At 73.2% G+C, this 57671-nt stretch carries 49 protein-coding genes and 2 pseudogenes (1 of these 51 running past the window's edge); 25 read left to right on the top strand and 26 right to left on the bottom strand.

Annotation, left to right across the window (positions count from 1 at the left end):
* The 8 genes from ACZ4W9_RS21770 to ACZ4W9_RS21735 form a co-directional block, all read right to left on the bottom strand.
* Positions 1-226 carry the start of an ABC transporter substrate-binding protein gene (locus ACZ4W9_RS21770; RefSeq protein ID WP_467938218.1) on the bottom strand. 728 nt of this gene lie to the left of the window's left edge, so only the first 226 of its 954 coding nucleotides appear in the window; its start codon is at positions 224-226; its stop codon lies beyond the left edge, outside the window.
* A 154-nt stretch (positions 227-380) separates the two neighbouring features.
* On the bottom strand, positions 381-1055 hold the full coding sequence (locus ACZ4W9_RS21765; protein WP_467938213.1) for an ABC transporter permease: 675 nt from the start codon (positions 1053-1055) through the stop codon (positions 381-383).
* Positions 1052-1705 carry an ABC transporter permease gene (locus tag ACZ4W9_RS21760; protein WP_467938208.1) on the bottom strand — a complete coding sequence of 218 codons (654 nt, stop codon included), beginning with the start codon at positions 1703-1705 and terminating at the stop codon, positions 1052-1054. Before ACZ4W9_RS21760 ends, ACZ4W9_RS21765 begins: the two co-directional genes overlap by 4 nt.
* On the bottom strand, positions 1702-2835 hold the full coding sequence (locus ACZ4W9_RS21755; protein WP_467938205.1) for an ABC transporter ATP-binding protein: 1134 nt from the start codon (positions 2833-2835) through the stop codon (positions 1702-1704). The genes ACZ4W9_RS21760 and ACZ4W9_RS21755 overlap by 4 nt, the downstream gene beginning before the upstream one ends.
* A 206-nt stretch (positions 2836-3041) precedes the next feature.
* Positions 3042-3449 carry a peptide-methionine (R)-S-oxide reductase MsrB gene (gene msrB / locus ACZ4W9_RS21750; protein ID WP_467938202.1) on the bottom strand — a complete coding sequence of 136 codons (408 nt, stop codon included), beginning with the start codon at positions 3447-3449 and terminating at the stop codon, positions 3042-3044.
* A 19-nt stretch (positions 3450-3468) separates the two neighbouring features.
* Entirely contained in the window at positions 3469-4860 is a 1392-nt protein-coding gene (murC, locus tag ACZ4W9_RS21745; protein ID WP_467938199.1) for a UDP-N-acetylmuramate--L-alanine ligase, read from the bottom strand.
* Between the two features lie 146 nt (positions 4861-5006).
* A complete protein-coding gene (locus ACZ4W9_RS21740; protein ID WP_467938197.1) occupies positions 5007-5480 on the bottom strand; it encodes an indole-3-glycerol phosphate synthase in 474 nt (157 codons plus the stop codon).
* A 129-nt stretch (positions 5481-5609) separates the two neighbouring features.
* The gene (locus ACZ4W9_RS21735; RefSeq protein ID WP_467938194.1) at positions 5610-6449 is read right to left on the bottom strand and encodes a pyrimidine reductase family protein; all 840 of its coding nucleotides are present in this window, start codon (positions 6447-6449) and stop codon (positions 5610-5612) included.
* 36 nt (positions 6450-6485) lie between these two features.
* On the opposite strand from ACZ4W9_RS21735, the gene zapE reads away from it, so the two are divergent.
* From zapE to ACZ4W9_RS21695, 8 genes are all read left to right on the top strand, one after another.
* Positions 6486-7589, top strand: coding sequence for a cell division protein ZapE (gene zapE / locus ACZ4W9_RS21730; protein WP_467938192.1), 1104 nt, complete (start codon positions 6486-6488; stop codon positions 7587-7589).
* Positions 7590-7789: 200 nt separating this feature from the next.
* Positions 7790-8185, top strand: a complete 396-nt coding sequence (locus tag ACZ4W9_RS21725) for a hypothetical protein (RefSeq protein WP_467938190.1) — start codon at positions 7790-7792, stop codon at positions 8183-8185.
* A gap of 84 nt (positions 8186-8269) precedes the next feature.
* Entirely contained in the window at positions 8270-8848 is a 579-nt protein-coding gene (locus ACZ4W9_RS21720) for a carbonic anhydrase (RefSeq protein ID WP_467938187.1), read from the top strand.
* A gap of 8 nt (positions 8849-8856) precedes the next feature.
* Positions 8857-10335, top strand: coding sequence for a SulP family inorganic anion transporter (locus tag ACZ4W9_RS21715; RefSeq protein WP_467938185.1), 1479 nt, complete (start codon positions 8857-8859; stop codon positions 10333-10335).
* Between the two features lie 105 nt (positions 10336-10440).
* Positions 10441-11466 carry a slipin family protein gene (locus ACZ4W9_RS21710; RefSeq protein ID WP_467938183.1) on the top strand — a complete coding sequence of 342 codons (1026 nt, stop codon included), beginning with the start codon at positions 10441-10443 and terminating at the stop codon, positions 11464-11466.
* Positions 11467-11572: 106 nt separating this feature from the next.
* Positions 11573-13096 carry an FAD-dependent oxidoreductase gene (locus ACZ4W9_RS21705; protein WP_467938181.1) on the top strand — a complete coding sequence of 508 codons (1524 nt, stop codon included), beginning with the start codon at positions 11573-11575 and terminating at the stop codon, positions 13094-13096.
* 93 nt (positions 13097-13189) lie between these two features.
* Positions 13190-14035, top strand: coding sequence for a polysaccharide deacetylase family protein (locus ACZ4W9_RS21700; RefSeq protein ID WP_467938179.1), 846 nt, complete (start codon positions 13190-13192; stop codon positions 14033-14035).
* Between the two features lie 18 nt (positions 14036-14053).
* The gene (locus tag ACZ4W9_RS21695; protein WP_467938177.1) at positions 14054-14236 is read left to right on the top strand and encodes a hypothetical protein; all 183 of its coding nucleotides are present in this window, start codon (positions 14054-14056) and stop codon (positions 14234-14236) included.
* Here ACZ4W9_RS21695 and ACZ4W9_RS21690 read toward each other — a convergent pair.
* Positions 14228-14899: an ABC transporter gene (locus tag ACZ4W9_RS21690; RefSeq protein ID WP_467938175.1), complete on the bottom strand. Its 672-nt coding sequence runs from the start codon at positions 14897-14899 to the stop codon at positions 14228-14230. The two genes, ACZ4W9_RS21695 and ACZ4W9_RS21690, sit on opposite strands and share 9 nt — an antisense overlap.
* Entirely contained in the window at positions 14896-15780 is an 885-nt protein-coding gene (locus ACZ4W9_RS21685; protein WP_467938173.1) for an ABC transporter ATP-binding protein, read from the bottom strand. The genes ACZ4W9_RS21690 and ACZ4W9_RS21685 overlap by 4 nt, the downstream gene beginning before the upstream one ends.
* A 117-nt stretch (positions 15781-15897) precedes the next feature.
* Between ACZ4W9_RS21685 and ACZ4W9_RS21680 the strand changes: the two genes are divergently transcribed.
* From ACZ4W9_RS21680 to ACZ4W9_RS21665, 4 genes are all read left to right on the top strand, one after another.
* On the top strand, positions 15898-16623 hold the full coding sequence (locus ACZ4W9_RS21680) for an aminoacyl-tRNA hydrolase (RefSeq protein WP_467938171.1): 726 nt from the start codon (positions 15898-15900) through the stop codon (positions 16621-16623).
* A gap of 142 nt (positions 16624-16765) precedes the next feature.
* A complete protein-coding gene (locus tag ACZ4W9_RS21675) occupies positions 16766-18178 on the top strand; it encodes an MbnB/TglH/ChrH family RiPP precursor modification enzyme (protein ID WP_467938169.1) in 1413 nt (470 codons plus the stop codon).
* 177 nt (positions 18179-18355) lie between these two features.
* On the top strand, positions 18356-19144 hold the full coding sequence (locus tag ACZ4W9_RS21670; protein ID WP_467938167.1) for a TIGR04222 domain-containing membrane protein: 789 nt from the start codon (positions 18356-18358) through the stop codon (positions 19142-19144).
* 177 nt (positions 19145-19321) lie between these two features.
* A complete protein-coding gene (locus tag ACZ4W9_RS21665; protein WP_467938165.1) occupies positions 19322-20935 on the top strand; it encodes an alpha/beta hydrolase in 1614 nt (537 codons plus the stop codon).
* Positions 20936-20944: 9 nt separating this feature from the next.
* On the opposite strand, the gene hemQ is transcribed toward ACZ4W9_RS21665, so the two are convergent.
* Both hemQ and hemG read right to left on the bottom strand, forming a co-directional pair.
* The gene (gene hemQ, locus ACZ4W9_RS21660; RefSeq protein ID WP_467938163.1) at positions 20945-21676 is read right to left on the bottom strand and encodes a hydrogen peroxide-dependent heme synthase; all 732 of its coding nucleotides are present in this window, start codon (positions 21674-21676) and stop codon (positions 20945-20947) included.
* 5 nt (positions 21677-21681) lie between these two features.
* A complete protein-coding gene (gene hemG / locus ACZ4W9_RS21655; RefSeq protein ID WP_467938161.1) occupies positions 21682-23133 on the bottom strand; it encodes a protoporphyrinogen oxidase in 1452 nt (483 codons plus the stop codon).
* A 156-nt stretch (positions 23134-23289) separates the two neighbouring features.
* Here hemG and ACZ4W9_RS21650 point away from each other — a divergent pair, with 156 nt between their 5' ends.
* From ACZ4W9_RS21650 to ACZ4W9_RS21640, 3 genes are read left to right on the top strand one after another with little or no spacing between them, the layout of a single operon-like run.
* Positions 23290-24270, top strand: coding sequence for a DUF4349 domain-containing protein (locus ACZ4W9_RS21650; RefSeq protein WP_467938159.1), 981 nt, complete (start codon positions 23290-23292; stop codon positions 24268-24270).
* A gap of 27 nt (positions 24271-24297) precedes the next feature.
* Complete coding sequence (locus tag ACZ4W9_RS21645; protein ID WP_467938157.1) at positions 24298-25680, top strand: FAD-dependent oxidoreductase; 1383 nt, start codon at positions 24298-24300, stop codon at positions 25678-25680.
* Between the two features lie 51 nt (positions 25681-25731).
* Positions 25732-26556 (top strand): rhomboid family intramembrane serine protease, encoded by an 825-nt coding sequence (locus ACZ4W9_RS21640; protein ID WP_467938155.1) that lies wholly within the window; start codon positions 25732-25734, stop codon positions 26554-26556.
* Position 26557: 1 nt separating this feature from the next.
* Here the strand turns inward: ACZ4W9_RS21640 and hemE are convergent, their stop codons facing one another.
* On the bottom strand, positions 26558-27625 hold the full coding sequence (gene hemE / locus ACZ4W9_RS21635; protein ID WP_467938153.1) for a uroporphyrinogen decarboxylase: 1068 nt from the start codon (positions 27623-27625) through the stop codon (positions 26558-26560).
* Between the two features lie 86 nt (positions 27626-27711).
* Between hemE and ACZ4W9_RS21630 the strand changes: the two genes are divergently transcribed.
* The 6 genes from ACZ4W9_RS21630 (at position 27712) to ACZ4W9_RS21605 (ending at position 35585) form a co-directional block, all read left to right on the top strand.
* On the top strand, positions 27712-28383 hold the full coding sequence (locus ACZ4W9_RS21630; protein ID WP_467938151.1) for a DUF3000 domain-containing protein: 672 nt from the start codon (positions 27712-27714) through the stop codon (positions 28381-28383).
* A gap of 326 nt (positions 28384-28709) precedes the next feature.
* Entirely contained in the window at positions 28710-29366 is a 657-nt protein-coding gene (locus ACZ4W9_RS21625) for a LuxR C-terminal-related transcriptional regulator (protein WP_467938149.1), read from the top strand.
* 147 nt (positions 29367-29513) lie between these two features.
* A complete protein-coding gene (locus tag ACZ4W9_RS21620; protein ID WP_467938147.1) occupies positions 29514-30803 on the top strand; it encodes a ribonuclease D in 1290 nt (429 codons plus the stop codon).
* A 284-nt stretch (positions 30804-31087) separates the two neighbouring features.
* On the top strand, positions 31088-32125 hold the full coding sequence (locus tag ACZ4W9_RS21615) for a LacI family DNA-binding transcriptional regulator (protein ID WP_467938145.1): 1038 nt from the start codon (positions 31088-31090) through the stop codon (positions 32123-32125).
* A 116-nt stretch (positions 32126-32241) separates the two neighbouring features.
* Positions 32242-33459 (top strand): thiolase family protein, encoded by a 1218-nt coding sequence (locus ACZ4W9_RS21610; RefSeq protein ID WP_467938143.1) that lies wholly within the window; start codon positions 32242-32244, stop codon positions 33457-33459.
* On the top strand, positions 33456-35585 hold the full coding sequence (locus ACZ4W9_RS21605; RefSeq protein ID WP_467938141.1) for a 3-hydroxyacyl-CoA dehydrogenase NAD-binding domain-containing protein: 2130 nt from the start codon (positions 33456-33458) through the stop codon (positions 35583-35585). Before ACZ4W9_RS21610 ends, ACZ4W9_RS21605 begins: the two co-directional genes overlap by 4 nt.
* Positions 35586-35644: 59 nt before the next feature.
* Here ACZ4W9_RS21605 and ACZ4W9_RS21600 read toward each other — a convergent pair whose 3' ends face one another.
* Complete coding sequence (locus ACZ4W9_RS21600; RefSeq protein ID WP_467938139.1) at positions 35645-36661, bottom strand: hypothetical protein; 1017 nt, start codon at positions 36659-36661, stop codon at positions 35645-35647.
* 73 nt (positions 36662-36734) lie between these two features.
* On the opposite strand from ACZ4W9_RS21600, the gene ACZ4W9_RS21595 reads away from it, so the two are divergent.
* A complete protein-coding gene (locus ACZ4W9_RS21595; RefSeq protein WP_467938137.1) occupies positions 36735-37127 on the top strand; it encodes a PIN domain-containing protein in 393 nt (130 codons plus the stop codon).
* A gap of 85 nt (positions 37128-37212) precedes the next feature.
* On the opposite strand, the gene ACZ4W9_RS21590 is transcribed toward ACZ4W9_RS21595, so the two are convergent.
* From ACZ4W9_RS21590 to ngcE, 10 genes are all read right to left on the bottom strand, one after another.
* The gene (locus ACZ4W9_RS21590) at positions 37213-38688 is read right to left on the bottom strand and encodes an ArnT family glycosyltransferase (protein ID WP_467938135.1); all 1476 of its coding nucleotides are present in this window, start codon (positions 38686-38688) and stop codon (positions 37213-37215) included.
* A 64-nt stretch (positions 38689-38752) separates the two neighbouring features.
* Positions 38753-40276 carry an amino acid permease gene (locus ACZ4W9_RS21585; protein ID WP_467938133.1) on the bottom strand — a complete coding sequence of 508 codons (1524 nt, stop codon included), beginning with the start codon at positions 40274-40276 and terminating at the stop codon, positions 38753-38755.
* 148 nt (positions 40277-40424) lie between these two features.
* Positions 40425-42356, bottom strand: coding sequence for a 1-deoxy-D-xylulose-5-phosphate synthase (gene dxs / locus ACZ4W9_RS21580; RefSeq protein ID WP_467938131.1), 1932 nt, complete (start codon positions 42354-42356; stop codon positions 40425-40427).
* A 156-nt stretch (positions 42357-42512) separates the two neighbouring features.
* Complete coding sequence (locus ACZ4W9_RS21575; protein WP_467938129.1) at positions 42513-43829, bottom strand: sugar ABC transporter permease; 1317 nt, start codon at positions 43827-43829, stop codon at positions 42513-42515.
* Positions 43826-44626: an ATP-binding cassette domain-containing protein gene (locus ACZ4W9_RS21570; RefSeq protein WP_467938127.1), complete on the bottom strand. Its 801-nt coding sequence runs from the start codon at positions 44624-44626 to the stop codon at positions 43826-43828. The genes ACZ4W9_RS21575 and ACZ4W9_RS21570 overlap by 4 nt, the downstream gene beginning before the upstream one ends.
* Before the next feature lie 195 nt (positions 44627-44821).
* Positions 44822-45931 (bottom strand): substrate-binding domain-containing protein, encoded by a 1110-nt coding sequence (locus tag ACZ4W9_RS21565; protein ID WP_467938377.1) that lies wholly within the window; start codon positions 45929-45931, stop codon positions 44822-44824.
* A 133-nt stretch (positions 45932-46064) separates the two neighbouring features.
* Positions 46065-47264, bottom strand: a complete 1200-nt coding sequence (locus ACZ4W9_RS21560) for an ROK family transcriptional regulator (RefSeq protein WP_467938125.1) — start codon at positions 47262-47264, stop codon at positions 46065-46067.
* 205 nt (positions 47265-47469) lie between these two features.
* Positions 47470-48399, bottom strand: coding sequence for a carbohydrate ABC transporter permease (locus ACZ4W9_RS21555; RefSeq protein ID WP_467938123.1), 930 nt, complete (start codon positions 48397-48399; stop codon positions 47470-47472).
* 4 nt (positions 48400-48403) lie between these two features.
* Positions 48404-49330 (bottom strand): carbohydrate ABC transporter permease, encoded by a 927-nt coding sequence (locus ACZ4W9_RS21550; protein ID WP_467938121.1) that lies wholly within the window; start codon positions 49328-49330, stop codon positions 48404-48406.
* A gap of 29 nt (positions 49331-49359) precedes the next feature.
* The gene (gene ngcE, locus ACZ4W9_RS21545; RefSeq protein ID WP_467938119.1) at positions 49360-50805 is read right to left on the bottom strand and encodes an N-acetylglucosamine/diacetylchitobiose ABC transporter substrate-binding protein; all 1446 of its coding nucleotides are present in this window, start codon (positions 50803-50805) and stop codon (positions 49360-49362) included.
* Between the two features lie 341 nt (positions 50806-51146).
* Here ngcE and ACZ4W9_RS21540 point away from each other — a divergent pair, with 341 nt between their 5' ends.
* On the top strand, positions 51147-54950 hold the full coding sequence (locus ACZ4W9_RS21540; protein WP_467938117.1) for a GH92 family glycosyl hydrolase: 3804 nt from the start codon (positions 51147-51149) through the stop codon (positions 54948-54950).
* A gap of 46 nt (positions 54951-54996) precedes the next feature.
* Positions 54997-55326: pseudogene (locus tag ACZ4W9_RS21535) on the top strand (GDP-mannose 4,6-dehydratase); the annotation flags it as partial.
* On the opposite strand, the pseudogene ACZ4W9_RS21530 reads toward ACZ4W9_RS21535, so the two are convergent.
* Positions 55304-55507 (bottom strand): annotated as a pseudogene (locus ACZ4W9_RS21530) (dTDP-glucose 4,6-dehydratase); the annotation flags it as partial. The pseudogenes ACZ4W9_RS21535 and ACZ4W9_RS21530 sit on opposite strands and share 23 nt — an antisense overlap.
* Positions 55508-55747: 240 nt before the next feature.
* Here ACZ4W9_RS21530 and ACZ4W9_RS21525 point away from each other — a divergent pair.
* Positions 55748-56698 carry an alpha/beta hydrolase gene (locus ACZ4W9_RS21525; protein WP_467938115.1) on the top strand — a complete coding sequence of 317 codons (951 nt, stop codon included), beginning with the start codon at positions 55748-55750 and terminating at the stop codon, positions 56696-56698.
* Between the two features lie 15 nt (positions 56699-56713).
* Here the strand turns inward: ACZ4W9_RS21525 and ACZ4W9_RS21520 are convergent, their stop codons facing one another.
* Entirely contained in the window at positions 56714-57301 is a 588-nt protein-coding gene (locus ACZ4W9_RS21520; protein WP_467938113.1) for an NADPH-dependent FMN reductase, read from the bottom strand.
* Positions 57302-57671: the final 370 nt, after the last annotated feature.

Here is a 57671-nt window from a genome sequence, read left to right as displayed (position 1 = left end):
CCTTGGCCTTGAGGGCCTCGCCGTAGATGTCGGCGAGCAGGGTGGACTCGGGGAAGTTGTTGGAACCGACGACCACGCTGTCGCCGTCCGCCTTGCCGCCGGTGAGGGGGTTGTCGGCCTTGTCGTCGCCGGAGGAACAGCCCGCCAGCAGAGCCGCCGCCAGGGCGACCACCGCCGCGCCTCTGCTCCCCCGGATGGTCCTGCCGATGTGGGTCGTTGAAGTCACCCGTCGATCCAAGCCAGCCGCTCGTCGGTCAGTCAAGTGCCGCCGGCCGGCAATCCGCGCCGATCCGCCTCCGGTCGTGCGCACCTGGTGCCCTCCTTGCGGCGGTTTCCCGGTGCACGCGCCCCGGCCTCCGCGCGTCGTCACGCGGCGGCCGTCAACCGCGCCCGCCCCGGCGCACTCCCGGTGACACCGCGAGCCGGGACACCGCCCAGAACACGGCCAGGGTCACCAGGGCCAGACCGGCGACCAGGGTGGCGCCCCCGACGACCTTCTCGTAGTCCTTCTGGTAGAGGCCGTCGATGATGTACCGGCCGAGGCCGCCCAGGCTGACGTAGGCGGCGATGGTGGCGGTGGAGACGATCTGGACGGCCGCCGTGCGCAGCCCGCTCAGGATCAGCGGGAGCGCGACCGGCACCTCCACCTGGAACAGCACCCGCGTCTCGGGCATGCCCATGCCCCGGGCGGCGTCCACCGGCGAGGGGTCGACGGAGCGGATCGCCTCGTAGGTGGTGACCAGGATCGGCGGGACGGCGAGCACGACCAGCGGGATCATCGCCGGCAGCAGCCCGATCCCGATCCAGATGACCATCAGCACCAGCAGGCCGAAGCTGGGCAGCGCCCGGCCGGCGGTGGCGAGGAGCGCGAGGACGTTGCCGCCCCGGCCGGTGTGGCCGGTGAGCAGGCCGATCGGCAGACCGATCCCGGCGGCGATCGCCAGCGCCTCCAGGCAGTACCCGACGTGCTCGGCGAACCGGGTGGGGATGCCGTCGTAACCGTGCCAGTGGGCACCGTCGCCGAAGAAGGCGCGTGCGAAGTCGAGGACGTTCACCGGCCGGCCCCCTTCCGCGGCATCCAGGGCGTGAGCAGGAAGCGGAGCAGGACCAGCGCGGCGTCGGCGAGCACGCCCAGCACTCCGATGGTCAGCACCGCGTTCACGGCCAGGGCGGGGCGGCCGTAGGTCTGGGCGGCGTAGAGCATGTTGCCGAGGGCGCCCTGGTTGCCGATGAGCATGCCGACGCTGACCAGGGAGATGCTGGACACGGTCGCCACCCGCAGCCCGGCGATGAGGGCGGGCACGGCGAGGGGCAGCTGGATCTGGAAGTACCGGCGCACGGCGCCGAAGCCCATGGCCTGGGCGGCGGCCAGGGTCTCCGGCGGCACCGAGCGGACGCCGTCCACGATCGCCGGGACGAGCACCACCAGGCTGTAGAGCGCGAGCGGGATCATCACCGTGGTCTCGCTCTGCCCGAAGTAGTCGATGAGGACGACGAAGAAGGCGAGCGACGGGACGGCGTAGAGGATCGTGGCGACGCCGAGGACCGGCGGGTAGATCCAGCGGAAGCGCACGCACAGCTGGGCGACGGGCAGCGAGACGAGCAGCCCGGCCAGCACCGGCAGCAGGGCCTCGCGCAGATGCAGCCCGACGAGGCCGAGCCAGCCCTGCCCGAGGTCGCTCGGGAGGTCGAAGAAGCCGTTCATCGCCCGGCCGTCCCCTCGGCCCGCTCGGCCACCCGGCTGTGCGCGGCCCGGATCGCCTCGGCGATGACCTGCTGGGACACGACGCCGACGGCGCGCCCGTCGCCGTCGACCGCGACCGCCCATCCGGTCGGCGACAGCACGGCACCGTCGAGCGCGGCCCGCAGCGAGTCGGTGCCGGGCACGAACGGCCGCCCGTGGTCGAGGAGTCGGTCCCGGTCGACGGCGCCGGCGGTGAGCCGGCCGGGCTCGCTCCAGCCGAGCGGCCTGCCGTCGGGGTCGGTGACGAGGAGGTAGGGGGCGGCCGTGGCCCGGGAGGCGAGCGTGCCGGCGTCGGCGTCGGCCGGCACGAGGGGCCCGGTCTGCAGCTCCAGCCCGGCGGACGGGAAGAAGGAGAGCCGGCGGATGCCCCGGTCGGCGCCGAGGAAGTCCTCCACGAAGGAGTCGGCGGGCGCGCTGAGCAGTTCGGCGGGCGGGGCGTACTGGGCGAGCCGGCCGCCGGTGCGCAGTACGGCGACCTTGGTGCCGAGCTTGATCGCCTCGTCGATGTCGTGGGTGACGAAGACGATGGTCTTGCCCAGTTCCTCCTGGATGCGCAGCAGTTCGTCCTGGAGTCCCTTGCGGACGACGGGGTCGACGGCGGAGAACGGCTCGTCCATCAGCAGCACCGGCGGGTCGGCGGCGAGCGCGCGGGCCACGCCGACGCGCTGCTGCTGGCCGCCGGAGAGCTGGTACGGGTACCGCTTGGCGAGGGCCGCGTCGAGTCCGACCCGCTCCATCAGCTCCGCGGCCCGGGCCCGGGCCTCGCGCCTGCTCCGGCCGAGCAGGCGCGGAACGGTGGCGATGTTGTCGAGGATGGTGCGGTGCGGGAAGAGGCCCGCGTTCTGGATGACGTAACCCATCGAACGGCGCAGGGTGTTGACGGGCTGTTGCCGGATGTCCCGGCCGTCGAGGAGGATGCTGCCCTCGGAGGGCTCCACCATCCGGTTGATCATCCGCAGGGTCGTCGTCTTGCCGCAGCCGGAGGGTCCCACCAGCACGGTGATCGCGCGATCGGGTATCTCCAGCGACAGCCGGTCGACCGCGACCGTGCCGTCCGGGTACCGCTTGGTGACTGCATCTATCCGTATCAAAACGCCGCGTACCCTTCGGTCCGACCGCTCGGGGCTGATGCCGGGAGAGTCTAGACCGCACGCGTCGCGAGCCTCGGGAGGAACACCGACCGGTACGACGGCCCCGGCGTCCTCGGCGTGCCGGGCGCGGGGCCCACGCACGGGCGTGCCGCGGCGGATGCGGGGCGGCACGCCCGGCGGGTGGTCCGGCCTCGGCGGCGGTGGTCTCAGCCCTCCGCGGGGCGCAGCCGCAGGGAGATCGAGTTGATGCAGTACCGCTGGTCGGTGGGGGTCGGGTAGCCCTCCCCCGCGAAGACGTGCCCGAGGTGGGAGCCGCAGCGGGCGCAGCGGACCTCGGTGCGGACCATGCCGTGGGAGCGGTCCTCGATCAGCTCGACGGCGTCGGAGTCCTTCGGGTCGTAGAAGGACGGCCAGCCGCAGTGCGACTCGAACTTGGTGTCGGAGGTGAACAGTTCCGCGCCGCAGGCCCGGCAGGAGTACACGCCCTGGGTCTTGGTGTCCGTGTACTCACCCGTGAAGGCCGGTTCGGTGCCGGACCGGCGCAGCACGGCGTACTCGGCCGGGGTCAGCTCCGCACGCCACTGCTCGTCCGGCTTCTCGACGTCGTACGCCATCAGCTCTCAGCTCCTTCGCCTACCGCGCGAGACGGTCCAGGATCAGCGGGCCCAGGTCCGTCACGTCGCCCGCGCCCATGGTGAGAACGAGATCACCGGGCTTCGCCATTCCCGCGATCACCACCGGGATCTCCGTCTTGTCGTGGACGGCGGTCACATCGGCTCCGGCCGCGTGCGCCGCCTCGATGATCAGCTCGCTGGTCACGCCCGGGACCGGGTCCTCGCGGGCCGGGTAGATGTCGAGCACCACCGAGGCGTCGGCGAGGGCCAGTGCCTGCCCCATCTCCTTGCCCAGCTCCTGGGTGCGGGAGAACAGGTGGGGCTGGAAGACGACGAGGATGCGGGCGTCCCCGGCGGCGCCGCGCATGGCCTCCAGGTCGGCGGTCATCTCGGTCGGGTGGTGGGCGTAGGAGTCGATCACCTGGACGCCGGCCGCCTCGCCCTTGAGCTGGAGGCGCCGCTTGACGCCGGTGTAGGCGGCGAGGGCGGGCGCCAGCTCGGCGGCCGGGATGCCGAGGGCGGCGCCGGCGGTGAGTGCGGCGACCGCGTTGAGCGCGTAGTGCCGGCCGGGCACGGACACGGCGAAGGTCAGCTCCTGTCCGTCCAGCACCACCGTGACCCGGCTCCTCAGTCCCTGCGGGACGATGGACAGCACCCGCACGTCGGCGTCCTCGGCCTCGCCGTAGGTCACCACCCGCACCGCGCGGTCGCGCACCCGCCGGGTCAGCTCCCGGGCGCCCTCCTGGTCGGCGGAGACGACCAGGGTGCCGCCCTCGGTGATCCGGTCCACGAAGGTCTCGAAGGACTCGTGGATCTCGTCCATGGAGGCGTAGTTGGCGTGGTGGTCCAGCTCGACGTTGAGGATGATGGCGACCTCGGGCGCGTACTTGTGGAAGCTGCGGTCCGATTCGTCCGCCTCGGCGACGAAGATGTCGCCCTCGCCGTGCAGCGCGTTGGAGCCGGGCGCGTCCAGGTCGCCGCCGATGGCGTACGACGGCTTCAGGCCCAGCTCGGTCAGGCAGACCGCCAGCATGGAGGTGGTGGTGGTCTTGCCGTGGGTGCCGGCCACGGCGATCGGCCGCAGCCCCGTCATGAGCGCGGCCAGCGCGTCGGAGCGGTGCACCACCGGGATCCCCAGCTCGGCGGCGCGGACCAGTTCCGGGTTGTCCTCGCGGATCGCCGACGAGACCACGACACAGCTCGCGTCGTCGGCGAGGTGCCCGGCCGCGTGCCCGATGTGCACGGTGGCACCGAGCGCCCGCAGCGCCCCGGCGGTCGCCGACTCCCTGGCGTCGCTGCCGGCCACCGCGGCCCCGCGCTGGGCGAGGATCTTGGCGATACCCGACATCCCGGCGCCGCCGATGCCGATGAAGTGCGGTCGGTCCATGGCGGTAGGAAGGCCGGGTGCCATGCGTTTCTCCCCAGAGACGGTACGAGCTGGAAGCACGCCTAGCCTATGCGCTGAAGCACCGCCGCCCCCGCAAGGGGCGCGGGGCGGCCCGCCCGGGGGCGCGCCGGCACGCCGGCCGGCGCCCGGCCGCCGTCCCGGCAAAGCGCCTACGCCTTGCTGTGCGAGAACAGCTTCAGCACCGGCACCCCCACCTTGTGCCGCGCCCGCGAGGCCCAGTCCCGGTGGAAGAACTCCTCCACGTAGTGCGGATCGGTCAGGACGATCACCTCGTCGGCGCCCGCCTCGGCCACCAGTGCCTTCAGCGCGTCCAGCGGGTGGTCCTCCACCAGCCGCCCCTGCGCCGCGCTCCCCGCGGAGCGCAGCGCCTGGAGCGACACGTCGAGGGCCTGCTGCCCCACGCCGCGCGCCTCGTGCCCCTCGGGGGTCTCCCCTTCCCGCACCGCCTCGTCGAGTTCGCCGAGCGCGATGTCGTCGATGGCCCGCAGCAACCGGTCCGCCTGCTCGCCGCGCGGCTGGAGCAGGACGTGGAAGGAGACGGGCTCGTCTCCGTGCAAGGTGGTGACGAACTCCACGTCGGCGGACGTCAGGGCCTTCTCGATCATCAGAACGCTTGTGAACACCAGGCGCCTCTTCTCCTTAGAGGGCCCGGCAGGGCCCCTGCGGAAACCATCCTTCCCCGTGATCGCACGGGTACTGCCGGATTAAGTCTGCCCTCCGGAAGCGAACCGGAACGGCTGATTCCGCTGATTTCAAGGCCGACGGTAGCGCGTGAAGAGGAAACCGTCCTCCTCCAGCAGGGAGGCGAGTGCGAACCGGTGCGGAACGGCGACCGACGGTCCTCCGGCGATGCGCTGCGCACCCCCCGCCGTCAGCGTCGGCGAGACGGTCAGGCACAGCTCGTCCAGCACCTGCGCGGCGATCAGCTGCCCGAGCAGCCGGGGGCCGCCCTCGGTGAGCAGCCGGGTGTGCCCGAGGCCGGCCAGGGCCTCGACGGCGCGGGCGGGATCCACGCCCGCGCCCTCGCCGGCGACCAGCACCCGGGCCCCGGCCTTCTCGGCGGCGGCGACCCGGCCGGGGGCGGCGGCCGCCCCGGTGAGGATCAGCGTCGGGACGAGGGGCGAGGTGAACAGGGGCAGGGTGAGGTCCAGGTCCAGGCTCGCGGTGACGATCGCGATCGCCGGAACCGGCCCCTGTCCGGCGGCCGCGCGGGCCCCGGCGAACTCGGCGCGCACCCTGGCGGGGCGGTACCCCTCCTGCCGGACCGTTTCCGCACCGACCAGCACGACGTCCGCGAGCGCCCGCAGCGTGCCGAAGATCCGCATGTCGGCGGCGCTGGAGAGGGGCTCGGAGTGGCCGTCGTGCTGGGCGGCGCCGTCGAGGGAGGAGACCATGTTGGCCCGCAGCCACGGCCGCGGGGCGCCCGGCGCCGGGTCCGGGTAGGCGTAGGCGGCGGCCAGTTCGGCGAGGCTCCACTCCCGGTCCGCGGCGGGGCCGGCCGCCCCCCCGACGGCGGCGCGGGCCGCGGCGTCCGGCGCTCCTGTGGGGTCCTGGGCTGCTGTTTCTTCGGTCACAGGGAAGAGGCGTCGCATCCGTGCAGTGTGACACGGCGCTTAGCATGGATAACCGTGTCCTCCTCCAGCACCACCCCCGGTTCCGGCCCCCTGACCGACGCGGGCCCCCTGTCCCTGTGCGCCCGCGAGCCGCACGTGCCCGCGGACCGGCTGGTGGCCGAGATGGTGCCGCCGCCGCGCTTCGACTCGGTCCGCTTCGCCACGTACATCCCGGACCCGAACCAGCCCAGCCAGACGGAGGCCGTCAAGGCCCTGGAGGGCTTCGCCGCCTCCCTGGGCGAGCCGCGGGCGTCCGGCGGCGGCCTGCGCGGCTTCTTCGGCTTCGGCCGGGCGAAGGCCCCCAAGGCGCCGGCCGGTCCGCGGGGGGTGTACCTGGACGGCGGTTACGGCGTCGGCAAGACCCATCTGCTGGCCTCGCTGTGGCACGCCGCCCCGGCCGACCCGTCCCGCAAGGCGTTCGGCACCTTCGTGGAGCTGACCAACCTGGTCGGCGCGCTCGGCTTCCAGCAGACGGTGCGCACGCTGTCCGGGCACAGCCTGCTGTGCATCGACGAGTTCGAGCTGGACGACCCCGGTGACACGGTGCTGGTGTCGACGCTGCTCGGCAAGCTGGTCGAGGCGGGCGTGGCGCTCGCCGCCACCTCCAACACGCTGCCCGGCAAGCTGGGCGAGGGTCGCTTCGCCGCCGCCGACTTCCTGCGCGAGATCCAGGGCCTGTCGGCCCACTTCCGCGCGCTGCGCATCGACGGCGAGGATTACCGCCACCGCGGCCTGCCCGAGGCCCCGGCCCCCTTCTCCGACGAGGAGGTCATGAAGACGGCCTTCGCGACCGAGGGTGCCTCGCTGGACGACTTCCCGCGCCTGCTGGAGCACCTGGCCAAGGTGCACCCGAGCCGGTACGGCGCGTTGACCGACGGAGTGCGGGCGGTGTGCCTGACCGGTGTGCGGCCCGTGCCGGACCAGTCGACGGCGCTGCGGCTGGTGGTCCTCGCCGACCGGCTCTACGACCGCGAGGTCCCGGTGCTGGCCTCGGGGCTGCCGTTCGACCGGCTGTTCGGCGAGGAGATGCTGAACGGCGGCTACCGCAAGAAGTACTTCCGCGCGATATCCCGGCTCACCGCGCTGGCCCGGGACGCGAAGGGACTGATCGGCGCCTAGCCGACGCCCTCCAATAACGGATCAACTACTGCGGGTCAAGGGCCACTTCAGGCCATGTGACCCGCAGTTTTTACGCTCTCTGAGCCCGTTAACGTCCAGTTAACCCAGCAAAGGACTTTGCGAGGCTAAGGTGTTTCTTGACCATCCATTGACCAACACTTGGTCTGGACTAGAAACATGAACACGGGGGGAGGGGGCTCATGTTCCGCGTCACAACCGTGCGGAGCCTGCTCACCGTCCTCGGCGTGGTGCTGCTCGCACTCCAGCTCCGCACCGGCACAGGAGTCTTCGCACCCGCGCACACGATCGGTAAGGCGCTGACCGAGGCGCAGACCGGAATCACCTCCTCCATGCAGCCGGCGCGCGCCGGGGCGGACACGATCCGCGCCCCCGGCTCCCCGGAACTGCCCGTGGGCATCCCGCACGCCCGTGACCGGCACCGCGGTCCGGCGGCCGGATGCCCCGGCGAGAGCGCCCCCGTATCCGGCCGGGCGGCCGTCCCGGGCCCGCCCGAACCCTCCGGCGGGCCGCACCACCCCGTCCCCGGAGCCCTCAGAGCCCACACCCCGGCGGCGCTCCAGGTCTTCCGCTGCTGAGGTCCGGGCCGCTCTCCCCCGCCCCCCACAACCGTCGTTCAAGTCCGACGCGCCGGACAGGCGCGCCAGGAGGAACCCACACACATGCAGCCCCTCATCGACAACGCCCGCACCTTCGGACAGCGCCCTGAGGAGTTCGCCAAACTCGCCGAAGGCCAGTCCCCGCAGGTGCTGTTCATCACCTGCTCCGACTCCCGGGTCGTCCCGGCCCTGATCACGGGCGCCCGCCCCGGCGAGCTGTTCGAACTGCGCACCGCCGGCAACATCGTCCCGCCCTACGCCTCCGAGCACCCGACCAGCGAGGCGGCCACCATCGAGTACGCCGTGGAAGTGCTCGGCGTCCGCGACATCGTCGTCTGCGGCCACTCGCACTGCGGTGCCGTCGGCGCCCTGGTGCGCGGCGACGACCTCACCTCCGTACCGGCCGTGCGCGACTGGCTGGCCTCCGCCACCCCGCGCCCGTCCGGCAAGGCCGAGGACCCGGAGGTCGCCGAGGGCGTGCAGAGCCACGCCCTGACCCAGTTGCTGCGGCTGCGCTCGTACCCCTGCATAGAGCGGCGGCTGGCCGAGGGCGAACTGACCCTGCACGCCTGGTACTACGAGGTGCACACCGGCGCCGTACGGACGCACCGCCGGCAGACCGACAGCTTCGAGGCCCTGTGAGTCCGCCGATGACCGACAACCGCACCCTCATTTCCCGTTTCCCCCACCTGAAGGAGGACTTCGCCGCCTCGCTCGTCGTCTTCCTGGTCGCCGTTCCGCTGTGCGTGGGGGTGTCCGTCGCCTCCGGGGCACCGGCCGAACTCGGCCTGGTGACCGGCATCGTGGGCGGCCTCGTCACCGGATTCATGCGCGGCAGCAGCCTTCAGGTGTCGGGCCCGGCGGCCGGCATGACCGTGCTCGTCTACGAGGCGGTCAAGGAGTTCGGTCTGCCGGTGCTCGGCGTGATCGTGCTCGCCTCCGGCGTCCTCCAGGTCGCCATGGGGCTGCTGCGGCTGGGCCGCTACTTCCGCGCCATCTCCGTCTCCGTCGTCGAGGGCATGCTGGCCGGCATCGGCCTGGTGATCATCGCCGGGCAGCTGTACCCGGCGATGGCCACGAAGGCCCCCGACTCCGGTCTGGACAAGATCGGCGAACTGCCCGGCACGCTCGTGGACGCCTTCGGCGACACCGGCGCCCTGTCCTCGCTGGCGGTGGCCGCGGGCACCATCGCGGTGCTGCTGCTGTGGAAGCACGCCCCGGAGAAGGCGCGCACGGTGCCCGGCCCGCTCGCCGCGGTGGGGCTCGCCACCCTGGCCGTGTTCGCGCTGGACCTGCCCGTGGCCACGGTCGAGGTGCAGGGCCTGCTCGGCTCCGTCCAGCCACCGCCGCTGAGCGCCTTCGGCGAACTGGCCGGCGTCGGACTGCTCGGCACGGTCGTCGCGTTCACCCTGATCGCGTCCGCCGAATCCCTGTTCAGCGCGGCGGCCGTGGACCGGCTGCACTCCGGGCCGCGCACCGAGTACAACAAGGAACTCATCGCCCAGGGCACCGGCAACGTGGTGTGCGGGGCACTCGGCGCGCTGCCGATGACCGCGGTGATCGTGCGCAGCGCGGCCAACGTCCAGGCGGGCGCCCGCACGAAGGCCTCCCGGGTGCTGCACGGCGTGTGGCTGCTGCTGTTCGCGGCGCTGCTGCCCGGTGTGCTCGGCTACATCCCGATCCCGGCCCTCGCGGGCATCCTGATCCACGCGGGCGCCAAGCTGATCCCGGTCCGCTCGCTGGGCACGCTGTGGCGCGAGCACCGGGGCGAGGCGGTGGTCCTCGCCGCCACCGCCGTCTCCATCGTCGCGGTCAGCATGTTCGAGGGCGTGCTCATCGGTCTGGCGCTGGCGGTGGTGAAGACCGCCTGGGAGGCCTCGCACGTCAGGCTGGAGGTCGCGGACGAGGGCGCGGACGTCGTCGAGGCCCGTCTGACGGGCAACGCGACCTTCCTGAAGCTGCCGAAGATCCTCGACAGCCTGGAGTCGCTGCCCCAGGACCGTCCGGTCCGGCTCGACCTGTCCGGGCTGCACCACCTGGACCACGCCTGCCGCATGGCGCTGGACAACTGGGCGGCGCGGCACAGCACGGCCGGGACCGATCCGGTGAAGCTGGTCACGGCGGCGTGAGAGCGGGCCCGTAGGGCCGGGACGCCGGAACCTCTCGGCATCCGGGCCCTACGGGCCTATCGTGGCAACAACAGACAAAACCGACCTCTGGGCGAGGAGGTCACCATGGTCGAGGACCTTCTGGTGGCCGTTGTGGCGGCGGGCTCCGCCGGTGTCGTCTACCTGGCGTCGGCGGCCCGGGTGGTCAAGCAGTACGAACGCGGGGTGCTGTTCCGGCTCGGCCGGGTCACCGGGGACGTACGCCCGCCGGGCCTGAACCTGATCATTCCCTTCGTCGACCGGCTGCAGAAGGTCAACATGCAGATCGTGACGCTGCCGGTCCCGGCGCAGGAGGGCATCACCCGCGACAACGTCACCGTCCGGGTGGACGCGGTGGTCTACTTCCGGGTGGTCGACGCGGCGAGCGCCCTGGTGAAGGTCGAGGACTACAAGTTCGCGGTGTCGCAGATGGCGCAGACCTCCCTGCGGTCGATCATCGGCAAGAGCGACCTGGACGATCTGCTGTCCAACCGCGAGAAGCTCAACCAGGGGCTGGAGCTGATGATCGACAGCCCGGCGGTGGGCTGGGGCATCCAGGTCGACCGGGTGGAGATCAAGGACGTGTCCCTGCCGGACACGATGAAGCGGTCGATGGCCCGCCAGGCCGAGGCGGACCGGGAACGCCGGGCCCGGATCATCAACGCCGACGCCGAACTCCAGGCGTCCAGGAAGCTCGCCGAGGCCGCCCAGCAGATGTCCGACACGCCGACCGCGCTCCAGCTTCGGCTGCTGCAGACGGTGATGGCGGTGGCGGCCGAGAAGAACTCCACGCTGGTGCTGCCGATCCCGGTGGAGCTGCTGCACTTCCTGGAGCGCGGCAACCGGCCGGACCCGCCGGACCAGGACCGGGCCCCCGCCCCCGCCCCCGCGGCGGGACACACCGACGGCGGCCCCCGGCGGCGGACCGGCGACGGACCACCGGACGCCGACGACGGCACGCGCGCCGACGAGAGCGGCCCGCGGCCCACCGGGGGCGGAAGGCAGCCCGCCGGCAGCGGCTCGCGGTCCCCCGGCGACGAACCCCACCGCGCGGTCGGCGCACCGCCCCGGCTCCCCGTGACCGGCGCCGCCGGCGGCCCGCAGCCCCGGTGAGGGTCCCGGCGGGAGCCGGACGTCCGCGTGTCCGGGAGAGGACGGTGGCGCCGGGAGCGGCCGGCGCGGCAGACGTGAGCCGGGCCGTCCGGGGTACCCGGCGGGCATGCACGAGCAGCGAAGGCTCACCGATTCGTACTGGCTGCGCACCGCTCCGGGGCCGGACCACCCCGCCCTGGACGCGGATGCCGAGGTGGACGTGGCCGTGGTCGGCGCGGGCATCGCCGGGCTGAGCACCGCCCACGCGCTGGCCCGGGCCGGGCGGCGGGTGGCGGTGCTGGAGGCCGGCCGGGCGGCGGCCGGGGTCACCGGCTACACCACCGCCAAGCTGACCGCGCAGCACACCCTGGTCTACGACCGGCTGCGGCGCACCCGGGGCCCGGACGGAGCCCGGCTGTACGCCCGTTCGCAGTCGGAGGCGATCGAGCACGCGGCGGAGCTGGTGGCGGAGCTGGACATCGACTGCGAGTGGGAGACCCGGGACGCCTACACCTATGTCCGGGACGGATCGCGGGTGGCCGAGGTGCGGGCGGAGGCGGACGCCGCCCGGGAGGCGGGGCTGCCCGCCTCGTTCACCACGGAGACCGGGCTGCCGTTCCCAGTGGCGGGCGCGGTCCGGGTGACGGGGCAGGCGCAGTTCCATCCGGTCAAGTACCTGCGGGCGCTCACCGCCGACCTGCTGCGGCTCGGCGGCCGGGTGTACGAGCACACGCGGGTGACCGGGCTGACGGAGGGCGAGCCGTGCCGGCTGACGACCGCGGCGGGTCCCGTGGTGACCGCCCGGGACGTGGTGATCGCCACCCACTACCCGCTGTTCGACCGGGCCCTACTGTTCACCCGGCTGTCCCCGCGCCGGGAGCTGGTCGTGGCCGGCCCGCTGGGCGACGGCCCGGATCCGGACGGCATGTACATCACCCCGGACGAGAACACCCGCTCGGTGCGCACCGCCCCCTACGGCCCGGACGGGCGGCGGCTGCTCGTGGTCACCGGGGAGCACTTCACCCCCGGCACCGGCGACCCGCAGGCCGGGTTCGACCGGCTCGCCGCCTGGGCGCGGACACACTTCCCCGGGGTGACCCTGGAGCACGCCTGGGCCACCCAGGACAACGAGTCCACCGACACCGTCCCGCTGGTCGGCCCGTTCCACCCGGCGGCCCGGCACACCTATGTCGCCACCGGCTTCGGCGGCTGGGGCCTGAGCAACGGGATCATGGCCGGGCTGCTGCTGAAGGCGCTGATCACCGGCCGGGACTGCGTCTGGCGGGAGCTGTACGACCCGCGCCGGCTGAAGTCGGTGGTCCGTGAGGCGCCGTCGCTGCTGAAGACGCAGGCGGAGGTGGCCCGGCACTTCGTCGGCGACCGGCTGAAACCGCCGGGCTCGGTGGCGGACCTGGCACCGGGCGACGGCGCGCTGGTCCGCCACGACGGCGAGCGGCTCGCCGTGCACCGCGACGAGGAGGGCGCCCTGCACGCGGTGTCCGCCCGCTGCACCCATCTCGGCTGCCTGGTCTCCTTCAACCGGGCCGAGCGCGCCTGGGAGTGCCCGTGCCACGGCTCGCGGTTCGCGGTGGACGGCTCGGTGCTCCAGGGACCGGCGGTCAAGCCGCTGGAGCGACGCGAACTGGACTGACCGGCGCGGAGCGGCCCGCCGGACGGGTGAGGGCACCACTCTCCCGGACGCCAATCAAGCATATAAACCGATATTCAGACTTAAATATGTGCGGTGACCCCACTCGTACGTCGTCTCGCCGCCCTCTGTCTCCTGGGCGCCGCGCTCACCGCCTGTGGCACCGCCGGCGGGGGGCGCCCCGCCTCCTCCGTCTCCCCCGCCCCCGGCTCCCCCTCGCCCGCCGGTCCCCCGGCCCTCGCGCCGGGCCCCGGCGGGCTGACCCCGGTCTTCGAGCACGGCCCGCGCACCCGGGGCCGGACGGTCGCGCTCACCTTCGACGCCGACATGACCGCCGACCAGGGGCCCCGTGCGGCCTCCGGCGAGCACTTCGACAACCCGGGCCTGATCCGCGCGCTGCGCGAACTGAAGGTGCCGGCCACGGTGTTCATGACCGGCCGCTGGGCCGAGCAGTACCCGGCCGAGGCCCGCGACCTGGGCCGCGACCCGCGGTTCGAGGTGGCCAACCACTCCTGGAGCCACTACGCCTTCACCGCCGACTGCTACGGCCTGCCCACGGTCGACGCCGGCCGGATGCGGGAGGACGTCGAGCAGGCGTACACCTCCCTGCGCGCGGCCGGCGTATCCCACCCGATGCCGTACTTCCGCTTCCCCGGCGGCTGCTACGACCAGCGGGCGCTGCGTGCGCTCAGCGGGCTCGGGGTGACCGCGGTGCAGTGGGACGTGATCAGCGGCGACGCGTTCGCCACGGACGCCGACGCGGTGACCCGGCAGGTGCTCGACGGCGTGCGGCCGGGCTCGGTGGTCGTCCTGCACTGCACCCGCAGCGCCGCCCCGACCACCGAACGGGTCGTGCGCGCGGTCGTACCGGAGCTGCGCGAGCGCGGCTACCGGTTCGTGAAGGTCTCCGAGCTGATCGCCGAGGCGGGCCCCGGCCGCTGACCGTCCTACGCTGAAGGCATGGACGACGAGGACTACTGCACGATCGCGGACGCGGCCCGGCCCCCGAAGGCCGACGGCCCGCCGTACGCGGACTGTGTGCTGTGCCGGGAGCCGACCGAGTACCCGGAGTCGTACAAGGGCATCACGCTGTGCCCGGTGTGCGAGTGGCAGGAGGCCCAGCGCACCGCCTGCTCAGGGTGACCGGCGGCCGGCGAGCCAGGCCGCGGCGGCACAGGCGGCGGCCGCGAGCAGGGCCGCACCCGCCAGCGGCAGCAGCGGTACCGGCGCCCGGCCGGTCCCCGAGCCGGTGACCAGGCCACTGACGGCGGCCCGCGCCGGGGAGCCGGACGCCACCGCCGCGAGCAGCGTGCCGAGCAGCAGGGCGGGCACCGCGCGCCCGGTGGAGCGCAGCACCGGCGGACCGGTGAGCGCGCCGACGGCCGTGCCGAGCAGGGCGCAGGCGAGCGCGGCCGGCAGCCCGGCGGCCAGCGCCCGCGTCGCCGGGACGCGCACCCGGTGACCGGTGCTCGCGGGATCGCTGATCAGGGTCACCACCACGGTGGCGGCCACGCCCAGCAGTACGGCCGCGAGCAGCGCGGTCAGCAGACAGGCGAGGTGCGCCCGGGCGGGGCCGCGCGCGGCGGCGGCGCAGGCGCGGGCCGCGGGCGGCTCGCCGGTGACGCAGATCCGTGCCAGCCAGGCGGCCACCGGCAGCAGGAAGGCGGCGCTGTACCCGAGCGAGTCGAGGACCGGCTGGCCGCCGCGCACCCCGACGGCCAGGAAGGCGGCGTAGAGGATCACCGGGGGCAGCCAGCGCCGGGAGCGCAGCAGCAGGTCGGCCTGGTAGCGCAGGAGGGCGGTCATGGGCGGCTTCCGGGGTCGGGCGGCGGGGCGCCGGCGGGGCCGACGCGCACCACGTGCCAGGGCGGGCGGGCCGTGAGCAGGGCGCGCAGCACGACGTCGGAGTGGGAGGCGGGGACGGTCAGGCGGTGGCTGCCGCGGGCCCGCTCCTCGACGGCGACGGCGGCCCGTAGCGCCTCCGGGGGCAGCCGCCCGCCGGGCGGCCCCTGGACGACGAGGGCGGTGACCGGCCCGTCGGCCACCGGACCACCGCTTTCGGCACGGCCGCGCAGGGCGCCGCCGGACACGGTGTACGTCGCGTCGGGCGCCCCGGCGAGCCGGCTGGGGTCGTGGTCCACGAACACCACCGCTCCCCCGGCGGCCGTCCGTTCGGCCACCGCCCGGTCCAGCTCGGCCCGGGCCGCCGCGTCCAGCCCGGTCCACGCCTCGTCCAGCACCAGCAGCTCCGGATCGCCGAGCAGGGCCTGGGCGACGGCCACCTTCTGGCTGCCGCCCTTGGACAGCCGCGCCATCGGGGTACCGGCGTACGGGCCCGCGCCGAACCGCTCCAGCCAGGAGCGCGCGGCGCGGGCGGCGGCCTTGCGGCCGAGGCCGTGGAGGGCGCCGAGGTGGGTCAGGTAGCCGGCGGCCGTGAAGGGCAGCGCGGACGGGAACCGCTCGGGCACGTACGCCGTGCGCGGCCGGCCGGTGACGCGGCCCTCGGAGGGCGCGTCGAGCCGGGCGAGCAGCCGCAGCAGGGTGGACTTCCCACCGCCGTTGGCCCCCTCGATCCGGACGAGGGTGCCGGGGGCGACGGCGAGGTCGACCCCGCGCAGCACCCAGGGCCCGCGCACGCCGTAGCGACGGCCCACGGCGGTCAGGCACAGCTCACGGTCACGGTGCATGGAGGCCATTCTGACGCGGCGGCCCGGGCCGCGGTCCCGCTTCTTGGGCCCGGGTGCCGGGCCGTCACGGGACCGCGCCTCGAGGGGCGCGCCGGCGGGTTCGTAGGCTGGGCTCCCGTGAGCCACGATTCCGCCCCCTCCGCCCGTCCGTTCCGCGCCGAGCCCGGCCCCCGTGACGAGGCACCGCAGTACGTGCTGCCCCTCGTCGTACGCATCGAGCGAAGCGCCCCGCCCGCCCGGACCGACGCGTTGGAGACGGCCGCGCGGGCCGTGCTCGTCCTGCTCGCCGACGAGCGTGCGCACGGCGACGGGGAGTGGGCCGAGGCGGTGCGGAACTGGGAGGACGCGCGCATCCGGAAGGTCGTCCGGCGGGCCCGGGGCGCCGAGTGGCGGCGCGCCGAGGCACTCCCCGGGATCACGCTGACCGGCAAGTCGGCGCAGGTGCGGGTGTTCCCGCCCGTCCCGCTGGACGGCTGGCCCAGGGATCTGGCGAAGCTCCAGGTGTCGGGCACCGAGCTGGACGACCCCGAGCCGCCCGTCGCCGCCGGTCCGGCGCAGCCGGTGCTCTGGCTCAACCCGGACCTGGAGATGTCGGCCGGCAAGGCGATGGCGCAGGCCGGGCACGGCGCCCAGCTGGCCTGGTGGGCGCTGTCCGGCGCGGAGCGCGCCGCGTGGCGGGACGCGGGCTTCCCGCTGGCCGTCCGCACGGCCGGCCCCGCCGACTGGGCCCGGCTGACCGCCGCCGGACTGCCCCTGGTCCGCGACGCCGGCTTCACGGAGATCGCCCCCGGCAGCTGCACGGTGGTGGCCGGCCACCCGGCACTGCGCCGCCCCGGCGTCTGACCACCGGCCGGGCCCCGCCCGGGCCGGTGCGCCGGAACCTCAAATGTTGCTCTGAACGCGTCAGGAGCGGGGTTCGCCGCCGCGCGGCGGGGCCATATCCCCCTCGCCCGGCGCACGGGCGCGGGCCGGGAGGGGGAGCACCATGCGGCTGGGGACCGGGATCGGATGGCGGCCGGAGATCGCGGACGCCGTGGAGGCGATGGCGGGCATCGACTGGGTGGAGGTCGTGGCGGAGAACGTCTGCCCCGGCCACCTCCCGCACTCGCTGCTGCGGCTTCGTGAGCGCGGTGTGACGGTGGTGCCGCACGGTGTCTCCCTCGGCCTCGGCGGCGCGGACCGCCCCGACGCGGGCCGGCTGACGGCGCTCGCCGAGCGGGCGCAGGCCCTCGGTTCCCCGCTGGTCACCGAGCACATCGCCTTCGTCCGGGCGGGCGGCCCGCTCACCGCGTCGCCCCGGCTGGAGGCCGGTCATCTGCTGCCGGTCCCGCGCACCCGGGACGCGCTGGACGTGCTGTGCGAGAACGTCCGTATCGCGCAGGAGGCGCTGCCGGTGCCGCTGGCCCTGGAGAACATCGCCGCGCTGTTCTCCTGGCCGGGCGAGGAGCTGACGGAGGGGCAGTTCCTGTCCGAGCTGGTCGAGCGGACCGGGGTGCGGCTGCTGATCGACGTGGCCAACCTGCACACCAATCACGTCAACCGGGGCGAGGACCCGGCCGAGGCGCTGGCCGCGCTGCCGGTGGAGGCGATCGCCTACGTCCATGTCGCGGGCGGTTTCGAGCGCGACGGCGTCTGGCACGACAGCCACGCGCATCCCGTGCCCCGCCCGGTGCTCGGCATCCTGACCGGCCTCGCCGCCCGGGTCGCACCGCCGGGAGTGCTGCTGGAGCGGGACGAGAACTTCCCCGAACCGGCCGAGCTGGAGCGGGAGCTGGCCTCGATCCGGGAGGCGGTGGCGGCCGGACGCGCCCGGGAGCGTGCGGCGGGGACCGCGGCGGTGCGGGGCGCCGTCGGCGGCGGAGCCGGGGGCGGCGGGACCGGGGACGTCGAGGCCGGGGGCGCCGGTCCGGAAGGCGGCGGGACGGCGGGCGGCGGGACCGGGGGCGTCGGGACCGGGGGCGGCGGGACCGGGGGCGTCGGTGTCCTGGCGCGGTCGGCGGCCGGTGTGCGCGAGCGGCTCGGGGTGGCACAGACCGCCGTGCTGTCGTCCCTGGTGGCGGGGACGCCGGTGCCGGAGGGGTTCGACCGGGTGCGGATGGGGGTGCAGGCGCGGGCGCTCGCGGCCAAGCGGGCGGGCGTGGTGGCGAAGGTGGCGCCCGAACTCCCGGTGATCCTCGGGGCGGACTACCGGGAGGCGTTCCTGGAGTACGCCCGCCGCCGTCCGATGCGGGACGGCTACCGCCAGGACGCGCTGGACTTCGCCGGCCACCTGCTGAAACTGGGGCGCCCGGGGGACGCGTGGAGCCGCCGCGCCCTGCGGGAGTGGTGGCTGGACCGCGCGGGCCCGGCCCCCAGGAGGCGGGGGTTCCTGGCACGGGCACTGCGGCGACGGGTCTGAGCCGAGCGCGGCGAGCACCCGGACGGGCGCGTGGCCATGCCCGCTCCGCCGCGACTCGCCGCGCTCGGCTTCGCCGCACCGGCCAGGAAGAAACGGAACGTCACATACCGGCAACAGTGCGTCCGCATAGTGAACAGAGCATGGTGTTCACCAGGACCCCTGGCATACAAACGGCTCATGTTCTGGGTCCTCCTCCTCTTCCTGGCCTGGGCTTTCGCCGGTACGGCCTGCGCCCGCCTCTGCCTGGCGGCCGTACGCGCGGACGTACCGGACACGACGGACGTACCCGCCGCGCCGACGGCCGGCGAGCGCGATCTGACGCTGTACGAGGCCGCGTTCCTCTCCGGCGGCCCCGCCCGGGTCGCCGATGTGACCCTCGTCTCCCTGGCCCGCCAGCGCCGGCTGCTGCTCGCGCACACCGGCTGGGCCACGGTCGTGGACCCGCGGGGCCGCGACGAGATCGAACGGTCCGTCATAGGCGCCATAGGCCCCGAGGGCCAGTCGCGGATCGCGGCGGCGCGGGCGCGGGCCGCCGGCGCGGAGGCCGTGCACCGCCTGGCCGACGGCCTGGTGCGCGCGGGACTCGCGGTGCCCGAGGGCGCGGGGACGACGGTGGGCTCCGCCGTCCGCCGGGTGCGGGCCGCCGCGCTCGCCGTGACCGCGCTCGGCACGACGGCCCTGCTGCTGCCCGGCGACACCGGGACGCCGCGCCCGCTGGTGGGCGCCTGGTTCGCGCTGCCCCTCGTGCTGACCCTGAGCTGCCTGGCCATCGCCCGCTTCGAGGCGCACCCCTACTCGCCCTGGGCCTCCCCGGCCGGACAGCGGCTGCTGCGCCCGCTGGCCGGGAAGCCGGCCGGGGACGAGCGGTCGTTCCTCACCTCCGTCGCCGTCCGGGGCATCCGCGCGATCGGCGAACCGGAGCTGCGCGCGGCCTTCACCCACCGCGACCAGCCCTGGCGCGAGTGACCGGCGCGCACCGGGACGCCGGGAGCGAGAAGGGCTCCGGGGGCGCACAGGGAGCATTGGCGCCGACACCGCCCGGGCGGTGCTTGCGCCGCGCCCGTGGCCGTACCAAATATCCCTTGTGTGCGCGCCGGGCCGTGGCAGCCTGCCACCGCCGCCGCGCACCGGAGGGATACCACGATGAGAGCTGCCGCCCTGTACTCGGCCGCCGGGTCCTTGCTCCTGACCACCCTGGCCGCGGCCCCGGCGGGCGGCACGCCCGGCACCCCGCACGCCCCGGCCGCCCCCGGCGCCGCCGAACTGCGCGGCACCGCGGTGGCCGCGGCCCGCGCCCGGGACGCCGGCATCGACTTCGGTCCGTGCCCCGCGGCCGAGGTGCCGGGGACCCCGGCCGGGGTGCGGTGCGGCACGGTGAGCGTCCCGCTGGACTACGCCCACCCGGACGGCAAACAGATCAGGCTGACCGTCAGCCGGGCCCGGGCCACCCAGAAGGACCCGCGCAACAGCAAGCGGCGGATCCCCCGGCAGGGCGCCCTGGTCTTCAATCCGGGCGGCCCCGGCGCCTCCGGCATGTACTTCCCGCTGGTCGGCACGGTGCCGCGATGGCAGCGGATCGCCGCCGCCTACGACCTGGTCGGCTACGCCCCGCGCGGGGTGGGCCGGTCGGCGCCGCTGTCCTGCGAGGACCCGGGGCACTTCTTCAAGGCGCCCAGCGCGGCGCCGACGCACCCGTCGGAGGCGTACAAGCGGGAGCGCGTCGCACGGGCGAAGGCGTACGCGCGCGGCTGCGCCCGGCGGTCCGGGAGCCGGCTCGGGTTCTCCACCTCGCTGAACAACGCCCGGGACCTGGACGTGCTGCGGGCCGCGCTGGGCGAGGACCGGCTGACCTTCCTGGGCGCCTCGTACGGCACCTACTTCGGCGCGCTGTACGCGGCGATGTTCCCCGCGCACGTGCGGCGCATGGTGCTGGACGCGGCGGTGGACCCGGACCCGCGGAAGATCTGGTACCGCAGCAACCTGGAGCAGTCGGCGGCGTTCGAGGACCGCTGGGCGGACTTCCGCCGGTGGATCGCCCGGCACGACGACGTGTACCGGCTCGGCACCACCCCCGCGCGGGTGCAGCGCGGCTACGACATCGCGCGCGAGCGGCTGGCCGCGAAGGCGGCGGGCGGCAAGGTGGGCCCCGGCCAGCTGCAGAACGCGTTCCTGACCGCCGGGTACTACGAGGAGTACTGGCCGAGCCGGGCCGCCGCCCTCTCGGCGTATCTGCGCGGCGACGCCAGGCCGCTGATCCGGCTGGCCGTGCCGGACCCGAAGACGGCCGCCGAGGCGGAGAACTCCTCGGCGGTGTACACGGCCGTCGAGTGCAACGACGCCCCCTGGCCGACGGACTGGAAGGTGTGGGACCGCGACAACACCCGGCTGGCCCGGGTCGCGCCCTTCGAGACCTGGGACAACGCCTTTCTGAACCTGCCGTGCGCCTACTGGCCGGCGCCCCGGCAGCGGCCGCTGGACGTGCGGACCGGGCCGGGCGAGCTGCCGCCGGTGCTGATCCTCGCGGCCGAGCGGGACGCCGCGGCGCCGTACCAGGGGGCGCTGGAGATGAACCGGCGGCTGGCCGGGTCGGCGCTGGTGACGGAGCGGGGCGCGGGGACGCACGGGATCGCGGGCGGGCCGAACGCGTGCGTCAACGGGTACCTGGACGCGTATCTGCTTCAGGGCCGCATCCCGGCGCGGCACGCGTCGTGCGCGCCGCGCCGGCCTCCGGCGGCCGGGCCCGCCGAAGGCGCGTGACGGGGCGCGCTACGCCAGGCCGGCCACCAGTTCCCCGATGTCCTTGCGGCGGCCCGTGAAGAACGGGACTTCCTCGCGGACGTGCATGCGGGCCTCGGAGGCGCGCAGGTGGCGCATGAGGTCGACGATGCGGTACAGCTCGTCGGCCTCGAAGGCGAGGATCCACTCGTAGTCGCCCAGGGAGAACGAGGCGACCGTGTTGGCGCGCACGTCCGGGTAGCCGCGGGCCATCTTGCCATGGTCGGCGAGCATGCGGCGGCGGTCCTCGTCGGGCAGCAGGTACCAGTCGTAGGAGCGCACGAACGGGTAGACGCTCACGTAGTCGCGGGGCGTCTCGTCGGCGAGGAACGCCGGGATGTGCGAGCGGTTGAACTCGGCCGGGCGGTGCAGCGCCATGTTCGACCAGACCGGCTCCAGCGCGCGGCCCAGCTTCGTGCGGCGGAAGAGGTTGTACGCCTCCTGGAGCTGGTCGCTGGTCTCGGCGTGCCACCAGATCATGAGGTCGGCGTCGGCGCGCAGGCCCGAGACGTCGTAGGTGCCGCGGACCGTGACGTCCTTGGCGGCGAGCTGGTCGAACAGCTCCTGGACCTCGTCGGCGTAACCGGCGCGGTCCTCCGGCAGGACGTCCTTCAGCCTGAAGACCGACCAGAGGGTGTAGCGGATGACCTCGTTGAGGTCCTTGGCCAGCTTGCCCTTGTTCGGGATCCTGCCGGGCTCGGTGATGGGGGCGTCGTCACTCATGGTCCCTATTCTCCCGCTCCGCCGTGCAGGCTCTGCACCGGGTTGGCCGTCAGTTCCCGCACACCGTCGCGGTCGCCGCCCAGCTCGTCCACCGCGGCGTACGCGCTCGCGATGCACGCCGGGATGCCGACGCCGTCGTACGGGGCGCCGCACACCGCGAGCCCCGGGAGCTTCGCGACGTGCTCGCGGACGCGGGCCACGCGCGCGTGGTGCCCGACGGGGTACTGGGGCAGGCCGTCGGTCCAGCGGGTGACCCTGGTCGCGACCGGTGCGGCGGCCAGGCCGACGGCCTCCCGCAGGTCGTGCCGGGAGACGTCCACCAGACCGGCGTCGTCCCGGCCGAGGATCTCCGTCTCGCCGTGGCGGCCCACGGAGGTGCGCAGCACCACCAGGTCCGGGTCCTCCTCGGCGATCCAGCCCCACTTGTGGGAGGCGAAGGTGGACGCCTTGATGGTGCGGCCGTCGACGGGCGGCACGAGGAAGCCGCTGCCCTCGGGCAGGCGCGCGTCGGCGCGCCGGTAGGCGAGGGTGACCAGGGCCATGGAGGCGTACTCGACGGCGGCCAGCTCGGCGGCGGCGCCCGGGGACTCGGCGCGCAGCAGCCGGGCGGCGGCCGGGGCGGGTACGGCGACGACGACCGCGTCGGCGCGCAGGACGCGCTCGCCGGCGGTGATCCGCCAGCCGTCCGGCTCCCGGCGCAGTGCGCGGGCGGGGGTGCCGGTGAGGATCTCGCCGCCGCGGGCGCGCACCGACTCGGCGACCGCGAGCGGCAGCCGCCCGATGCCGCCGGCGATGCCCATGAAGACGGGTCCGGTCCGCTGTTGCGCGGCGGCCTGCGCCTGGAGCTCGCGGACGCCCTCGGTGAGGGAGGCGTGGGCGCGGGCGGCCTGGAAGAGCTGCGGGACGGCCGAGCGCATCGAGATGCGGTAGGCGTCGCCCGCGTACACCCCGCCGAGCAGGGGTTCCACGAGCCGGTCGACGACCTCGCGGCCGAGCCGGGCCGCCACGTACTCGCCCACGGCCACGTCGTCGCCGGTCTCGGTGCGGGGCAGGTCGGCGTCGCGTTCGATGCGGGCCAGGCCCTCGTCGGAGAGGACGCCGGAGAGGGCGGCGGCGGTGCCGGGCACGCCCATCACGTGGCCCTTGGGCATGGGCCGCAGGGCGCCCCGGGTCCAGAGCGCGGCGGTCGCGGTGGCCGGCGGCTGGAGCGCCTCGCCGAGGCCCGCCTCGCGCGCGAGGGCCACCGCCTCGGGGCGGCGGGCCAGCATGGACTCGGCGCCGAGGTCGACCCGGACGCCGGCGATCTCGCCGGGCAGCAGCTTGCCGCCGACCCGGTCGCCGGCCTCCAGCACGGTCACGCGCGCGCCGCGCCCCAGCAGGCGGTGCGCGGCGGCCAGCCCGGCGATGCCGGCCCCGATGACGACGACGTGCCCCAGGCCCCTACCCGTTGTGCTCATGTCCCCACTCTCTCAGACCCCGCCGGCACCGACGCCGGGGCCCGGTGTCCGGCCCGCGTCCGGGCCGTGACCGCATCGCGACCGCCGCCGGCGAACGTTCCCGCGGCTCTCGCCGTCGTAGGACCGTCACAGTCCACGGCATCGAGGGGTACCGCCATGCGCACTCCACGCACCGCACGTCGTCTCCGGGCCCTGGCCGGGATCCTGCTGGCCGCCTCGCTCGCGCTCGCCGGGTGCGGCGGCGGGGACGACGCCGGCGGCGGCACCGCCAAGGCCGCCTCCGACAGCGGGGCCGAGCGGGCGGGCGCCCCCGGCGGCGCGGCGGTCCCGGCCCGGGGCAAGGGCGGGGCCGGGAGCGGGACGCCCCGGCTCGCCCCCGACGCGGTCGTCCGCACGGCGTCCCTGACCGTCGAGGTCGAGGACGTGCCCAGGGCCCTGGCGGCGGCCCGGTCGGCCGCCGAGGACGCGGGCGGTTACGTCGGCGCCGAGACGACGCGCCGGGACGCGGACGGCCACGAGCGCACCAGGGTGGTGCTGCGGGTGCCCGTCGAGCGCTACGACGAGGTTCTCACCGGTCTGGAGGGCGCGGGCCGGCTGGTGGACCGCACGGCCAAGGCGGTGGACGTCACCGACCAGGTCGTGGACGTGGACAGCCGGATCCGGTCGCAGCGGGCCAGCGTCGACCGGATCCGCGCGCTGATGGAGAAGGCGGGCAGGCTGAGCGACGTCGTGGCGCTGGAGGGCGAGCTGAGCAGCCGGCAGGCCGACCTGGAGGCGCTGCTGGCCCGGCAGGCGTCGCTGAAGGACCGCACCGGCCTGGCCACCCTCACCCTGTCGCTGACCAGGGCCCCGGCGCGGGAGGCGTCCGGTAGCGGCGCGCCGGGCTTCGCGGACGCGCTCGCGGGCGGCTGGCGGGTGTGCGTCACCGTGCTGCGCTGGACCGCCCTCGCGCTCGGTGCCGCCCTGCCGTGCGCGGCCCTCGTCGCGCTGCTCGCGCTGCTGTGGCTGCGCGTCGTACGGCCCCGGCTGCCGCGCCGCGCGGAGCGGGTGCCCGTGACGACCGCGCTCGGCCCGCTGCCGTCGGCCCGTCCGGCGCCGGAGCCCGGCGAGCGGCCCGCGGGGGGCGGGCGGGACTGAACGGGGCGCGGCCCGTAGCGTGTTCCCATGAGCATCGGCGGCAGGGAACGGCTGGTCGTGATCGGGGGCGACGCCGCGGGCATGTCGGCGGCGTCGCAGGCGCGGCGGCTGCGGGGGCCCGGGGAGCTGGAGATCGTGGCGTTCGAGCGCGGTCACTTCACCTCCTTCTCGGCGTGCGGCATCCCGTACTGGGTGGGCGGCCGGGTTCCGGAGCGGGACCGGCTGATCGCGCGGACGGCGAAGGAGCACCGCGCGCGGGACATCGATCTGCGGATGCGCACGGAGGTCACGGAGATCGACGTGGCCGGGCAGCGGGTGCGCGCGCGGGACGTCGATTCCGGCGCCGAGTCCTGGACCCCGTACGACAAGCTGGTCGTCGCCACCGGCGCGCGGCCGGTCCGCCCGGACCTGCCCGGTGCGGACGCCCCCGGGGTGCACGGGGTGCAGACGCTCGACGACGGCCAGGCCCTGCTGGACACCCTGGAGCGCACGCGTGGCCGCCGGGCCGTGGTCGTGGGCGCCGGCTACATCGGTGTCGAGATGGCCGAGGCGCTGATCAACCGGGGCTTCGAGGTGACGGTCGTCAACCGGGGCCGGGAGCCGATGTCGACGCTGGACCCGGACATGGGGCGGCTCGTGCACCGGGCCATGGAGGGCCTCGGCATCACCATGGTCAACGACGCCGAGGTGACCGGGGTGCTCACCGGCGAGGGGGGCCGGGTGCGGGCGGTGGCCACACGGGACGCCGAGTTCCCGGCGGACGTGGTCGTCCTGGGCATCGGCGTCCGCCCGGAGACGTCCCTCGCCCGGGCGGCCGGGCTGCCGCTGGGCACCCACGGCGGGCTGCTCACCGATCTGGCGATGCGGGTGCGCGGGCGGGAGGACGTCTGGGCGGGCGGCGACTGCGTGGAGGTGCTGAACCTGGTCTCCGGGCAGGAGCAGTACGTGCCGCTCGGCACCCACGCCAACAAGCACGGCCAGGTCATCGGCACCAACGCGGGCGGCGGCTACGCCACCTTCCCGGGTGTCGTCGGCACGGCGGTGAGCAAGGTGTGCGACCTGGAGATCGCGCGCACGGGCCTGCGGGAGAAGGACGCCCGCCGAGTGGGGCTGCGGTTCGAGACGGTCACCATCGAGTCGACCAGCCGCGCCGGCTACTACCCGGGGGCCGCGCCCATGACGGTCAAGATGCTCGCCGAGGCCCGCACGGGACGGCTGCTGGGCGTGCAGATCGTCGGCCGGGAGGGGGCGGCGAAGCGGGTGGACATCGCGGCGGTGGCGCTCACCGCGCGGATGACGGTGGAGCAGATGACGGCCCTGGACCTGGGCTACGCCCCGCCGTTCTCACCGGTGTGGGACCCGGTGCTGGTGGCCGCGCGCAAGGCCGCGTCGCGGGTGCGGTCGGGCTGACCCGCGGCGGGCGCGCTGATACGCGGGCGCGATCGCGGGCACTCCTGGTGTGTGGTCATCCCCGTCCATGACGTGAACCCCGTGCGCCGCACCCCCTGGGTGACGTACGCGCTCATCGCCGCCAACGTGCTGGTGTTCCTCACCACGCCCGGCATGGCCGGATCCGTGACCGGCGGCACCGGACTGACGCAGCTGTGCGATCTGCGGGCCTTCATGGACCACTACGCGGCGGTCCCCCGGGAGCTGATCCACGACCGGCTGCCGCGGCTGGTGCCGACCGGGGAGGTCGGCGTGGGCCCGCACGGCCCGGGCTGTGTCGTGGCGCCGCCGGACTACGACAAGTCGCCACCGCTGTCGGTGTTCACGGCGATGTTCCTGCACGGCGGCTGGCCGCACCTGCTGGGGAACATGCTGTTCCTGCTGATCTTCGGCAACAACGTCGAGGACCGGATGGGCCACATCCGCTTCTTCCTCTTCTACGTGGTGTGCGGCTACGCGGCCGGGTACGGCTTCGCGCTGCTCAACGACACCTCCGCCGACCCGCTGATCGGCGCGTCCGGCGCGATCGCCGGGGTGCTCGGCGCCTATCTGGTGCTGTATCCGAGGGCCAGGGTGTGGGTGCTGGTGCCGTTCCTGGTGTTCCTGCCGCTGCGGCTGCCCGCCTGGCTGGTGCTCGGGTTCTGGTTCGCTCTCCAGGCGGTGTACTCCTCCGGGCACGGGGTGTCCGGCGCGGGCACGGTGGCGTACGCGGCGCATGTGGCCGGCTTCGTGGCGGGCATGCTGCTCGCCTGGCCGCTCAAGCCCGGTACCCCGCCCCCGCCGGAGCCGCCCGGCCTGCTGTTCGGCAGGCGCGCGCGGCCCCGTGGCACCTGGTGAGTCAGCGCGCGGTCGCGGTGTGGACGTACTCCACGAGCCGGGTCAGCGCGTCCGGGTCGGTGTTCGGCATGACGCCGTGGCCGAGGTTGAAGACGTGCCCCTCCAGACCGGCGGCGGCGTCCAGCACCTCGCGGGCCTTGGCCTCGACGGTGTCCTTGTCGGTGAACAGCACGGTCGGGTCCAGGTTGCCCTGGAGCGCCTTGCCGGGGCCGACGCGGCGGGCGGCCTCGTCCAGCGGGACGCGCCAGTCGACGCCGACGACGTCCGCGCCGGCCTCGCCGAGCGGCTTCAGCAGCTCGCCGGTGCCGACGCCGAAGTGGATGCGCGGCACGCCGTAGCCGGCGACCGCGTCGAAGACCTTCGCGGAGGCCGGCATGACCGAGTGCCGGTAGTCGGCGGGGGCCAGCGCGCCGGCCCAGGAGTCGAAGAGCTGGACGGCACTGGCGCCGGCCTCGATCTGCACCTTCAGGAAGGCGGCCGTGATGTCGGCGAGCCGGTCCAGCAGGTCGGCCCACAGCTCGGGGTCGCCGTACATCATCGCCTTGGCGTTCTCGTACGTGCGCGAGGGACCGCCCTCGACCAGGTAGCTCGCGAGGGTGAAGGGCGCGCCGGCGAAGCCGATCAGCGGGGTGCTGCCCAGCTCGCGGATGAGCAGGCCGATGGCCTCGGTGACGTACGACACGTCCTCGGGGGTGAGGTCGCGCAGCCGGGCCAGGTCGGCGCGGGTGCGGACGGGCTGTTCCACGACCGGGCCGACGCCGGGCTTGATGTCCAGGTCGATGCCGATGGCCTTCAGCGGGACGACGATGTCGCTGAAGTAGATCGCCGCGTCCACGTCGTGCCGGCGCACCGGCTGGAGCGTGATCTCGGTGACCAGTTCGGGCCGCATGCACGACTCCAGCATGGGCACGCCCTCGCGCACCTTGCGGTACTCGGGCAGGGAGCGGCCGGCCTGGCGCATGAACCACACGGGGGTGTGCGGCACGGGTTCGCGCCGGCACGCCTTCAGGAACGCGCTGTCGTACGTGGCTGCGGGCCCCTGGCCCGTGGAGGTGTCGTTCGCGGTCACGGGGCAAGTCTCGCATGACACCGGTGACCGGCGGCGCGGGGTGTCTTGCCCTGCGCGAAGCCCCGCTTCCCCTTACTCTTCCCCGCATGGCTGCGGCTCAGGGACGACTGTCGGACGGCGCTGACGGAATGGACGACGCGGAGGACACCGCTCAGACGCGGGGGGGTGGCGGGCTGCCGCCGGCGTTCCGGGCCGCGGTCGACGCGCTGCGCGCGGCGCGGCCGCGGCCGCAGGTCGAGGTGGAGCCGACGCCCGCCCCGCAGCGGCTCGCCCCGTACGCGTACGCGCTGGAGGCGGTGGTGGTCGACGGCGAGCAGGAGCTGGCCGACGGGCGGCTGGTGCTGCTGCACGACCCGGACGGGCACGAGGCGTGGCGGGGCACGTTCCGGCTGGTGACGCTGGTGCGGGCCGAGCTGGAGCCGGAGATGGCGGCCGATCCGCTGCTGCCGGAGGTGTGCTGGTCGTGGCTGACCGGGGCGCTCCAGGCGCGCGGACTGGCCTACGGCGAGCCGAGCGGCACGATCACGCGGGCGGGCTCGCACTACTTCGGCGGACTGGCGGAGCGGCCGGCCGCCTCGCAGATCGAGATCCGCGCCTCGTGGACGCCCCGTGAGGGCCCGGGCGGGGCGCCGGACACGGCCGCCCACCTGATCTCCTGGTGCGATCTGCTGGCGCAGGTCGCGGGCCTGCCGCCGGCCGGTCCCGGGGACGCGTCGGTGGTGACCCTGCCGCAGCGCAGGGGCCCGCAGTCCCGGTAGGGGGCGGCGGCGCGGGGGCCGTGGCCTCAGCAGGGGGCGTCGGCGCGGGGGATCCGTGGTGCCGGTGAGGGTCGTCACGAAACGCCGTATTGACCATCTCTTTGTCGATACGGCCACTTTCCGTACTCGAATCGCACTCGCTCGGACCGACTCGATCTTCGGATGATCGATCGCGTGTCCGAATTGCACAGATTGTTACTCACTAGATCGTGATCACTCCCTAAAGGCGGACGAGTTTGCTGCCGAAGACGACTGTGACCTTGAAAGCACGGTTCGTCCCGGCTTCCTCCCCACAAGCCGGCCCCGTCCCCCACCCAGGAGGCCTGGTGTCCGTTCTCCTTGAGCAACCCGCAAGCCTGGTCGCCTACCGCCCGAACAAGCCGACCGCCATGGTGGTCGTGGCCGACCCGCGCGTCCGCTCCACCGTCACCCGCCACCTGTGGGCGCTCGGCGTGCGCGATGTCATCGAAGCCTCGTCCATCGCGGAGGCTCGTCCCCGCATCGGCAACCCCCGCGACATCTGCGTCGCCGACGTCCACCTTCCCGACGGCTCCGGCCTCACCCTGCTGTCCGAGACCCGGGCCGCGGGCTGGCCCAACGGACTGGCCCTCTCCGCCGCCGACGACATCGGCGCGGTCCGCAACGCGCTGGCCGGCGGCGTCAAGGGCTACGTCGTCACCGGCACCCGCACCAACATCGGGCTCCCCGCCCGCCCCGGCGCCACTCCCCTCGGCGCCGCCCGCATGCACCGCCGCCCCCCGGGTGCCCCGAGCCACCCGGGCGGCTACCGGGAGCTGTCCGGACGCGAGGTCGAGGTGCTGCGGCTGGTCGCGGAGGGCCAGTCGAACAAGGCGATCGGCGTCTCCATGGGCCTGTCCGCCCTCACCGTCAAGAGCCACCTCGCCCGCATCGCCCGCAAGCTGGGCACCGGGGACAGGGCCGGCATGGTGGCCGTCGCCCTGCGCACCGGCATCATCCACTGAGCCCACCCGATACCCCCTTCGGCGCAGTCCCGCCTCCGCTCCGGCGCACCGGACCCGCCCCGGCGCTGACCGGTTTACGCCCCTGCCACGCCCGTCGACGGAACGTTCCGTCGACGGGCGCCGTGCGCACACGGATACCCTTGACAGGTGACCGACGCCCAAGACACCGCAGCAGACAGCTCCCTGCGCACCACCGGAGGCACTCCTCCGGACGACGCCGGATCTTCTGTGACGGGGGCGCCGACTCCGTTGCTCGAACCCCGCGAGGGCATTCCGCCCGTGATCGCCGACGAGGACGCCCTCGCCCGGGTCACCGCCGCCTTCGCCGCCGGCACCGGCCCGGTCGCCGTGGACGCCGAACGCGCCTCCGGCTACCGCTACGGCCAGCGCGCCTATCTGGTGCAGCTGCGCCGCGAGGGCGCCGGGACCGCGCTCATCGACCCCGTGGCCTGCCCCGACCTGTCCGGGCTCGGCGCGGCCCTGTCCGACGCCGAGTGGGTGCTGCACGCGGCCACCCAGGACCTGCCCTGCCTGCGCGAGATAGGCATGGCCCCGGCCCGCCTGTTCGACACCGAGCTGGCCGGACGGCTGGCCGGCTTCCCCCGGGTCGGCCTCGGCGCCATGGTCGAGGGCGTCCTCGGCTACGTCCTGGAGAAGGGCCACTCCGCCGTCGACTGGTCGACCCGACCGCTGCCCGAGCCGTGGCTGCGCTACGCCGCGCTCGACGTCGAGCTGCTCGTCGACCTGCGGGACGCCCTGGAGAAGGAGCTGGACCGGCAGGGCAAGCTGGAGTGGGCGCTTCAGGAGTTCCACGCGATCGCGACGGCGCCCCCGCCCGAGCCCCGCAAGGACCCCTGGCGCCGTACGTCCGGGATGCACAAGGTGCGCCGCCGCCGGCAGCTCGGCGTGGTCCGGGAGCTGTGGGAGACCCGGGACCGGATCGCCCGGCGCCGGGACGTCTCGCCGGGCAAGGTGCTCAGCGACGCGGCCATCGTGGAGGCCGCGCTCGCCCTGCCGGGCAACGTGCACGCCCTCGCCGCGCTGAACGGCTTCGGGCACCGGATGGGACGGCGGCAGCTGGAGCAGTGGCAGGCCGCGGTGGACCGGGCCAAGGCGCTGCCGGAGGCCGCGCTGCCGCAGCCCGGGCAGTCGGTGGCGGGGCCGCCGCCGCCGCGGGCGTGGGCCGACAAGGACCCGGCCGCGGCGGCCCGGCTGTCCGCCGCGCGGGCCGGGGTGTCCTCCCTCGCCGAGCGCCTCGCCATGCCGCAGGAGAACGTGATCTCTCCGGACACGGTGCGCCGGATCTGCTGGGAGCCGCCGAAGGTCGTGGACACCGAGTCCGTGACGGCCGCGCTCGCGGGGTACGGCGCACGCGCCTGGCAGATCGAGCTGGTGACGCCGGTGCTGGTGGACGCGCTGGCGGCCAAGGAGGTCTGACCGCCGCCGGTCCCCCACCGGGTCGCCGGTGATCTTCCGGTGGGCGCCGCGGGGCCCTCGGATACGGAAAAGGGACGTCGAGATCACGCCAAGATCCTGGGACGGCTCACGACCGGACGGACGGGCAGCGCGGGGTTGGCTGGTTCGGCACTTCGGGAGCACATCACTCAACCGGTAAAGTCCGCATGGCCCAAGGGTGTCACGAGCATGCCGACCGCTTCGGCAGAGACCGGTTGAGGCCCGTTCGCCGCACGTTCCGCGCCGCACCGCATGGAGCCCGCCCGATGACCCCGAGCCCGACTCCCCGCGTCACGATCAAGGACGTCGCCGCCCGCGCCGGCGTGTCCAAGGGGGCCGTGTCCCTGGCCCTCAACCACAAGCCGGGGCTGTCGGAGGCCACCCGCGACCGGATCTTCGCGGCGGCCCGGGAGCTGGGCTGGGCGCCGAGCCACGCCGCGCGGTCGCTGGCCGGGGCGCGGGTGGACGTGGTGGGCCTGGCGATCTGCCGGCCGGCCCGGATGCTGGGCCTTGAGCCGTTCTACATGGAGTTCGTCTCGGGCGTGGAGAGCGTGCTGAGCGAGCGCTCCTGCTCGCTGCTGCTGCGGCTGGTGCGCAGCCCCGAGGAGGAGGCCGATCTGCTCCGGACGTGGTGGCAGGGGCGGCACATCGGCGGGGCCATCGTGGTCGACCTGCGCGCGGACGACCCCCGGGTGCCGGTGGTACGGCGGCTCGGGCTGCCCGCGGTCGCCGTCGGCCACCCGTCGCTGACCGGCGGGCTCACCTCGGTGTGGACGGACGACACCAGCGCCGTCGGCGAGGCGGTGCGCCACCTCGCGGCGCTCGGGCACCGCAGGATCGCCCGGGTCGGCGGGGCGGCGGCCCTCGGGCACACGAGCATCCGCGCGGCGGCGTTCGACGAGGCCGGGCGGGCGGCGGGGCTGGCCGGGGTATGGCAGGTGGCGACCGACTTCTCCGGGGAGGCGGGGGCGCGGGCGACGCGCTCGCTGCTGACGGCGGCGCCCGGAGAGCGGCCGACGGCGATCGTGTACGACAACGACATCATGGCGGTCGCGGGGCTGGCGGTGGCGGCCGGGATGGGGCTGCGGGTGCCCTCCGATGTGTCGCTGCTGGCCTGGGACGACTCCCGGCTGTGCCGGCTGACCCACCCGACGCTGTCGGCGATGAGCCATGACGTGCACGGGTTCGGGGCCGAGGCGGCGCGCACGCTGTTCGGGGTGATCCTGGGGGAGGGTCCGGAATCCCGTCCGGTGCCCACGCCGGTGCTGGTGCCCAGAGGTTCGACGGCTCCCCCGAAGGTGTGACGTTCACCGCTCCCCCGTACAGGGCTGTGCAGCTACGTTACTCATAAGTAGCATGGGGCTGAGCGCGCGCTCAGCGCAACGCAGCAGTGCCATCCCGCATCTGGAGGAGAGCCATCGTGCCTCGTACCGTCAGGGACGTCGTCTTCGTCGACGGCGTCCGCACCCCGTTCGGCAAGGCGGGCCCGAAGGGCATCTACCACGAGACCCGTGCCGACGACCTCGTCGTGAAGGCGATCCGGGAGCTGCTGCGCCGCAACCCCGGGCTGGACCCGAAGAAGATCGACGAGGTCGCCATCGCCGCGACCACGCAGATCGGCGACCAGGGCCTGACCCTCGGCCGCACGGCCGGCATCCTCGCGGGCCTGCCGCAGTCCGTGCCGGGCTACTCCATCGACCGCATGTGCGCCGGCGCGCTGACCGCCGTGACGACCACCGCCGGTTCGATCGCGTTCGGCGCCTACGACGCCGTCATCGCCGGCGGTGTCGAGCACATGGGCCGCCACCCGATGGGCGAGGGCGTGGACCCGAACCCGCGCTTCGTCTCCGAGAAGCTGGTCGACGAGTCCGCCCTCTTCATGGGCATGACCGCCGAGAACCTGCACGACCGGTACCCCTCGATCACCAAGCAGCGCGCCGACGAGTACGCGGTGCGCTCGCAGGAGAAGGCCGCCAAGGCGTACGCCGACGGCAAGATCCAGGCCGACCTGGTGCCGATCTCGGTGCGCCGCACCACCCCCGAGGGCGGCGAGACCGGCTGGGGTCTGGTCACCGCCGACGAGCCGATGCGCCCGGGCACCACGCTGGAGAACCTGGCCGGCCTGAAGACGCCGTTCCGCGTCCACGGCCGGGTCACCGCGGGCAACGCGGCCGGTCTGAACGACGGCGCCACCGCGTCGGTCATCGCGAGCGAGGACTTCGCCCGCGAGCACGGCCTGCCGGTCAAGATGCGCCTGGTGTCGTACGCCTTCGCGGGCGTCGAGCCGGAGGTCATGGGCTACGGCCCGATCCCGGCCACGGAGAAGGCCCTCGCCAAGGCGGGCCTGTCCATCTCCGACATCGGCCTGTTCGAGATCAACGAGGCCTTCGCCGTCCAGGTCCTGGCCTTCCTGGAGCACTACGGCATCGCCGACGACGACGCGCGCGTCAACCAGTACGGCGGCGCCATCGCCTTCGGTCACCCGCTGGCCTCCTCCGGCGTCCGGCTGATGACGCAGCTGGCCCGCCAGTTCGAGGAGCAGCCGCACGTCCGCTACGGCCTGACCACCATGTGCGTCGGCTTCGGCATGGGCGCGACGGTCGTCTGGGAGAACCCGCACTTCGAGGGGGACAAGTGAGCACCACCGCCGAGCTTCTGAAGCAGGCCTCGGACCTGTTCCCCGACGAGGTCGTCACCAGCGCCCACGTGCGCCACTTCGACCTGCCGCTGGGCGCGGGCCGGTTCGCGCTGATCACGCTGGACAACGGCCTGGACCACACCAAGCCGACCACCTTCGGCCCGGCCTCGCTGGCGAACCTGAACGCCGCCGTCGACCAGGTCGAGAAGGAGGCGGCCGAGGGCGCGATCGTCGGTGCCGGCATCACCGGCAAGCCGTTCATCTTCGCCGTCGGCGCCGACCTCAAGGGCGTCGAACTGCTGAAGGAGCACGAGCACGCGCTCGCCATCGGCAAGGGCGGCCACGAGGTCTTCAAGCGGCTGTCGAAGCTGGCCGTCCCGACCTTCGCGTACTACAACGGCGCGGCCATGGGCGGCGGCGTCGAGGTCGGTCTGCACTGCTCCTACCGGACCGTCTCCAAGGCGATCCCGGCGTTCTCGCTGCCCGAGGTCTTCCTCGGCCTGGTCCCCGGCTGGGGCGGCTGCACCCTGCTGCCGAACCTGATCGGCGCCGAGAAGGCCGTCTCGGTCATCATCGAGAACTCCCTGAACCAGAACAGGCAGCTCAAGGGCCAGCAGGTCTTCGACCTCGGGATCGCCGACGCCCTCTTCGAAGGCGCCGACTTCCTGGAGCAGTCGCTGATCTGGACGGCGCGGGTCCTCAAGGGCGACGTCACCGTCGAGCGCCCGGTGATCGACCGCGGTGAGGCGTGGGACCAGGCCGTCGCCAAGGGCCGGTTCATCGCCGACGGCAAGGTGCACGGCGCGGCCCCGGCCGCCTACCGCGCCCTGGACATCATCGCCGCCGCCAAGAACGAGGACCTCCAGCAGGGCTTCGACGCCGAGGACCAGGCCCTCGCCGACCTGATCATGGGCGGTGAACTGCGCGCCGGCATCTACGCCTTCAACCTCGTCCAGAAGCGCGGCAAGCGCCCCGCCGGCGCCCCGGACAAGAACCTGGCCCGCCCGGTCACCAAGGTCGGTGTCGTCGGCGCCGGTCTGATGGCCTCGCAGCTCGCCCTGCTGTTCCTGCGCCGCCTGGAGGTGCCGGTCGTGCTGACCGACATCGACCAGGAGCGCGTCGACAAGGGCGTGGGCTACGTCCACGCCGAGATCGACAAGCTGCTCGGCAAGGGCCGCATCAACCAGGACAAGGCCAACCGCCTCAAGGCACTGGTCACCGGTGTCCTGGACAAGGCCGAGGGCTTCTCCGACGCGGACTTCGTCATCGAGGCCGTGTTCGAGGAGATCGGCGTCAAGCAGCAGGTGTTCGCGGAGGTGGAGGCGGTCGCCCCCGCGCACGCGATCCTCGCCACCAACACCTCCTCGCTGTCCGTGACCGAGATGGCGTCGAAGCTGAAGCACCCCGAGCGGGTCGTCGGCTTCCACTTCTTCAACCCGGTCGCGGTGCTGCCGCTGCTGGAGATCGTCCGCGGCGAGCAGACCGACGACGCGTCCCTCGCGACCGCGTTCGCCGTCGCCAAGAAGCTGAAGAAGACCGCGGTGCTGGTCAAGGACGCCCCGGCGTTCGTCGTGAACCGCATCCTGACCCGCTTCATGGGCGAGATCCAGAACGTCATCGACGAGGGCACCCCGGTCGAGGTCGCCGAGAAGGCCGTCGAGCCGCTCGGTCTGCCGATGTCCCCGCTGGTGCTGCTGGAGCTGGTCGGCCCGGCGATCGGCCTGCACGTCTCCGAGACGCTGCACGGCGCGTTCCCGGACCGCTTCACGGTCTCCCCGAACCTCAAGGCGGTCGTGGAGGCGGGCAAGCGCGGCTTCTACGTCTACGACAGCGGCAAGCCGGAGCTGGACCCGGAGGTCGCCGCGCTGCTGAAGCAGGGCGATGTCGTCCTGACCGAGGAGCAGGTGCGGGCGCGGGTGCTGGACGCGGTGGCCGGGGAGATCGGGCTCATGCTCGACGAGGGCGTGGTCGCCGAGGCCCAGGACATCGACCTGTGCCTGATCACGGGCGCCGGCTGGCCCTTCCACCTGGGCGGCATCACGCCGTACCTGGACCGCGAGGGTGTCTCCGAGCGCGTGAACGGCAAGAAGTTCCTGGCACCGGGCGTGGCCAGCGTCCCGGCGTAACGCTTCAGGGCACGGGAGAGGGCCCCCGCCACGGCGGGGGCCCTCTCCCTTCCCCGTGCTCAGATCCGCCGCCAGGCCTCCAGCGCCAGCCCCGGTTCGTCCTTGCGCCGGGTCATCAGCAGCTGTCCCGTCGACGGGGACAGCGTCGCCGCCACCACCCGGCCCGTCTCGTCCAGGGCGAGGGACACCAGCGCGTCCAGCGGCAGTTCGGGGCCCGACTCGGTCCACCAGGCCCCCGCCGACTCCTGCTCGGTCGGGTACGCGGCGAAGGCGACCCGGCGGCTCGCCGTCCGCTGGGCGAGCAGCGTGCAGTCGTACCCGTCCAGGTCGCAGCGGACCGCCGAGACCGGTCCCGGGCCCGCCACGGGCAGCAGCGTGACCGGCTTGCCGCCGGGCCGCCAGGCGCACAGGGTGTCGTCGGCGCCGGTGTAGAAGACGGTCGTACTGTCCGGGGAGGTCGCCAGGGCGCGCAGGGTGCCCGGACGGACCGGGGTCCGCAGGGACTCCTCCAGCACGGGCACGGCGCCGGGCGACTCCTGACGCCAGAACAGCAGGCCCTGCGGGACGGCCGCGTACAGCTCCACCGTGCCGGACGCCCCGGTCACCGCGGCCAGTCGGTCCTGCACCTCGCTGCCCTTCAGGTCCCGCCAGGGACCCCAGCCGCCCTTCTCCTTCTGGCCGAGCATGCTGACCCCGCCGCCCCGGTTCCGGACGAACACATGGGCGCGGCCCTGTGCGTCGACCGTGACCGCGGGGGTGCCGGTGCGGTCGCCGGTGCGGTTAGGGTGGCCGATCGGGTGCCAGTCCAGGGCGGCCAGGTGCGGGCGGTAGTGCGTGGAGTGCACCAGCCCCGACTCGCCCTTGACGGTGGGCCGCCAGGACACCAGGTGGGCATAGCCGTCGGCGCCCTGGCCGATCGCCAGGACGGAGTGCAGTCTCTGGTCGCCGCCCATCTTGCGGGGGGCGGACCAGGGGCCGCCGGGGCCGCGCTCCGCCCGGCACAGGACGGCGTCGCCCGACAGCTGGTACGCACTGAGCCGGCCGTCTCGGCCGCGAAGGAACCAGTCGCCGTTCACCGGTTCACTTTAAGCCGCCCGGGACCGGCCACGGGGCACGCCCCCCGGGCTCGGCCCGTGCGACCCTTGCGGTATGACCGGCCCCCTCGACGCCTCGCCCCGCCCCGCCCCGCCGCTCGTCATCGTGGACGGCGCGAACGTCGTCGGATCGCGGCCCGACGGCTGGTGGAAGGACCGCAGGGGAGCGGCCGAGCGGCTGCGGGACCGGCTGGCGGGCGAGGGCCTGCCCGGGCGTGCGGGGCCGGTGGAGATCGTGCTGGTGGTCGAGGGCGCGGCCCGGGGCGTGGCGTCGGTGCCGGGCGTGCGGGTGGAGTCGGCGCCGGGCAGCGGTGACGACCGCATCGTGGAGCTGACCGCCGGCAGCCCCGGCCGCCCCCGCCTGGTGGTGACCGCCGACCGCGAACTGCGCCGCCGGGTGACGGAACTGGGCGCGGAGGTGACGGGCCCCCGCACGGTCCTGGGCTGAACCGCACCCGCGACGGCCAGCCCCCGGGATCCCCGCTCCGGGAGCCGCGGCCGCCCCGCCACGCGGAACGCCGCGTCGCGTGCCGCTACGGCCCCGCGCCCGGCCGTGCCGCCGCGCGGGCGTACAGGACCGCGCCGTCCACCCGGGCGATCTCCGTGTACCGCGTCGCCAGGAGGCGGCGCAGGGTGGGGAGGCGGGCGGGGGCGTACGGCTCGCCGCGGGAGTCGTCGGCGATCAGGGCGGGGGTGTGCGCGGCCAGTTCGCGGCGGAAGACGGGCCAGGTGCCGGGGACGGCGTACGCCTCGCCGACCCGGGAACCGTCCCGGCCGCCGCTGTAGTTGGTGAGCAGGCCCGCGGTCAGGTAGCGGGTGGCGGGGGTGCGGCCGGCCAGCCAGTACGTCTCGGGGTGTATCCCCCACACCAGGACCCGGTCGCCGGGTGCCGTGCGGTGCGCGAGGGCCGCCGCCAGCCGTTCGGCGTGCGCGAGTTCGGGGCGCGGGGCGAGCAGGCCCCAGCCGATGAAGAGGGCGCAGGCGCAGCCGGAGGTGACGACGGCGGATAGGCGCCGCTTCCCCGGCAGGACGTGCAGCGCGGCCGTGGCCAGCAGTGTGAGCGGCGGGAGGAGTTGCAGGTAGTAGTGGCCGAAGAAGTGGCAGCCGGCGGCCACGGCGACGGCCGAGGAGCCCAGCCACGGCCACAGCCAGTGCCACGGCTCGCCCGCCCGGGCCCCGGCGCCCCGCACGGCCCGGGCGATCGGCGGGAGCAGTCCCGCCGAGGCCGCCGCGAGGATCGCCGTGTTGGTCAGGGCGCGGCCCAGGACGTGGAGTGCGGAGCCGGTGACGGAGGCGTAGGCGGCGGAGCCGGTCACCGTCCAGAACAGGAAGCCGGCCGGGTCCGTCAGCAGGGCCGCGCCGAGCACGGGCGCGAGGAACCCGGCGGCGAGCCGGGGCAGGCCCGCCCGGACGGCACCGCGCCGGCACAGCAGCCAGAGCACCGGCAGCAGCACCGCGCCGCCGGTCTGCTTGGTCAGGAACGCGGCGGCGACGGCGGCCCCGGCCGGGCCCCAGCGCCCCCGGTCCGCGCACCACGCGGCGGCGGCCGTCCAGGGCAGTATGAACACCTCGAAGGTGGCGGCCTGCGCGTCCTCCGGGTTGAGCCCGACCGACACCAGCAGGTACAGCACCCCGGCGGTGCGGCCGGCCCGGTCGCCCCAGTGGCGGCGGGCCAGGGAGGCGAGCAGCACGGCGGTGAGCAGCTGGGCGAGGACGGCGAGGATCCGCAAGGGGGTCAGGGAGCCGGAGCCGCACAGCGCGAACGCGGCCTCGTACAGCCAGGGCAGCAGCGGCGGCTTGCGGTCCACCACCGTGTCGTAGAGCCGCCCGCCCTGGGCGAGCAGCCCGGCCTCGACGGCGAGGTAGCCCTCGTCGGGGTTCCACAGCGGCCGGACGAAGGAGGGGATCCGGGTGACGCAGGCGAGGACCGCCAGCAGGGGAAGCAGCCGCGTCCAGTACGCCGTCCGGGTGATCGCGGTCCGTGCGGGGGCGAGCGGGGCGGCGAGCATGGTCAGCACGCTATCCGGCCCCGGGGCGCTCTTCCGCGAGGGGCGTACGGGGTGTCGGCGGGTGTCAGGGGGCCGGTCCGGCGGGCGGGCGCGGGGCCTCGTCCGCGGCGGCCCGCTCCCGCGTGGCGAGCCGGCTGTGCGAGCGGCCGTAGAGGAAGTAGACGACGAAACCGATCAGCATCCAGATCGCGAACCGCAGCCAGGTCTCCGCGGGCAGGTTCAGCATCAGCCACAGGGAGGCGAGCACCGACAGCACCGGGACCAGCGGGACCAGCGGGGTGCGGAAGGCCCGGGGCAGGTCGGGGCGGGTGCGGCGCAGGATGATCACGCTGAGCGCGACCACGGCGAAGGCGAAGAGGGTGCCGATGTTCACCAGTTCGGCCAGTTCGCTGAGGCTGGTGAAGCCCGCCACGACCGCGATGACGACGCCGAGCAGGATGGTCGACCGGTAGGGGGTGCGGAACCTCGGGTGGGTCTGGGAGAAGAACCGGGGCAGCAGCCCGTCCCGGCTCATCGCGAAGAACACCCGGGACTGGCCGAGCAGCAGGATCATGCACACGGTGGTCAGGCCGACCGCGGCACCGAAGCTGATCAGGCCCGCGTACCAGGGGTGCCCGGTGGCCTTGAACGCGTCGGCGAGGGGCGCCTCCACGGACAGCGAGCTGTACTTCTGCATGCCGGTGACGACGATCGACACGGCCACGTACAGGGCGGTGCAGATGACCAGGGAGCCGAGGATGCCGCGCGGGACGTCGCGCTGCGGGTGGCGGGTCTCCTCGGCGGCGGTGGCGACGACGTCGAAGCCGATGAAGGCGAAGAAGACCACGGAGGCGGCGGTGAAGACGCCCATGACGCCGAAGTGGGAGGGGGCCCAGCCGAACATCAGCTGGATCAGGGGGGCCTTGAGGCTGCCGCCGGCCTCGGCGGGCTGCTCCTTGGGTATGAACGGGTGGTAGTTGGCGCCCTTGACGAAGAAGGCGCCCGCGATGATCACGACGAGGACCACGACCACCTTGACCCCGACGACCACCGAGGTGACCCGCGCGGAGACCTTCATGCCGACGACGAGGATGGCGGTGAGCAGCAGGACGAGCGCCGCGGCGAGGATGTCGAAGCCGAAGCCGGTGGCGCCGTCCCGGCCGCCGAGCGCCCCGGGCAGGTGCCAGCCCCAGTTGTCGAGCAGCGAGTGGATGTAGCCGGACCAGCCGACCGCGACCACCGCCGTGCCCAGCGCCAGCTCCAGGACCAGGTCCCAGCCGATGGTCCAGGCGGGGAGTTCGCCGAGCGAGGCGTAGGAGAAGGTGTAGGCGGAGCCGGCCACCGGGACCGTGGAGGCGAACTCGGCGTAGCAGAGGGCGGCGAGCGCGCAGGCCGCGCCGGCCACCACGAAGGACAGCGAGACGGCGGGGCCGGCGGTGTTCTTCGCGGCCGTGCCGGTGAGGACGAAGATGCCGGTGCCGATGATGACGCCGACGCCGAAGACGGTCAGGTCCAGGGCGGACAGTGATTTCTTGAGCGCGTGCTCGGGTTCCTCGGTGTCCTGGATGGACTGCTCGACGTTCTTCGTCCGGAACAGCGTGCTGCTCACGAACCCACCTCCCACGCTTGCCGGGCCCCGACATGATCGAGAGGGCCGGTGGTGCGGTTTGCCCCGGCACAGGCAGGTTCACCCAAACGGGCCGGTTCCGCCACCGGGGGAGGCGGCGGGACCGGCCCGTCGGGCACGTCGGCTCACGCTAGTCGCGCGCGGGTTCCACGGAGTTCACGGTGTCGTCCGTGCGGTCGGCGGGGAGGCCGTCGAGCTTGGCGACCAGCCCGGTGACCTGGCGGGCGATGTCGGGCGCGGTGAGCCCGATCTCGGCCATGACCTCGGCGCGGGAGGCGTGGTCGAGGAAGCGCGGCGGGATGCCGAAGTCGCGCAGCGGCACGTCCACGCCCGCGTCCCTGAGGGCCTGGGCGATCGCGGAGCCGACACCGCCGACGCGGCTGTTGTCCTCGACGGTGACGACGACCCGGTGCCGCTCGGCCAGCGGGGCCATGGCCTCGTCGACGGGCTTGACCCAGCGCGGGTCGACCACGGTGGTGGAGATGCCCTGCTTGTCGAGCAGATGGGCGATCTCCAGGCACATCGGGGCGAGGGCGCCCACGGAGACCAGCAGCACGTCGGGGCCGTCGGTGCCGGGCTCGCGCAGCACGTCCATGCCGCCGACCCGGCCCACGGCGGGTACGGCGGGGCCGACGGCGCCCTTGGAGAAGCGCACCACGGTCGGCGCGTCCTCGACGGCCACGGCCTCGCGCAGCTGGGCCCGCACCTGGTCGGCGTCGCGCGGCGCGGCCAGCCTGAGTCCGGGTACCACCTGGAGGATCGACATGTCCCACATGCCGTTGTGCGAGGCGCCGTCGGTGCCGGTGATCCCGGCCCGGTCCAGCACGAAGGTCACCCCGCACTTGTGCAGGGCCACGTCCATGAGGACCTGGTCGAAGGCGCGGTTGAGGAAGGTGGCGTACACCGCGAAGACCGGGTGCAGCCCGCCGTAGGCGAGGCCCGCCGCGGAGACGGCGCCGTGCTGCTCGGCGATCCCGACGTCGTAGACCCGCTCGGGGAAGCGCCTGGCGAACTTGTCCAGGCCGACCGGCTGGAGCATGGCGGCGGTGATCGCGACGATGTCCTCGCGCTCCTCGCCGAGCTTGACCATCTCCTCGCCGAAGACCGAGGTCCAGTCGGCGCCGGAGGTGGCGATCGGCAGCCCGGTGTCCGGGTGGATCTTGCCGACGGCGTGGAACCGGTCGGCCTCGTCCTGGAGGGCGGGCTGGTAGCCGCGGCCCTTCTCGGTCAGGCAGTGCACGATCACCGGGCCGCCGAACCGCTTGGCCCGGGTGAGCGCCGACTCCAGGGCCTCGATGTCGTGGCCGTCGATGGGGCCGACGTACTTCAGGCCCAGGTCCTCGAACATGCCCTGCGGGGTGATGAAGTCCTTCAGCCCCTTCTTGGCGCCGTGCAGGGTCTCGTACAGCGGCTTGCCGACGACCGGGGTGCGGTCGAGGATGTCCTTGGTGCGGGCGAGGAAGCGTTCGTAGCCGTCGGTGGTGCGCAGGGTCGCCAGGTGGTTGGCGAGGCCGCCGATGGTCGGGGCGTAGGAGCGTTCGTTGTCGTTGACGACGATGACGAGCGGGCGGTCCTTGGCCTCGGCGATGTTGTTCAGCGCCTCCCAGGCCATGCCGCCGGTCAGCGCCCCGTCACCGATGACGGCGACGACGCGGTTGTCCCGCTCGCGCAGCTCGTTGGCCTTGGCGATGCCGTCGGCCCAGCCGAGCACGGTGGAGGCGTGGCTGTTCTCGATGACGTCGTGCTCGGACTCGGACTGCGCCGGGTAGCCCGACAGGCCGCCCTTCATCTTCAGCCGGGAGAAGTCCTGCCGGCCGGTGAGGAGCTTGTGCACGTAGGACTGGTGGCCCGTGTCCCACAGCACCTTGTCCTCGGGCGAGTGGAAGACCCGGTGCAGCGCGATGGTCAGCTCCACCACACCGAGGTTCGGGCCGAGGTGGCCGCCGGTCTTGGAGACAGCGTCGACGAGGAAGGTGCGGATCTCCTCTGCCAGCTGGTCCAGCTCCTCCAGGCTGAGCCGGTCCAGATCGCGCGGTCCCCTGATGCGGGTCAGCAGCGGCACCCGTGCCTCCTTGAACTAGAGCTGATCGAGCTGTTGCCGGGCTCGCCCGAGTCTAATGCCGGGCCGGACGGGCACCCCGAAGGGGCGCGGAGAACCGTGTGACCAGCCACGACGGGCCGGTACGCGGTCACTCCGCGCCCCTGGGGCGAGCGGGTGCTAGGCGCGGCCCGCGGTCTTCTGCGTCTTGCGCGTGAGGGAGTCGATCACGACGGTGGTCAGCAGGACGGCGGCGGTGATCATGTACTTCACCGGCTCCGCGATGGACTGGAGCTGCAGGCCGTACTGGATGGACACGATCACCAGCACGCCCAGCAGCGCGTTCCAGGTCCGGCCGCGCCCGCCGAAGAGGGAGGTGCCGCCGATGACGGCCGCGGCGATCGCGTTCATCAGCAGGTCGCCGGTGCCGGCGCTCTGGTTGGCCGAGGCGATCTTGGAGGCCAGGAAGAGGCCGCCGACGGCCGCGAACCCGCCGGAGACGGCGAACACGGAGATCCGGACCGCCGTGACGTTGATGCCCGCGCGCCGGGACGCCTCGACGCTGCCGCCGAGCGCGAAGACCTTGCGCCCGTAGGTGGTGCGCCGCAGCAGGAAGTCCGTCGCGACCAGGAACACCAGGAAGACGACCGTGGCCAGCGGCAGGCCCTTGTACTGGTTGTACATGTAGGCGGCGGCGAAGGCGACCACGGCCAGCAGCACCGTGCGCAGCACCGTGTCGCTCAGCGGCCGGGACGGGATGCCCGCGGCCTCCCGGCGCCGGTTGCCGAGGAAGGAGGTGAGGAAGAAGACCGCGACCACGATCACGGCGAGCCCGTAGGCGGCGGCGATGTCCGAGAAGTAGTACGTGGTCAGCTTGGCGACCAGCCCGTCGCCGTCCAGGTTGATCGTGCCGTCCTCGCCCAGCACCTTCAGCATGAAGCCGAGCCAGAACAGCAGGCCGGCCAGCGTGACGGCGAAGGCGGGGGCGCCGAGCACCGCGAAGAAGAAGCCGTGCAGCGCGCCGATGGCGACACCGGCGGCGATGGCGAGCAGGACGGCCGCCCATTCGGGCCAGCCCTGGTTGACCGCGAGGACGGCCATCAGGGCGCTGGCCGCGCCGCTGACCGAGCCGACCGAGAGGTCGATCTCGCCGAGCAGCAGCACGAAGACGATGCCGACGGAGATCATGCCCGTGCCGACCATCGTGATCGTCACGTCGTTGATGTTCTGCGCGGACAGGAAGTTGGAGTTCAGCACCTGGAAGATCACACAGATGATCGCCAGGCCCACGACGACGGGCAGCGAGCCCAGCTCGCCGGCCTTCATCTTGCGCTTGAACTCGTGCCAGTAGCCGAGCAGGCCCTCTTCCTGCACCAGCAGGCGCGGGTCGACGGCGGTGACCGCGGCGGCGGCGGCCTCGGGGTTCTCGACCGGGGTCGCGTCCTGTGCGGGCGCCTTGCCGAGGTCGGTGGCGGAGGTCTTGTCGATGCTGCTCACTGGGAAGCCTCCCCGTTCGCGCTGGACGTGCGCGCGGCACGGCGGGTCACGGCGTTGTCGGTGGCGCCGGTGATGGCGGAGATGATCTCCTCCTGCGAGGTCGTCCTGACCTCGAAGACGCCGTTGTTGCGGCCGAGGCGCAGGACGGCGACCTTGTCGGCCACCGCCTTCACGTCCGCCATGTTGTGGCTGATGAGGATGACGGCGTGGCCGCGCTCGCGCAGCCGCTCGACCAGGTCGAGCACCTGGGCGGTCTGCTCGACGCCGAGGGCCGCGGTGGGCTCGTCGAGGATGACCAGCTTGGGGTCGCCGAGCATGGAGCGGGCGATGGCCACGGTCTGGCGCTGACCGCCGGAGAGCGAGGCGATCGGGATGCGGACGCTCGGGATGCGGATCGACAGCGTGGTGAGCAGCTCGCGGGCGCGGCGCTCCATCTCGACCTCGTCCAGCACGCCCCACTTCCGCAGCTCACGGCCGAGGAAGAGGTTGCCGACGACGTCGATGTTGTCGCACAGCGCGAGGTCCTGGTAGACCGTCGCGATGCCCAGGGCCTGGGCGTCGTGCGGCTTGCTGATCGACACGGGCTTGCCATCCCACTCGATGGCACCCTCGTCGATGGGGTGGACGCCGGCGATCGTCTTGACCAGCGTGGACTTTCCGGCGCCGTTGTCGCCGACCAGGGCGACCACCTCACCGGCGTGGATCTCGAGCTCTACGTCGGTGAGCGCCTGAACGGCACCGAACCGCTTGGAGACCCCGCGCAACGCCAGCACGGGCGTAGCGGACACGTGAACCATCTCCTTCGCCGCCTGACCCGGCGGGAGGTTGTGCAGAAGTTTGGGGGGAAGTTCCGTCCGGCGCCCCGGGCCGAGCTTGCGGGGCTGTGTGAATGCGCCGGGGGCGCCGGAGGAGCCTGGGTGCGGCCGGTCGTCGTCCGTGCCGGGGCGTTCAGGGGTCGAACGCCCGCGGGCCGGGAAGGGACCGGATGCCGCTTACTTGCTCAGGCCGAGCTTGTCGCAGGCGGCCTTGTACTTGCCGGAGCAGATCTCGTCGACGGTGTAGATGCCGTCCTTGACGACGGTGTCCTTGATGTTGTCCTTCGTCAGGGACACGACCGGGACCAGCACGGACGGGACGTCCTTGGCGCTGGCGCTGGAGACCTTGTCCTTGGCGATGGAGTCGAGGCTCTCGCCCTTGGCGAGCGCGACGGCCATCTGCGCGGCGGTCTCCGCCTCCTGCGGGTACGACTTGTACACGCTCATGTACTGGTCACCGGTGACGATGCGCTGCACACCGGCCAGCTCGGCGTCCTGGCCGGTGACCGGGATGTCCAGGCCCGCGCCCTTGAGGGCGGTGATGATGGCGCCGGCCATGCTGTCGTTGGCGGAGTAGACGCCCACGATGTTCTTCTTGCCGACGGCGGAGAGGGCCGCCTCCATCTCGGAGTTGGCGTTGTCCGGCGCCCACTCCTTGGTGTCGTACTCCTTGGCGATGGTGACCTTGCCGTCGAGGACGGAGTGCGCGCCGTCCTTGAACTGCTTGGCGTTGGGGTCGGTCACCGAGCCGTTGATCATGACGATCTTGGAGGACTTGGTGGCCTTGTCGCCCAGTGCCTTCAGCAGCGCCTCGCCCTGGGTCTTGCCGACCTCGACGTTGTCGAAGGAGGTGTAGGCGCTGATCGGGCCCTCGGCGAGGCGGTCGTAGGCGACGACCTTGATGCCCTGGTCCACGGCCTTCTTGACCGAGTTCTGGATGGCCTTGGCGTCCACCGCGTCGATGATCAGGACGTCCACCTTGTTGGTGATCATGGTGTCGACCTGCTGGGCCTGCAGGTTGGCGTCCTGGCGGGCGTTGTTGTACTCGACCTTGCCCTTGCCGCCGGTCAGCTCGCTGACCTTCTTCTCGATCATCGGCCGGTCGAACTTCTCGTACCGCGCGGTCTTGTTCTCCGGAAGGAGCAGACCGACCGTGATGTCGTCGCCCTTCTTGGCGGACGACGCGGAGGAAGAGTCGTCGTTGCCCTTCGACTCCTTGGCGCTGCCACAGGCGGCCAGCGAAACGGCCATCGCACCCGCGGCAACGGCAACGGCGGCACGACGCATACGTGCGTTCACTTGAGAAACCTCCCTGACGAGGCCGCGTCGTTGCGGCCGAGGTGGCTGGAAGTCAACTCGGCCACACGTGCGACGTCAAGAAGTAAATCCTTAACGAGATGGCAACGGTGCCATCCGTTCTCTAAGTGAAGGCAGGCGCCGCGGCGGACAGGGAGCCCTCCAAAAGGGTGGAATCCCCCATCTCGCTGAGCGCGAGGGCGAGCGCCCCGAGCACCTCCGCACGGCCGCCAAGTGCCCCGGGCAGTACGGACAGTTGACGGGCGGCGCTGGGGATGGCGTAGCGGCCGACGGACTCCCTGATCGGCCCGAGCACCAGCTCCCCGGCCTCGGCCAGATCGCCGCCGAGGACCACCCGGCTCGGGTTCAGCAGATTGCAGAGATTGGCCACTCCGCTGCCGATGTGACGGCCCACGTCGGCGACCACGCGGCGGCAGCCCGGGTCCCCGTCCCTGGCCAGCCGGACGATGCCCTCCATGGTCAGGTCGGGTCCGTGACTGGGCTGGAGCAGCGGCAGCACATAGCGCGCCGCCGCGAAGGTCTCCAGGCAGCCCCGGTTGCCGCAGCGGCAGACCGGGCCGGACTCGTCGAGCGTGATGTGCCCGATCTCGCCGGCCGTGCCGCCCGGTCCGCGGTAGATCTTGCCGTCGATCACCAGACCGGCGCCGACACCGCTGGCCACCTTGATGTAGGCCAGGTCGCGCACGCCCTTGCCGCTGCCCCAGACCAGCTCGCCGAGCGCGCCGAGGTTGGCGTCGTTGTCCACGTGCACGGGTACGCCGAGCCGCTCGCGCAGTTCCTCGGCGGGCTTGGTGCCGCCCCAGCCGGGCAGGATCGCGGTGGACCCGAGGGTCCCGGACTCGACATCGATCGGGCCCGGTACGCCGAGGCCGACGCCGGCCACCTTGGTCCGGTCCACGCCGGTCGCCGCGATCAGCCGGTTGACCAGCTGTTCGGCGCGGTCGAAGCCCTGGTCGGCGGAGGCGTCGACGTCCAGCGGCTCGGCTTCCTCGGCCAGCACCTGGTGGGCGAGGTTGCCGACCGCGACGCGCAGATGGGTGTGCCCGAAGTCGACCCCGATCACGATGCCGGCGTCCCCGCTCAGGCTGACGCTGCGGGCCCGCCGCCCGCCCGCCGAGGTGGGCGTGACCTCGACGGTTCCGCCGTCCTTCAGCTCCCGCACGATGTTGGAGACGGTCGCTGCGGACAGCCCGGTCGTCCGCGCGATCTCCGCCTGAGTGAGGGACCCGGCCAGCCGTACGGCCCGGACCACCCGCTCCAGGTTGGCTCGGTGCAGCGACGACTGCGACCCTGGAGTCTCCACGACGACCTCCTGAGCGCGGGGCCGCTTCGGCGAGGCCCCGTGTATGTCCAACTAGTGAACTCTAAGCTGAGCCGTTCGGGGCGACTCCCGTCAAGAGGTTGAACCGTTTCCGGGTCACCCGCGCACGGCGGCGCACACCGCCCCGGACGCCGGAACGGTGTGCGCGCACGCAATCACGGGGCGTGTCCCCGCCGGGTGGCCGCGGCTACTTCAGCGCCCCCGCGGTGAGCCCCTGCACCACCTGCCGCTGGAAGACGACGTACGCCGCGAGCACCGGCAGCATCGCCATGACCAGCCCCGCGAACAGCCCGGACCAGTCGCCCTTGTAGCCCTGGCTGACCGCGAGCTGGACCAGGCCCTGGGTGAGGACCTTCTTGTCCGGGTCGGTGTTCAGCACCGTGGGCAGCATGTACTGGTTCCACTGGCCGAGGAAGTTGAAGATGCCCACGCTGATCAGTCCGGGCTTGGCCATGGGCAGCATGATCTGGAAGAACGTACGCGTGTGCGAAGCGCCGTCCACGAAGGCCGCCTCCGCCACCGAGGTGGGCAGGGTGCGGAAGAACGCCGTGAGGAAGAACACCGTGAACGGCAGCGAGTAGGCGATGTAGACCAGGATCAGGCCGTGGATCGTGTTCAGCAGGCCCATGTTGTTCACCACGTAGAACAGCGGGACCAGCGCGAGCATGACCGGGAAGCTCATGCCGCCGACGAACAGGTAGTAGAGGAAGCGGTTGCCCGGGAAGTCGAACCGGGCCAGTACGTAGGCGGCCATCGAACCGAGCACCAGGGTGCCGACGAGCGAGCCGCCGACCACCAGGACGGTGTTCAGGAAGTAGTCGCTCATATGGGCGTCGGTCCAGGCGCGGGACCAGTTGTCGAAGTGCAGGCGGTCCGGCAGGGACCAGGGCGAGCCGAAGATGGAGCCGTCGTCCTTGAAGGACGTCATCACCGCCCACACCAGCGGCAGCACCACCATGATCGCCCAGATCACGAGGACGCCGTGGGAGAAGACGTTGAGGACGGTCCCCTCCTTCCGCTGCCCGGCGGACCGGCGTCCGGCCGGGTGCGGGTCCGTCTTGCGGACGGTGGCGCCGGACTCGGCCGGCGGCGGGACGGGGGTCGCGGTCGTCTTCATCGGTTCAGAACTCCAGCCGCTCGCGACGGCCCAGCCGCATCACGATCGCCGCGAACGCGAGCGTGACGATCAGCAGGGCGACGCCGATGGTGGTGGCGTACGCGGCCTGACCGTCCCGGAACGCCTTCTGGTACACGTAAAGGACCATCACGGTGGTCGAGTAGTCCGGCCCGCCCGGTCCCGTCGTCATGATCTGCACGACCGCGAACGACTCCGCGCCGAGCGCGAGGATGCCCATGTAGACCCAGCCGGAGCGCACGGTGTCCCACAGCAGCGGCAGGGTGACGCGGAAGAAGGTGGTGGCGCGGCTCGCGCCGTCCAGCAGCGCCGCCTCGTACAGCTCGGCCGGGATCGAGGCCATGCCCGCGGAGAACAGGACCACGAAGAAGCCGACCGTGGACCACACGAGCACCGCCATCACGCACCACAGGGCGAGGTCCGGATCGCCCAGCCACAGCGGCTGCACGCCGTCGAGGCCGACGCCGCGCAGCAGCGAGTTGATCGCGCCGCTGTCCGGGTTGTACGCGAAGGCGAACAGCAGCGAGACGATCGCGATCGAGAGCACCTGCGGAAAGAAATAGACGATTTTGTAGAAGGCAGAGCCCCGCACCCCGGAAATGACGGGGCCGCCCCTTCTCCGCCGTCCGCCCACATTGATCATGAAGGCGAAGAACAGCGCCAGGCCGAGCGTCAGCACCGGCAGCACCAGAGCGAACAGGAGACTGTGCCACAACGACTTCCAGAAGATGTCGTCGTCCAGCATCCTCTCGTAGTTGTCGAACCCGACCATCTTGAAATCGGGGCTGAGGCCCGTCCAGTCCGTGAACGAGTAGTAGACGGACTGGATGAACGGCCATACCACGAAGAGCGCGTACAGTCCCAGGGGCAGTGCCAGAAACCCCACGATGAACCGGTACTTGCCGTGCTGCATCGCCACTCCGGTGCTGTCAGGGTGCGGGATTACTGGTGCTTGTAGTGCTTGATGGAGGTGTCCTTGGCCGCCTCGTCGGCGAATGCCTGGATCTTCTTGACGGCCTCGGCCGGGGTCAGCCGGCCGGCCATCATCTCGCCGAGACCGGACACCCCGATCTTCTCCTTCTGCAACTGCACGTACCAGTCCTGGAGCCGGGGGTTCACCACGTTGTCCCCGGCCTTCTCCAGGGCCGCGACACCGGACTTCAGGCCCGGGGTGAGGGTGATGCCGGAGGTGCCGCCGTCGAACGCGGTCAGCGACTTCACCTTGGACGTGAAGTTCTTCGAGGACGCCTCGGAGAGCATGATGCGCAGCTGCTCCATGCCGCCCTCGGCGTTCTTCGCCTTGGCCGGGACGATGAAGGGCTCGCCGCCGGAGGCCCAGATGGTGCCGAACGGCAGCTTGTCGGCGCTGTCGAGGCCGGAGGGCGCGGAGACGGCGAGGCCGAAGTCGGACGGGATGACGTTGGCCGACTCGTTCTCCACCCAGGAGCCGTTCGGGAGGAACAGCGCCTTGCCCTTGGCCCACGCGGTCTGCGACTGGATGTGGTCCAGACCCGGGGTGCCGCGGAGGACGTAGCCCTTCTTGTACAGCTCGTAGTAGGCCTCGAAGCAGGCCTTGACCGCCGGGTGCTTCCAGGCGTTCGGCTCCAGGTTGTCGATGGCGTCGAGCACCTCGCGCCCGCCGACCTTGGCGATCATCGGGTACAGCGAGAAGGGGATGTAGTACGGGTACTTGCCCGCGTAGGTCCAGCCGGCGATGCCCTTCTTCTTGGCCTTCGCGCACAGCGCGAGCATGTCGTCCCAGGTCTCCGGGTAGGCCGCGTCCAGGGAGTCCAGGGCCTTCTGGGAGTACCAGACGCCGTAGACCGTGTAGGCGTAGTACAGGATCCAGACCGGGTCGCCGTCGAACTGGCCCATCTCCACGATGCCGGGGCGCAGCGTGTCGCGGACCTTCTTCTTCGGGTCGTCGTACGACGGCGCGTCCAGCAGCGCGGTGAGGTCGGCGAGCTGGTTCTTGCCGACGAGGACGCCCATGTCCATCTGCTCGGCGCCGGAGTTGTCGATGAGGTCCGGCGGGGTGCCCTGGTTGAAGCGGGGCTGGAGGGTGGACTGGATCTTCTGGGTGGCCGCGAACTTCACCTCGGCCTTGGGGAAGCCGTGCTCGTAGATCTTGACCGCGTCCTCGGCGTACTCCTTGCCGAAGCCGCCGTCGAAGAGGACGAATTCCATGCCCTCGGCGTCGTTGACGCCGAGCGGGTTCTCGGCGGTCTTCTTGCCCTGCTTGGCCTTGCCCTGTCCGTCGCCGCCGCTGCTCGCGCAGGCGGACAGCAGGCCCATTCCGGGCGCGGCGACCAGACTCAGCGCCGCCGAACGCTTGATCAGATCACGACGGCCGACGCCTTCGGCACCGTGGTGCGCAGTGGATCCCATGCTCAAGTCCTCGCCTTCTCCAGGACTCAGGCGGTGAACCGGATCCTCCCCGGCACCGCAGGTCGGGTCGTGCAGGGTCGTGCGGGAAACGCCGACAGGTATAGTCCACTTACCGGCGGCGGACAAGATCGAGTGCACGGTTCCCCCTGGGTCTTTTCCGAGTTGAGACCTGCCGGAAATATGAGCCCGCGCCAGGTGCCGCGCGGGAAAAACTCGCGACATCACTCCCTGAATGCCGCAGCCAACGCCCTTGACATCACCGGCAACTTGACCACCTACTGGTTCTCGCGCCCCGTAGCTGACAACGTTGTCCGAAGGGGTGCAGGAGGAGAAATCCGTAGATGCAGCGGAGAACTCGGCACAGATGGGGTCCGGCGGCCGCCCTCACGGCCGCCTTCGTCATGGCCGTCGGCGCGCAGGGCGCGGCGGTCGCCCGGCCGGCCAGGGCACCGGCGCCCGACCGGGAGTTCGCCTCCTCGTTCGAGGCGGGCGAACCGGCGCCGGACTGGCTGAACACCGTGGACACCGGCCCGGACGGAGCCGAGCGGGCGTCGGGCGTCGACGGCGGTTACGGCACCGGCATCCCGGGCAACGTGACCGACCGTGTCACCGAGGTCCGGGCCGGCGGCGAGAACGCGGGGGCCGGCGAGGTCAAGGAGAACCTCGTCGACGGCGAGCCCGGCACCAAGTGGCTGACGTTCGAGCCGGCCGGCTGGGCGGAGTTCGACCTGGACAGGCCGGCCGGGATCGCGACGTACGCGCTCACCTCGGCCAACGACCACGCCGAACGCGACCCCAGGGACTGGACCCTGAAGGCCTCCGCCGACGGCACGCACTGGACGACGGTCGACACCCGCTCGGGCGAGACCTTCTCCGAGCGGTTCCGGACCCAGTCGTACGACCTGGCCGAACCGGCCCTCTACCAGCACTTCCGGCTGGAGGTCACGCGGAACAACGGCGCCCCGGACATCCTGCAGCTCGCCGATGTGCAGTTCTCCACCGGAGGCGGCGGCGGTCCGGTGCCCGAGGACATGCTGACCCTGGTGGACCGGGGCCCGAACGGCTCCCCGACCGCGAAGGCGCGGGCCGGGTTCACCGGCAGACGCGCCCTGCGCTACGCCGGCCGGCACACGGCGGAGGGCCGCGCCTACTCGTCCAACAAGGTCTTCGACGTGAACGTGCGGGTCGGCCGCGACACCGAGCTGGCGTACCGGATCTTCCCGTCGATGGCCGACGGCGACCGCGACTACGACGCGACCAACGTCTCGGTCGACCTGGCCTTCACCGACGGCACCTACCTCAGCGACCTGGGCGCCCTGGACGACCACGGCTTCCCGCTCTCCCCGCGCGGGCAGGGCGCGTCGAAGGCGCTCTACGTCAACCAGTGGAACGACGTGGCCGCGCGGATCGGCCCGGTCGCGGCCGGCAGGACCGTCGACCGGATCCTGGTGGCGTACGACTCCCCCGGCGGCCCGGCGAGGTTCCGCGGCTGGCTGGACGACGTGACCCTGCGGCCGGTGCCGCCCGAGCGGCCGAAGGCGCACCTGTCGGACTACGCGCTGACCACCCGGGGCACCCACTCCAGCGGCAGCTTCTCGCGCGGCAACACCTTCCCGGCGACCGCCGTGCCGCACGGCTTCAACTTCTGGACGCCGGTGACCAACGCGTCCTCGCTGAGCTGGCTGTACGAGTACGCGCGCGCGAACAACGCGGACAACCTGCCGACCATCCAGGCGTTCAGCGCGAGTCACGAGCCGAGCCCGTGGATGGGCGACCGGCAGACCTTCCAGGTGATGCCGTCGGCCGCGGCCGGCACCCCGGACACCGGCCGCGAGGCGCGCGAACTGGCCTTCCGGCACGAGAACGAGACCGCGCGGCCGTACTACTACGGGGTCCGGTTCGAAAGCGGCCTCAAGGCGGAGCTGGCCCCGGCCGACCACGCGGCCGTGCTGCGCTTCACCTACCCCGGCGACGACGCCAGCGTGCTGTTCGACAACGTCACCGAGCAGGCCGGGCTGACGCTCGACACGGAGCACGGGACCGTCACGGGCTACTCGGACGTGAAGTCGGGCCTGTCCGCGGGCGCCACCCGGCTGTTCGTGTACGGCGAGTTCGACAAGCCGGTGACGGACGGCGGGACGAAGGGCGTGCGGGGCTATCTGCGCTTCGCCGCGGGCGCCGGCCGCACCGTCACCCTGCGCCTGGCGACCTCGCTGATCGGCGTCGCCCAGGCGCGGGAGAACCTGCGCCGGGAGATCCCGGACGGCACGTCCTTCGGCACCGTCAAGGCACGCGCCCGGCACGCCTGGGACGAACTGCTCGGCAAGGTCGAGGTGGAGGGCGCGAGCGCGGACCAGCTCACCACGCTCTACTCCGGCCTGTACCGGCTGTACCTGTACCCCAACTCCGGCTTCGAGAAGGTCGGCGGCAAGGACCGCTACGCCTCCCCCTTCTCCCCGATGCCGGGCCCGGACACCCCCACGCACACCGGCGCGAAGATCGTGGACGGCAAGGTGTACGTCAACAACGGCTTCTGGGACACCTACCGCACCACCTGGCCGGCCTACTCCTTCCTGACGCCCACCCGGGCCGGTGAGCTGGTGGACGGTTTCGTGCAGCAGTACAAGGACGGCGGCTGGACCTCCCGCTGGTCCTCCCCCGGCTACGCCGACCTGATGACCGGCACCTCCTCGGACGTGGCGTTCGCCGACGCCTACGTCAAGGGCGTGCGGTTCGACGCGGAGGCGGCGTACGACGCGGCCGTGAAGAACGCGACCGTCGTCCCGCCCGCGCCGGGTGTGGGCCGCAAGGGCATGGCCGCCTCCCCCTTCCTCGGCTACACCCCGACCGACACGCACGAGGGCCTGTCCTGGGCGATGGAGGGCTACGTCAACGACTACGGCATCGCGAGGATGGGCGAGGCGCTGTACGCGAAGACGGGCGAGAAGCGCTACCGGGAGGAGTCGCGGTACTTCCTGAACCGCGCCCGCGACTACGTGAAGCTGTTCGACACCGGGGCGGGCTTCTTCCAGGGCCGGGACGCCAAGGGCGGCTGGCGGGTGGACTCCGCGAGGTACGACCCGCGGGTGTGGGGCCACGACTACACCGAGACCAACGGCTGGGGCTACGCCTTCAGCGTCCCGCAGGACAGCCGGGGCCTGGCCAACCTGTACGGCGGACGGCGGGGCCTCGCCGACAAGCTGGACGCGTACTTCGCGACCCCGGAGACGGCCTCCCCGGAACACGTGGGCTCCTACGGCGGGGTCATCCACGAGATGACCGAGGCGAGGGACGTCCGGATGGGCATGTACGGCCACTCCAACCAGGTCGCGCACCACGTGCTGTACATGTACGACGCGGCCGGCCGGCCGTGGAAGACGCAGGCGTATGTGCGCGAGGCGCTGTCCCGGCTGTACACCGGCAGCGGGATCGGGCAGGGCTACCACGGCGACGAGGACAACGGCGAGCAGTCGGCCTGGTACCTGTTCTCCGCGCTCGGCTTCTACCCGCTGGTGATGGGCGGCGGCGAGTACGCCATCGGCTCCCCGCTGTTCAAGAAGGCGACCGTGCACCTGGAGAACGGCCGGGACCTGGTGGTGCGGGCGCCGCGGAACAGCGCGAAGAACGTCTACGTCCAGGGGGTGCGGTTCAACGGCCGCCCCTGGGCGTCGACTTCGCTGCCGCACTCGCTGCTGGCGAGGGGCGGGGTACTGGACTTCGCCATGGGCCCCGAGCCGTCGGCCTGGGGCACGGGCGAGGACGCGGCACCGGTCTCGGTCACCCGGGACGACAAGGTGCCCGAGCCCCGCGCGGACGTCCTGCGGGGCGAGGGCCCGCTCTTCGACGACACCTCGGCGACGAGCGCGACGGTGACCTCCGTCGGCCTGCCGGTGCGGGGCGCCGTGAAACCCGTCCAGTACACGCTGACCTCGGGTGCCGACCACGGCACGGCGCCGTCCGGCTGGACCCTCCAGGGCTCCGCCGACGGCACGGCCTGGCGGACCCTGGACCACCGCACCGGTGAGGTGTTCGCCTGGGACCGCCAGACCCGCGCCTTCACCATCGCCGCACCGGGCACGTACACCCGCTACCGCCTGGTCCTGGACGGCGAGTCCACCCTGGCGGAGGTGGAACTCCTGGCCTGACCCGCCCGACGGCCACGCGGGCCGGCCCGCCGGAGACACTGCGTCCATGAGACTGCTGGTCACCGGCGGAGCCGGGTTCATCGGCTCGCACTTCGTGCGCACCCTGCTCGACGTCGGCTACCCGGGCCACGGGGCGTCCCGGGTGACCGTCCCCGACAAGCTCACCTAAGCCGGCCACCGGGACAGCCTGCCCGCGGCGCACCTCCGGCTGGAGTTCGTGCGCGGCGACATCTGCGACGCGGAGCTGCCGGAGCGGCACCCAGACCTGCTGGACGCCTGTCTCACGGCCGGCACCGGGCGGTTCGTCCATGTGTCCACCGACGAGGTCTACGGCTCGACACCCGAGGGCTCGATCACCCGCTGCTCGAAGTGGCTGCACGTGGACGACCGCTGCCGGGCGGCGCCGCACAGCGCGAGCAGTCGCTCGGTGACCTCCCGGTCTCGGCGAGCCCCCGCTCGAAGGGGATCTGCGGGGTGTAGCCCAGCTCCTCGCGGATCGTGCCGTCGTCCCGGGCGTAGCGCAGGTCGTGCCCCTTGCGGTCGGGCACCCGCCGCACCCACGGCCAACCCCGCCTGGTGGAAGGCCGTCCGCCCGGCCCCGCGCCTCCCGGAGGGCGGCGTCCGCTGAGCCGTATGGCCGGGTCCGCCGTACGGCCACTCGCGCCGCACCGGCGTGTGCGGCGACGGCGGACTCCAGGACGGCTTGGTAGAAAGGCACCGCGAAACGACCGTTCGCTTCGCGGACCGCCGCCCCACCGCACCACACGTCACCGCGCCGCCCACGACAGGAGCTACCCATGGTGCAGGCCGTACCGCCGCCAGGGCTCACCCGTCCGGACTCCCCCACGCCCAGAGCGCCCGCCCCGCCCGGCCCCCGGGAGCTGACGCTCGACGGCGGTGGCGGCGTACGGCTGTCGGGGCTGCTGGCCGAACCCGCGGCCGGGCAGGCGCCCCGGGCCGTGGTGGTCGCCCTGCACGGCAGCGGCATGCGGGCCGGTTACTTCGACAACCGGGCGCGGCCGGGCCTGTCGCTGCTGGAGCTGGGCAGCCGGCTCGGCTACACCGTGCTGGCGCTCGACCGCCCGGGCTACGGCGCCTCGGCCGCCGCGCTCCCGGCGGGGCAGGACCTCGCCGGGCAGACCGCCACGCTCGGCGCGGCCCTGGCCGACTTCGCCGGGCGGTGGCCGTCCGGCGCCGGGTTCCTGCTGCTCGCCCACTCCGGCGGCGGGCGGCCGGCGCTGTCCCTCGCGGCGGCCGGCGCCCTGCCCGGCCCGCTGATCGGGCTGGACCTGTCCGGCCTGGGCAACGCCTTCGCCGTGGAGCCCGACCAGTTGCCCGGCGCCGGCGCGCCCGGGGCCTGGCGGCGGCACTGGGGGCCGCTGCGGCTGTACCCGCCGGAGGCCTTCCGGCAGGGGCAGCGGCTGGTGGCCCCGGTGCCCGCCACGGAGGCCGGCGAGACGTTGGCGTGGCCCCGGACGTATCCGGAGCTGGCGGCCCGGGTGCGGGTGCCGGTCCGGTTCACGTTCGCCGAGCAGGAGCAGTGGTGGCGCACCGACGAGGAGGCGGTGCGTGCCCTGCTGGCACCGCTCGCCGCACCGCGCACGGTGGTGGACCGGCTGCCCGACGCCGGGCACAACATCAGCCTCGGCTGGGCCGCCCGCACCTATCACCTGCGGGTCCTGGCCTTCCTGGAGGAGTGTCTGCTGGCCCACGAGGCGGCGCCGCCCACCCGTCCGCCCGCCGGCTGACCACCGGCCCGCGGCTCAGCCCGCGTAGGGGCGGGCGGCGCGGCCCTCACGCAGCGTCAGGCCCCACCAGGCGAGCTGGTCGAGCAGCACGGAGGCGGCCTTGCCGGCACCGGCGGCGTCCCGGAGGCGGCCCCGCTCGTCGAACCTCTCCCCGGCCATGGGGAAGCTGACGGTGTCGCGCAGGGTGACGGCGTGCAGTTCGGCGAAGACCTGCCGCAGCTGCTCCACGGCCCGCTGGCCGCCGGCCATGCCGCCGTAGGAGACGAAGCCGACGGGCTTGGCCCGCCACCCGGCGTAGACGTAGTCGAGGGCGAGCTTCAGCGAGGCCGGATAGCCGTGGTTGTACTCGGGCGTGATGACGACGTACCCGTCGAGTCCGCCGATGCGCTGGGCCAGGGTGCGGGTGCCCTCCCGTGGCTCGGCGGGGTCCAGGGTGAGCTTCAGTTCCTCCACGAGCGCCGGTTCGGAGAGGTCGACGACGTGGACGTCCATGTCCTCGCGCCGGCCGATCTCGGTGAGGAACCACTGGGCGATCGTGTCGGCGAACCGCCCGGTGCGCACACTGCCGATGACGACGCCGATCTTCAGCGGGGCCGTGGACATGGGGCAACTCCTCGTATGGGTCGGGAAAAGGGAGGGGCGAGCGGGGATGACACGGGGAAGCCGGCGGCCTGTGGCTCGCCGTCGCCGGCAACGGGACGAACGTAGAAGCTCAAGTCCACTTGAGGTCAAGGGCCGGTCAAGCGAGGCGCCCGTCGCTTCCTCTCGGCCACCCCCGGGCCACACGGGCCCCGGGGGTGGCCGGGCGCGCCGGCGGTACCACAGAGGGCCGCCCGCGCTCTCACCGGCGCACGCCGGGTTCACCCGGTCGGGCTAGCTGTACTGACCCGTGAGGTTGGGGACGCGGCTGGCGGGTGGTTGCCCTTTCAGCGCGGTGTGTCCGCGGTGGTGATTGTAGGTGTGCAGCCACTGC

Source organism: Streptomyces sp. NPDC029296 (assembly GCF_055569255.1).
The sequence above is the reverse complement of the archived record's forward strand: the minus strand, read 5'-3'. Positions and strand labels throughout refer to the sequence as shown.

Bases quoted from the DNA above. Each gene is read 5' to 3' on its own strand.
- ACZ4W9_RS21630 (WP_467938151.1), top strand. From the start codon at position 27,712: ATGGCTGCGGCTCAGGGACGACTGTCGGACGGCGCTGACGGAATGGAC.
- ACZ4W9_RS21705 (WP_467938181.1), top strand. From the start codon at position 11,573: ATGCACGAGCAGCGAAGGCTCACCGATTCGTACTGGCTGCGCACCGCT.
- ACZ4W9_RS21760 (WP_467938208.1), bottom strand. From the start codon at position 1,705: ATGAACGGCTTCTTCGACCTCCCGAGCGACCTCGGGCAGGGCTGGCTC.
- msrB (WP_467938202.1), bottom strand. From the start codon at position 3,449: ATGGCGTACGACGTCGAGAAGCCGGACGAGCAGTGGCGTGCGGAGCTG.
- ACZ4W9_RS21540 (WP_467938117.1), top strand. From the start codon at position 51,147: ATGCAGCGGAGAACTCGGCACAGATGGGGTCCGGCGGCCGCCCTCACG.
- hemQ (WP_467938163.1), bottom strand. From the start codon at position 21,676: ATGAGTGACGACGCCCCCATCACCGAGCCCGGCAGGATCCCGAACAAG.
- ngcE (WP_467938119.1), bottom strand. From the start codon at position 50,805: ATGGGATCCACTGCGCACCACGGTGCCGAAGGCGTCGGCCGTCGTGAT.
- murC (WP_467938199.1), bottom strand. From the start codon at position 4,860: ATGGCACCCGGCCTTCCTACCGCCATGGACCGACCGCACTTCATCGGC.
- ACZ4W9_RS21710 (WP_467938183.1), top strand. From the start codon at position 10,441: ATGGTCGAGGACCTTCTGGTGGCCGTTGTGGCGGCGGGCTCCGCCGGT.
- ACZ4W9_RS21645 (WP_467938157.1), top strand. From the start codon at position 24,298: ATGAGCATCGGCGGCAGGGAACGGCTGGTCGTGATCGGGGGCGACGCC.
- ACZ4W9_RS21565 (WP_467938377.1), bottom strand. From the start codon at position 45,931: ATGCGTCGTGCCGCCGTTGCCGTTGCCGCGGGTGCGATGGCCGTTTCG.
- ACZ4W9_RS21525 (WP_467938115.1), top strand. From the start codon at position 55,748: ATGGTGCAGGCCGTACCGCCGCCAGGGCTCACCCGTCCGGACTCCCCC.
- ACZ4W9_RS21555 (WP_467938123.1), bottom strand. From the start codon at position 48,399: ATGAAGACGACCGCGACCCCCGTCCCGCCGCCGGCCGAGTCCGGCGCC.
- ACZ4W9_RS21650 (WP_467938159.1), top strand. From the start codon at position 23,290: ATGCGCACTCCACGCACCGCACGTCGTCTCCGGGCCCTGGCCGGGATC.
- ACZ4W9_RS21520 (WP_467938113.1), bottom strand. From the start codon at position 57,301: ATGTCCACGGCCCCGCTGAAGATCGGCGTCGTCATCGGCAGTGTGCGC.
- hemG (WP_467938161.1), bottom strand. From the start codon at position 23,133: ATGAGCACAACGGGTAGGGGCCTGGGGCACGTCGTCGTCATCGGGGCC.
- ACZ4W9_RS21735 (WP_467938194.1), bottom strand. From the start codon at position 6,449: ATGCGACGCCTCTTCCCTGTGACCGAAGAAACAGCAGCCCAGGACCCC.
- ACZ4W9_RS21695 (WP_467938177.1), top strand. From the start codon at position 14,054: ATGGACGACGAGGACTACTGCACGATCGCGGACGCGGCCCGGCCCCCG.
- ACZ4W9_RS21715 (WP_467938185.1), top strand. From the start codon at position 8,857: ATGACCGACAACCGCACCCTCATTTCCCGTTTCCCCCACCTGAAGGAG.
- ACZ4W9_RS21595 (WP_467938137.1), top strand. From the start codon at position 36,735: ATGACCGGCCCCCTCGACGCCTCGCCCCGCCCCGCCCCGCCGCTCGTC.
- ACZ4W9_RS21550 (WP_467938121.1), bottom strand. From the start codon at position 49,330: ATGCAGCACGGCAAGTACCGGTTCATCGTGGGGTTTCTGGCACTGCCC.
- ACZ4W9_RS21685 (WP_467938173.1), bottom strand. From the start codon at position 15,780: ATGCACCGTGACCGTGAGCTGTGCCTGACCGCCGTGGGCCGTCGCTAC.
- ACZ4W9_RS21675 (WP_467938169.1), top strand. From the start codon at position 16,766: ATGCGGCTGGGGACCGGGATCGGATGGCGGCCGGAGATCGCGGACGCC.
- ACZ4W9_RS21665 (WP_467938165.1), top strand. From the start codon at position 19,322: ATGAGAGCTGCCGCCCTGTACTCGGCCGCCGGGTCCTTGCTCCTGACC.
- ACZ4W9_RS21670 (WP_467938167.1), top strand. From the start codon at position 18,356: ATGTTCTGGGTCCTCCTCCTCTTCCTGGCCTGGGCTTTCGCCGGTACG.
- ACZ4W9_RS21590 (WP_467938135.1), bottom strand. From the start codon at position 38,688: ATGCTCGCCGCCCCGCTCGCCCCCGCACGGACCGCGATCACCCGGACG.
- ACZ4W9_RS21570 (WP_467938127.1), bottom strand. From the start codon at position 44,626: ATGGTTCACGTGTCCGCTACGCCCGTGCTGGCGTTGCGCGGGGTCTCC.
- ACZ4W9_RS21615 (WP_467938145.1), top strand. From the start codon at position 31,088: ATGACCCCGAGCCCGACTCCCCGCGTCACGATCAAGGACGTCGCCGCC.
- ACZ4W9_RS21690 (WP_467938175.1), bottom strand. From the start codon at position 14,899: ATGACCGCCCTCCTGCGCTACCAGGCCGACCTGCTGCTGCGCTCCCGG.
- ACZ4W9_RS21725 (WP_467938190.1), top strand. From the start codon at position 7,790: ATGTTCCGCGTCACAACCGTGCGGAGCCTGCTCACCGTCCTCGGCGTG.
- ACZ4W9_RS21720 (WP_467938187.1), top strand. From the start codon at position 8,270: ATGCAGCCCCTCATCGACAACGCCCGCACCTTCGGACAGCGCCCTGAG.